We start from the raw sequence: 56487 nt of genomic DNA on the forward strand, positions 1-56487 counted from the left end.
CGATAGTGGCATCGGTGTCGTCGTTGATCGCGACCGAATTCCAGATCTGTGTGAACAGACGGAACAGGCCGACGCGCGGACCGTTGGATTCATCGAGCAGGGCAGGATCCTGCAGCAATGCCTCAAGCATCGCGGCGACATAGGCATCGCCCGAAGCCTGGTTTCCGGTCAGAGCGCGGGCGTAGCGGCGCAGCAACGGCAAATGTTCGGCAACAATCTGGGAACGAGACATCCCCCCTCCATCGATTTCATGCACTCAAGCGCAGAACCCCCGGACCTAACCCCGGGTTCCCACCTGCAGGGATTACGCATCAACCCGACAAAAGTTCCAACATTCTCGGAACCAGTCCGGAACTTTCTCGCTGCTGTCGCATTACGCTTTGACGACGACGCCGGGAAGCGTCGCCACCCGCGGCCAGCCGCCATGAAAATCCCTTTCTTTCGAGGAACTTAAGCCCTTGGGGATGTTACGGAACAGGTCATGAAAGAATTAAAACCGCAATCGGCCAAGGCCCCAGCAAGAGGCGGCCTGAACACAGAGATCCAGTCACGGATCGGGCATCAGCTCAGAGCAATGTACGATGAGGTCGTCCGGCAGGGCGTCCCGGATCGATTTGCGGAGCTGATCCGGAAACTCGATACCGCCGAGGCCCAGCCTCAACCCCAGGCGGTTGCCGGAGACTTGGTGGCCAAAACCGACAGGAGGGACTAATGCCCCTCACCAATCAGCTTCGTGACGACATGCTCGCCTGCGTGCCGAGCCTGCGCGCCTTCGCCATGTCCCTTTCCGGCAACAGCGACCGCGCCGATGACCTCGTGCAGGAGACGTTGCTGCGCGCGCTCGCGAACATCGACTCGTTCCAGCCGGGCTCAAACATGCCCGCATGGCTGTTCACAATCCTGCGCAACCTGTTCCGCTCGGACTACCGCAAACGGCGGCGCGAGGTCGAGGACGCCGACGGCAACTACGCCAAGACGCTGAAGTCGCAGCCGGGCCAGAGCCAGCATCTGGAGTTCGAGGAATTCCGCGCCGCGCTCGAAAAGCTTCCGCAGGACCAGAAGGAAGCTCTCATCCTGGTCGGCGCCTCCGGCTTTTCCTACGAGGATGCAGCGGCCATCTGCGGCTGCGCGGTCGGCACCATCAAGAGCCGGGTCAATCGTGCCCGCTCCAAGCTGAGCAACCTGCTCTACGTGGAAGGAACCGACGATTTCGGTCCCGACAACACGGTCCGGGCAGTGATCGGCAGCCGGTAAGATCCGGATCTCCACGAAAATCTCGCAACGAGGAAGACGGCCACCGCGCGGTGGCCGTCTTGCTGGCTGAGGACGCCTCGTCTCTCCGGCGGACGGCGCACCGAATATACTTGGGACACAGCTCGCCGACGGCAGCGCGTTGCGGCTTTTGGCAGCGCCCTGCACGCCCGACGATCAAGGCCATGGGGTCGCGAGGACTTTACTTTCGCTTGCCGGCGGTAATCGGCGCCGCGAGGCGATCGGTGCGATCAAGTTCAGCCTGGTCGACCACCGTCTCCATCGGTGCGGTCAGCTCATAGACATAGCTGACATCGGTAAAATAGCGCTTTGACGCTCCGCCAAGAGCCTCGGGCGCGACGCGGTCGAGCAGGATGACGCCGAAATCGCTGTCCGGTCGGCGCGTGGCGGCGCTGGTATTGAACTCCTCCCAGCGGAAGTCGAAGATCGCGTCCCTTCCCTCGCCCATCACGTGCCATTGGGCCGAGATGTTCGGATGCTTGCCGACCAGCGACAGCCCCTCGTCGGCGTGCGACGCCAGCTCGAAAAACAGCAACGACAGACTCTGCGCCGCGCGCGGACTCACCACGATGTCCGGCCCGCTGATTGCGATGCGCTCCGCATGGGGTATCGCCCGCGATTCCAGCAAGCCGCGCAGCTTGACGCCCTGCCACTGGCTGTCGCTGAGCAGCGACACCACGTTGGACATGGCGTGGATACGCCCGATCAGCAGGTCACGCGCGCTGTCGACATCCGTGCCGTGGCGCAGCGTGCGGGTGATGATCGACTGGATCACCGCCAGGATGTTCTTCACCCGATGGTTGAGTTCGCCGATAACGGCGGTCAGACGGTTCTCGAAACCGATGCGGACCTCGATCTCCCGGCTCAGACGGACGTTGTTGTAGACGACATAGCCGAACAACCCGCAGATGATGCTGGTCAGCGCGACGCCGATAATGGCCACGATCGCCGCAAGCTCCTGCGCCCGCGCCTCGACATTGTTGCGGGCATAGTAGCCCAGCGTCCAGTCCTTGCCGCCGAACGAGACGTTGCGCAGCATCAGCTGGCTGGATGGATCGTGGCGAACCGGCACGGCCACCACCGTTCCCTGCCCTTGCCCATCGGCCTTCAGCTCCTGGCCAGGATCACGCGGATCGCGCAGCACCAGATCGAACGGGCTGCTCTCCTCGTTGGCGAGCATCAGCGGCGCGAGACGATAGGAGAAGGTGATGAAGCCGCTCACCGCATTGGTGCCTTCCTGGGTAACGGCGGCGACCAGGACGACCCCGACGGGACCGTTGGTGCGCATCAGCACCAGCGGATCGGAGCATAGCGGCTTGCCCTCCGCCGCGGCGCGCGCGAGCAGCGGACCGAGCACCGGATGCACATCGAAGGAGCGCCCGGGAAAGCCGAGGGTTTCCTCGTTGCGAGGCTCGACATCCATCAGCACGTCGATCGGCTGGGTCACGGAGGCGATATTGAGAACCTGATCTTCCGCGTCGCGAATGCGGGGCCGGGCGAAGCCAGCCGCGGCAAGCTGCTTTTCAGCACCCGCGAGCCCCGCCGGCGGAATGCGCGCGACCCAGCTCGCCACCAGAAAGTCCGTCTTGAAGGCGTAGATCGACGAGCGCAGGGGCTCCAGCACGTTGCCCTGCAGCAGGGCGGGGCGGCGCAGCAGGCCGACAATGATTCGGGTCAGCAATTCGCGCTCGCTGAGACGGTCCTGCACGAGGCGCGCATGGATGTCGACGGCTCGCTCCAGCGCGGCGCTGTCGAGCGAAATCTCCTGGTGATAGACGCGATAAGACACGAGCCCGGAGATCGTGACCCCGATCAGCGCAATCAAACCGATGAGAAATCCAAGACGAAACACTGCTCTACCCGGGCCAATCGAGCCGGATCAAAGCAAAACCCTCGGAGTGAGGCAACCTGCCGCGGAAACCATGATCCTTCATCGACAAACAGCAACAACACGCCTGAAGCGATTGCGCGCCATCGGCAATCCTGGTCGGCAGGCAAGCGACATCAAAGCGCATGATGCATCTTTGTTCCATACCCGATGCGATTTTTTTCCGGGTGAGCCCGGTGAAAGGCTGGTGGTTCTGCCGGTCGCAGCCATGCCACCGCCCCTTTTCCGATCGAAATTGCCATGACAATGCCGCGATGCCCTGCGGCGGACATTCGACATTGCAGAGGTTCTTCATGGCTCGAAAGTACTCGCTCGTGAAACATCTGCTGCCGACCGGCCTGCGCGTCCTCGCCGTGGAGGACGAAACGCTGATCGCCCTCGATCTCCAGGAGATGCTGCAGGGATCGGGTGCCGGCGACGTCATCCTGGCGCGCAGCCTCGACGATGTGGAGCGCGCACTGGCGTCGGAGGGGGATATCGACGTTGCCATCATCAATCTCAATCCGGGCGCCGAGGCGGCGGCCGATCTGCAAGCCGCCCAGGCCGTGCGGGCGCGCGGCATCCCGTTCCTGTTCGCCTCCGGGAGCCAAGACCGGGAGGTCGCGAGCGACTTTTCCGATGCAGTGTTTGTCGGCAAGCCTTACACCCGTGAAATCATCGTTACGGCCGTCATGGATACGCTGGGTCGTGCCCGCGCGCCGGCCTGACCGGCACCCGTAGACCCCGACGGCGATCCATATGAAGCCTGGTGGTCAAGGAAAACGCCTGGAGGACAGCGCGTCGGAAATAGCGGGGCCGGCGGACCGGCCAAGCTGGCAATCAGGCCGCAGCCAGCGCCAGCCCGAAGACCATCATCGCGATTCCGGTGAGCGTCAGGCCCAGAAAGGCGCTGCTATAATAGTCCCGGTCGATCTTGTGTATCTTGCTCATGACGACACAACGACAGGCCTGCGGTAACGTTCCGCGGAAACCCCGCGGGAACGCGTGACCGCCGCGTCTCAGCGTCGCAGGCCTCCCTTGGTCTCGATGAAACCGACAATGCGGTCCAGCCCCTGGCTCTGCTTCAGGTTGGTCATCACGAACGGCCGTTCGCCCCGCATGCGGCGTGCGTCGACGTCCATCTTCTCCAGCGATGCCCCGACATGGGGCGCGAGATCGATCTTGTTGATCACCAGGAGATCCGACCGGGTGATGCCCGGGCCGCCTTTCGACGGGATCTTGTCACCCGCCGCGACGTCGATGACATAGATGGTGAGGTCGGCGAGCTCCGGCGAGAACGTCGCCGCCAGATTGTCCCCGCCCGACTCGATAAGCACCAGATCGAGGCCAGGAAACTTCGCCCTCATGTCCGCGACCGCGGCGAGATTCATCGAGGCATCCTCGCGGATCGCGGTATGCGGGCAGCCGCCCGTCTCCACGCCCGCGATGCGGTCGGGCGTCAACGAGCCGGCGCGCACCAGGTATTCGGCATCCCATTTGGTGTAGATATCGTTGGTGATGGCCGCGATATCGTAGCGCTCGCGCATTGACTTGCAGAGCAGGTCCATCAGCGCGGTCTTTCCCGATCCGACCGGGCCGCCGATGCCGACACGAAGGGGACCGTTGAACGAAGGCATGTCAGTGTCCTGTTGACAGAGGAAAGACGAGAAGGCCGTGACCCAGCCGGCTCATGAGCGAAACAACCGGGTGTACTGGGTCTCATGCCGCAGGCTGGCGATGTCCGCCCGAAAGGTGGCGCTGCCGATATCATCCAGCGCTGCGTCGAACGCCCGCGCCCCCGTGGCGGCAACCACCGGTTCGAGCGCGGCAAGCGCACGCTGGCTGTCGGTTTGGCCGAGCGGAACGAGGCGCGCCGCGGCGGAGATCCAGTTCGCGGTCAGCGCGTGCAGGAAGGCGTGAAGGGTCGGCCGCAGCGGCACACGATGCGCCGCACTGACCATGCCGACGGCGACGGGATAGACCAGCGGCGCCGTCCAGCCCGCAAGCAGTTCGACCAGTGGATCACACGACCATGCCGTCCGCGCGATCTCGATGAAAGCCCGCCCCTGCGTCGTGGTCTCCAGTTGCCGTTCCCGCGACGGCACGAAGGCCGCGGCAAGCTCGGCCACCTCGGCAAGGCCCGCCTGGTCCGCCACGAGACTGTGTCGATGGGCATGGGCGACGAACACGGCGTCGCAGAAGCCGGCGCCGTCGGTCAGCATCGCCGCCAGCCAGTCCTGCAGGGCGGCGACATTGCCGATGTCGCCGGCCTCGACAGCCCACTCCAGCCCGCTGGAATAGGAGAAGGCGCCGACCGGAAACGACGGCGACAGCCAGGTCATCAGCCGGTACAGCGCGCCATGCGCGTCCGCGCCCATACCGTCGGCGCGGCGCGCATCGCCCTCAGTCGGAGTGGCCATGAGCATGGCGATGGTCATGGCTATGATCGTGGCCATCGTGGTCGTGGTGATGGCCGCCATCGTGGTGGTCATGGCCGTGTTGACCGTGGTCATGATGATCGTGGTCGTGGTGGCCGTGATCGTGGTGGCCATGGTTCTGATGGCCGTGCGCGCGATGGTCATGGCCGTGGTGATGGCCATGATCGCTGTGGTCATGATCATGGCTGGCCACGCCGTGCCCGCCCGAATAAGCACCGCCCTCGGGATCGAAGGGGGCCTCGATCTCGAGGGTGCGCGCGCCGAGACCGCGCACCATCTCCTCGATGACATGATCCTTGCGAATGCGCAGGCCGCGGGCGACGATCTGCGTCGGCAGATGACGATTGCCGAGATGCCAGGCGATCCGCACGAGGTGCTGCGGATCGCTGCCGCGGATCTCGATCAGCGGCTCCGCCGCAGCGACCACTTCGACCAGCCGGCCGTCCTCGAGGACAAGGCCGTCACCACTGCGCAGCGCCACGGCCTCCTCGAGATCGAGCAGGAAATCGAGCCCGCGCGTGCCGCTCATCGCCATGCGACGGCGATGGCGGTCGTCGAAATCCAGCACCACGGTATCGGCGGGCTGCGCCGTCCAGTGACCGGGGGGCAGAACATTGACTGCACGGATCATGCTCATCTCACAAAGTCTCGACCTTGCCGTCGCTGATGATTTCGATGATCGTCGGCGCGGCCTTGAAGTCGGCGGACAGCTTGCGCCAGATCTTCATGTGGTCGGATCGCGCATGGGCGTTGAGCGCATCGCGATTCTCCCAGCGCTCCACGAACACGAAGCGGTTCGGATCATGGATGCTGGTGTGGCTCTCATAGGCGATGCAGCCGGTCTCCTGGCGCGTCGCGGCGATACAGTCCCTGGCGCCGGCGATATAGGCGTCGCGATGCTCGGGCTTCACGTCGGTGGTGGCGATGACAAAAATCATGACAGGGCTCCGGCGTCAGCGAACGTCGACCTTGGCGGGGGTAATGACCTCGATGCGCGGCGGCGCAGTCACGCCTCCGGCGACAACCCGGCCGAAGACGCGCATGTGCTCGCTCTTGCCATGCGGTCCGAGCGCATCGGCACTCTCCCATTGCTCGACGAACACGAGCCTGGACGGGTCCGTCACGCTCTCATGCATGTCGTAGGCGATGCAGCCGGCCTCTTTCCGCGTGGCGGCAATACACGCCTTGGCAGCGGCGATGACCTCGGCACGCGCTTCCGGCTTCACGGTCAATGTGGCGACGACATAGATCACAGGGCATCCTCCCGGCTGTTGTTGTATCGGCCGGGCACACTAAAACATGAAGTAGCGCTGCGCCATGGGCAGCACTTCCGCCGGGGCGCATGTCAGCAATTCGCCGTCGGCGCGGACCTCGTAGGTTTCCGGATCGACTTCGATATTCGGCGTCGCGTCGTTGTGGATCATGCTTTTCTTGGAAATACGGCCACGGGTGTTCTGCACCGCATAGAGTTCCTTGGCGATGCCGAGTTTCTTGCCAAGGCCCGCGGCGACCGCGGCCTTCGACGTGAACACCACGGACGACGCCGTGCGCGCCCGCCCGAAGGCGCCGAACATCGGCTGGTAGTGCACCGGCTGCGGCGTCGGAATCGAGGCATTGGGATCGCCCATCGGCGCGGCGACGATCATGCCGCCCTTGATGACACAGTCCGGCTTGACGCCGAAGAACGCCGGCGACCAAAGGACGAGATCGGCGAGCTTGCCCTTTTCCACCGAACCGATCAGCTTCGATACGCCGTGGGCGATCGCCGGATTGATGGTGTACTTGGCGATGTAACGGCGCACGCGGAAGTTGTCGCTGTCCTTGCCCTTGTCCTGCGGCAGCGCGCCGCGCTGTTTCTTCATCTTGTCGGCGGTCTGCCAGGTGCGGATGATCACCTCGCCGAGGCGGCCCATCGCCTGACTGTCCGACGACATCATCGACAGCGCGCCGAGATCGTGAAGGATGTCTTCCGCTGCGATCGTTTCCTTGCGGATGCGGCTCTCGGCGAAGGCGAGATCCTCGGCGATCGACGGGTCGAGATGGTGGCACACCATCAGCATGTCCAGATGCTCGTCGATGGTGTTGCGGGTGAACGGCCGCGTCGGATTGGTCGACGACGGCAGCACGTTCTTGAGGCCCGCCACCTTGATGATGTCCGGCGCGTGGCCGCCGCCGGCACCTTCGGTATGGAAGGCGTGAATGGTGCGGCCCTTGAACGCCTTGATGGTGTCCTCGACGAAGCCCGACTCGTTGAGCGTGTCGGTGTGGATCATCACCTGGATGTCGTGATCGTCAGCCACCGACAGGCAGGTGTCGATCGCCGCCGGCGTCGTACCCCAGTCCTCGTGCAGTTTGAGCGCGCAGGCGCCGGCCTTGATCATCTCGACAAGGGCCGCGGGACGCGAGGCGTTGCCCTTGCCGGAGATGCCGAGATTGACCGGGAACGCATCGAACGACTGGATCATCCGCCCGATGTGCCAGGGGCCGGGCGTGCAGGTCGTCGCAAAGGTGCCGTGCGACGGGCCGGTGCCGCCGCCGAGCATCGAGGTGACGCCGGACATCAGCGCATGCTCGATCTGCTGCGGGCAAATGAAATGGATGTGGCTGTCGAAGCCGCCGGCGGTGAGGATCTTGCCTTCGCCGGCGATGACGTCGGTGCCGGGCCCGACGACGATGGTGACACCCGGCTGGATATCCGGATTGCCGGCCTTGCCGATGGCGCTGATGTGGCCGTCCTTGATGGCGACGTCGGCCTTGACGATGCCCCAGTGGTCGACGATCAGGGCATTGGTGATCACGGTGTCGGCCGCCCCCTGGCGGCTGGTCACCTGGCTCTGGCCCATGCCGTCGCGGATCACCTTGCCGCCGCCGAATTTCACCTCCTCGCCATAAACGGTGAAATCCTTCTCGACCTCGATGATCAGGTCGGTGTCCGCGAGCCGCACACGGTCGCCGGTGGTCGGCCCGAACATGTCGGCATAGACCGAACGGGAAATCCTGGTCGCCATCACTGCACTCCAGCCGGCTCTGCGGCCATTGTCATCGGTTCACGAAGTCTACAGCTTGCCCATCACGTCGCCGCGGAAGCCGTAGATCGTGCGCTTGCCGGCAAGCGCCACCAGCCTCACCTCGCGGCTCTGGCCCGGCTCGAACCGCACCGCGGTGCCGGCTGCGATATCAAGGCGCATGCCGCGCGCCTTCTTGCGATCGAACGCCAGCGCCGGATTGGTCTCGAAGAAATGGTAGTGCGAGCCGACCTGGATCGGCCGGTCGCCGGTGTTGGCAACGGTCAGCGTCACGGTCTTGCGACCGGCATTGAGCTCGATGTCGCCGTCCTTGATGAAGAATTCGCCGGGGATCATGACACGCCTCAGATCAGGCCGGAGACAAGGCCGAGGCCAACGGCGACGCAGGCCGCTCCGGCGACCCGCACCAGCGGCCGCGCGCGGGCGGACGTGAGCGTCAGGGCAAGGCCGATGCCGACCGCGTGGAGCGCGGCCGTGGTCGCGGCAAAGCCCAGCAGATAGGTCACGCCGCTTGCCGCCTCAGGCGCCTCGGCGCCATGGGCGTAGCCGTGAAACAGCGCGAACACGCCGACCAGCGCGGCCCCGGCCGCTACCGGCAGTTCGATGGCCAGCGCCACCATCAGACCCAGCACCACCACCGACGCGAGGATGCCCGGCTCCACGAGCGGCAGCGCCACATGCGCCATGCCGAGCGCCCCGCCAGCGAGCATGACGGCGACAAAGGTCGCCGGCCACAGCCACAGCGCCCGGCCACCGGCCAGCGCCGCCCACAAGCCTACCGCGATCATCACCGCGATATGGTCGAGGCCGGAGACCGGATGCTGCAGGCCGGCCACGAGTCCGGCCGCGTCGTGCCCCGGATGGGCCAGCGCCGCGGTTGGCAGCAGCACCGCAATGAGCGCGAGCAGTCTGATCATGGTCGCCTCCAAACGTTTCGTCTGCACGATGGATGATGTTCTAGCGGATCGGCGCATGCACGGTGACGAGCTTGGTGCCGTCCGGAAAGGTCGCCTCGACCTGGATGTCATGGATCATCTCGGGGATGCCGGTCATCACCTGATCGCGGGTCAGCACCTCGGCGCCGGCCTTCATCAGTTCGGCCACGGTACGACCGTCGCGCGCGCCTTCCAGAATGAAATCGGAAATGATCGCCACCGCTTCGGGATGGTTGAGCTTGACGCCGCGCTCGAGGCGCCGCCGCGCCACCATCGCCGCCATGGAAATCAGCAGCTTGTCCTTCTCGCGAGGGGAGAGATTCATGAATGGTCCGCTCTGTCCCAGATCATTTGCTTATGTCGTCGCTTGGTCACGTCATCACATCCGGCCATGTCGTCACGCTCCGCATGGTCGCTACTGCAGCCAGAGCCGCGGCAGCGCCGATGGACTGGCGCGCTCCAGCACCGTCATCATGTCGGCACGCAACCGGGCGGCATCTTGTGCACAGAAGCGCGCCATTGCAAAGCCGTTCCAGGCCGACACGCCGACCTCGCCGCCGAAGCGCCCGGCGGCCTCGCGGATACGTTCGACCAGCGCCTCGTCACCGGGAACGATCAGCGCCGTGCCGATCGCCGCCCCACCGTTCGCGACCGCCGGCCGGGCGAGCCTGGCGGCGATGTCGCCGTCGAGACGCACCGTCTCCGCGAACGCCAGCCGGCCATCCCGGCGCAAGCGCCAGCGGTCGGAGAATGCGCCCTGCTCCACCCGCTCCCCCATGGCGGTGCGGCCGAACACGACGATCTCGCACAGCAGCAGCGAGCCACCCTCCGCGATCTCGAGATCGATGCGACGCGTGACCCGCGCCCGGTCGAACAGAATGGTCTCCTGGGGCAGCCAGGCGAGGTGCGCGCCGGACGCGACCCGCAACGCGATATCAAGCCGCGCATCGGCGCCTGGGGAGCGGTAGATCTTCTCCGCCGCCGCCGTGGTCACCGTCAGGCGGGCCGACGCGCCGACATCGATGCGGATATCGAAGCGGTCGCCGCCGGCGACCCCGCCCGCCGTATTGACGAACACGGCCGACAGGCCAGCGTCTTCCGGGGCCGGAAACCGCACCCGCAGCGAGCCCTCCTCGTGCAGCGCGCCGCGCCGCGTCACGCCGTCGCTCGCCCTGACGTCGAACGCCACCGCGCCGACCGCGCGGTTGGCGGCAAAGGTCTCGGCCGTGGTCGCCGAGGGGTCGCCGTGCATGCTTCACTCCGCCGTGGGATGCCGTCCGTGCAGGCTGCGCCGATTGCTCAGATCGCCATCGCCCGGCTGAGGGCGTCGGGATCGAGGCTGGCCCGGTCGCAGCGGAACGTCACCGTTCCACGGTCCATCACGGCGAAATGGTCGCCGAGTTCGCAGGCAAAGTCGAGATATTGTTCCACCAGCACGATGGCGATGTTGCCGAGGCTGCGCAGATAGGAAATCGCACGCCCGATATCCTTGATGATCGACGGCTGGATACCCTCGGTCGGCTCGTCGAGCAGCAGCAGGCGCGGCCGCATCACCAGCGCCCGGCCGATGGCGAGCTGCTGCTGCTGGCCGCCGGAAAGGTCGCCGCCGCGGCGCCCCAGCATCGAGCGCAGCACCGGAAACAGCGAGAACACATCGTCCGGGATGTTGCGCTGGTCGCGCGACAGCGGCGCATAGCCGGTCCGCAGGTTCTCCTCGACCGTCAGCAACGGGAAGATCTCCCGCCCCTGAGGCACGAAGCCGATGCCCTTGCGGGCCCGCTCATAGGGCTTCAGGCCCGTGATGTCCGCGCCGTCGAACGCGATGCTGCCGCCGGCGATCGGCTGCTGGCCGACCAGCGCCCGCAGCAGGCTGGTCTTGCCGACGCCGTTGCGGCCGAGCACGCAGGTGACCTGGCCCGGCACCGCCGTGACCGACACACCGCGCAGCGCCTGCGCCGCGCCGTAGAACAGGCTGATGTCCTTGACGTCGAGCGCTCCCGAGCTGACTTCGCCACTCACTTCACACCACCTTCCTGCATGCCGACGGCCACAAGGGCCCACCGCCTGCCACACCGCCTCGCGCCATCCGCCATCGTCAGCGCCCCAGATACACTTCGATGACCCGCTCGTTGGACGACACCTGGTCGATCGAACCTTCCGCCAGAACCGAGCCTTCGTGCAGACAGGTGACGCGGACGCCGAGCGCGCGCACGAACGTCATGTCGTGCTCGACCACCACCACGGTCTTGTCGCGGTTGATCTCCTTGAGCAGTTCCGCGGTCTGATGGGTTTCGACGTCAGTCATGCCGGCCACCGGCTCGTCCACCAGCAGCAGCTTGGGGTCCTGCGCCAGCAGCATGCCGATTTCCAGCCACTGCTTCTGGCCGTGGGACAGGCTGCCGGCAAGGCGCGTGCGCGCGTCCGTCAGCTTGATGGTCTCGAGCACGCGGTCGATGCGCTCGGCCTCGCCGGGCGCCTGACGCCAGAACAGCGTGCTGCGCACCCGGTGATCGGTGTTGAGCGCCAGCAGCAGGTTGTCCTCGACGGTGTGGCTTTCGAACACCGTCGGCTTCTGAAACTTGCGGCCGATGCCGAGCTCGGCGATCTCGGTCTCGTCGAGCCGCGTCAGGTCGACGGTGCCGTCGAACAGCACGTCGCCCTCGTCGGGCCTCGTCTTGCCGGTGATGATGTCCATCATCGTGGTCTTGCCGGCGCCGTTGGGGCCGATGATCGCCCGCATTTCGCCGGGCGCGATGGTCAGCGACAGGTTGTTGATCGCATGGAAGCCGTCGAACGAGACGTGGACGCCGTCGAGATAGAGAAGGGCCGACGTGGCGCGGCTATCGGGCACGATCATGACTTACTCCGCGAGGCGGGGGTTGCTGATGCCGTCCTCGCGCGCGGCGCTGGCGGCTGCGGCCTCGGAGGCACGGCGGGCGCGCCCCGTCTCCCACATGGCCTGCACGGTTCCGACGATGCCCTTGGGCAGCAGCAGCGTCACCAGGATGAACAGCGCGCCGAGCATGAACAGCCAGTACGGCGCGAGCAGACCGGAGGTGAACACCGTCTTGGCATAGTTGACCAGCACGGCGCCGATCGCCGCGCCGATCAGCGTGCCGCGGCCGCCGACCGCGACCCAGATCACCGCCTCGATCGAGTTGCCGGGCGCGAACTCGCTGGGGTTGATGATGCCGACCTGTGGCACGTAGAGCGCGCCGGCGACGCCCGCCATGCACGCCGACAGCGTGAAGACGAACAGCTTGTAGGACTCGACGCGATAGCCGAGGAAGCGCGCGCGCGATTCCGCATCGCGCACCGCGATCAGCACCTTGCCGAGCTTGGAGGTGACGATCGCCCGGCAGATCACGAAGCCGAGCATCAGCGCGGCGCAGGACAGCATGAACAGCACCGCGCGCGTGCCCTGCGCCTGGACGTTGAAGCCGAGGATATCCTTGAAGTCGGTCAGGCCGTTGTTGCCGCCGAAACCGAAGTCGTTGCGGAAGAACGCCAGCAGCAGCGCATAGGTCATCGCCTGGGTGATGATCGACAGATACACGCCGGTGACACGGGAGCGAAAGGCGAGCCAGCCGAAGGCAAACGCCAGCAGTCCCGGCACCACCAGCACCATCAGCGCCGCGAACCAGAACATGTCGAAGCCGTACCAGTACCACGGCAGCTTCTGCCAGTTCAGGAACACCATGAAGTCCGGCAGCAGCGGATTGCCGTAGACGCCGCGGTTGCCGATCTGGCGCATCAGGTACATGCCCATGGCATAACCGCCGAGCGCGAAGAACGCGCCGTGGCCGAGCGAGAGAATGCCGCAATAGCCCCAGATCAGGTCGATGGAGAGCGCCAGCAGCGCGTAGCAGATATACTTGCCGAACAACGAGATCAAATAGGTCGGCACCTGCAGCGGCGATGTCTCCGGCAGCAGCAGGTTCGACAGAGGCAGCACGATGCCGATCGCCGCGACGACCAGCAGGAACGCGGTCGCGCTGCGGTTGAGCGAGCGGGTGAGGAAATGCGGCGTCATGCTTCCACCGACCGTCCCTTGAGGGCGAACAGGCCGCGCGGCCGCTTCTGGATGAACAGGATGATCAGTACCAGGATGGTGATCTTGCCGAGCACGGCGCCGGCCATCGGCTCCAGGAACTTGTTGGCGATGCCGAGCGTCAGCGCGCCGACCAGCGTTCCCCACAGATTGCCGACGCCGCCGAACACCACCACCATGAAGGAATCGATGATGTAGCTCTGGCCGAGATTGGGGCTGACGTTGTCGATCTGCGACAACGCCACGCCGGCGATACCGGCGATCCCCGAGCCGAGCCCGAAGGTCAGTGCATCGACCCGCGATGTGGCGATGCCCATCGACGCCGCCATGCGGCGATTCTGCGTCACCGCCCGCATTTCGAGCCCGAGACTGGTGTAACGCAGCATGGCGAGCAGGATCGCGAACACCGCGAGCGTGAAGCAGATGATCCAGAGACGGTTGTAGGTGATGGTGAGCTGGCCGATCTCGAAGGCGCCGCTCATCCACGACGGGTTGCCGACCTCGCGGTTGGTCGGACCGAACATGGTGCGCACCGCCTGCTGCAGCACCAGCGAAATGCCCCAGGTGGCGAGCAGGGTTTCGAGCGGTCGGCCATAAAGGAAGCGGATGATGCTGCGCTCGATCAGCACGCCGATCAGACCGGCCACCAGGAAGGCCAGCGGCACCGCGATCAGCAGCGAGTAGTCGAACAGCGCCGGATAGCGGGTGCGGATCAGCTCCTGCACCACGAAGGTGACATAGGCACCGATCATCACCATCTCGCCATGGGCCATATTGATGACCCCCATCACGCCGAAGGTGATGGCAAGGCCGATGGCCGCAAGCAGCAGCACCGATCCCAGGGAAAGGCCGTACCAGGCGTTTTGCGCCATCGACCAGATGGCGAGGCTGTTCTGGATCGCGGTGACGGCGCTCGCGGCCGAGCGCAGTACGCCGGGCGAGGTGTCGGACGGCAGCCCGGACAGCAGGGCCAGCGCTTCCTGATCGCCGCGGCTGCGCACGGTGGCCACCGCCTCGATCTTGTCGGCTTCGCTGGCATCCGCCTTGAACAGCAGGATAGCGGCGCGCGCCGAGGCGAACGCCCGCTTCGCGGCGCTGTTGGTTTCCTTCTGCAGCGCGCTCTCGATCGCCGGCAGATCGGCGACGTCATGGGTCTTGAAGACCGACTGCGCCGCGAGGATGCGCTTGGCCGGATCGGGCGACTGCAGCGTCAGGCTCGAAATCGCCGCGTCCACCGACCGGCGCAGGCGGTTGTTGAGACGCACCGCATCGAGGCCCGCAGCGTCGACACCACTGGCCGCCGTGCCGGTGGCCGCATCGACCAGGGCGCCGTCGGGCTGCTTGATGTAAACCTTCCTGTCCTGCCCGCTGGCGAGCAGGCGGCCATCCTGCAGCGCGCTGATGATCGGATAGGCGCGCGGATGGCCACTGGCGACGAGCGCGCTGATGGCCTCGTCGGTATCGGAAAACGAATCGTTGGCGAACTGGCCGACGGCATCCTCCAACGCACCGGCCGACGCCGGCGACACGGCAAAGAGGCAGGAAACGGCGATCAGCGCCAGCGCGAACAGCGGCGCGCCGCAACGGAAAAGGAATCTGGCAAACACGTCACAACCCCGGCGGAGGAAGAAGGGGAAGGCGGCGACAATCGCCGCCTTCCGCAAGTTGACGGGAGGAAGATGAGGTCAGGAGCCCTGACCGCCGCACTTGTTGGTCTTGGTGTTCCAGTTGCCGCACTTCTTGCCGACCCAGTCGCCGACCAGATCCTTGGAGCCTTCCAGCTCCTTCGACCAGGCATCGCCGGGGACGAGGCCCGGGGTCTTCCACACGACGTCGAACTGGCCGTCGGCCTTGATCTCGCCGATGAACACCGGCTTGGTGATGTGGTGGTTCGGCAGCATCTCCGACACGCCACCCGTGAGGTTGGCCTGCTTGGTGCCCGGCAGCGCGTCGATGACCTTGTCCGGATCGATCGACTTCGCTTTCTCGACCGCCTTCACCCACATGTTGAAGCCGATGTAGTGCGCTTCCATCGGGTCGTTGGTGACGCGCTTCGGGTTCTTGGTGAACGCTCTCCACTCCTTGATGAAGGTTTCGTTCGCCGGGGTCTTGATCGATTCGAAGTAGTTCCAGGCGGCGAGATGGCCGATCAGCGGCTTGGTGTCGATGCCGGCGAGCTCTTCCTCGCCCACCGAGAACGCGACCACCGGAATGTCGGTCGCCTTGATGCCCTGGTTGCCGAGCTCCTTGTAGAACGGAACGTTGGCGTCGCCGTTGATGGTCGAGACCACTGCGGTCTTCTTGCCCGCCGAGCCGAACTTTTTGATGTCGGCGACGATGGTCTGCCAGTCGGAGTGACCGAACGGCGTGTAGTTGATCATGATGTCGTCCTGGGCCACGCCCTTGGACTTCAGGTAGGCCTCGAGGATCTTGTTGGTGGTGCGCGGATAGACGTAGTCGGTGCCAGCGAGCACCCAGCGCTTCACCTTCTCTTCCTTCATCAGGTAGTCGACCGCCGGGATCGCCTGCTGGTTCGGTGCCGCGCCGGTGTAGAACACGTTGCGCTCGCTCTCCTCACCCTCGTACTGCACGGGATAGAACAGGATCGAGTTCAGTTCCTTGAACACCGGCAGCACCGACTTGCGCGACACCGAGGTCCAGCAGCCGAACACCACCGCGACCTTGTCCTTGGTGATCAGCTCGCGGGCCTTCTCGGCGAACAGCGGCCAGTTCGAGGCCGGATCGACCACCACGGCCTCCAGCTTCTTGCCGAGCACGCCGCCCTTCTTGTTCTGCTCGTCGATCATGAACAGGATGGTGTCTTTCAGCGTGGTCTCGCTGATCGCCATCGTGCCCGACAGCGAGTGCAGGACGCCGACCTTGATGGTGTCATCCGCAGCCTGCGCCGCGCCGAAGGTCGAAAGGCCGAGGGCCACGCCCGCGGTGGCCGCCAGAACCCTGCGGCGGCTGAACGGCCGCCCGAGGGCCGAGGTCAATTGAGTAAACATGCGATGTCATCTCCCTGACGCAGACAAAAACCCTGCTGAACAGCCGCTGGCCGTCTGCGCTCAGGGAATCGCAAGAAGCATGCCACCTCGCACACAATGAATATCTATCTGATAAAACTGACATATTTTATATTTTCACGCTCGGGAACCCGGCACGCTGCCTAAATGACAGACACGGAACATGACTGCCTAATTTGCAGATAGATCATTTTGTGTGCAGAAATCGATTGCTGGCTAATTTCTTGGCACGGACTGCAGGCGACGGCCCAGCGCAACGGACGTGACACTACAATCCCGCCAATCCCCGCAATTCATCTTGAAAGCGCCGCCTTCGTGGCTCATATAACCGCCGCGACCTTGAATCGTATCGTCAGGTCTTGCGGGCTGCGTGTTCGGATCTGTTGTCGTATTGTCTGCAACGGTATCCGGCTTGCCTTTTTCACCTAACCCAACTGACGCCCCAGACACGCGGGTGTCCCACGATACCCGCCCGCACCAGGCGTTTGGCCTGCTGCGCGCACTGACTCGTAAGAAAGATCCACTTTGACCTCTTTTCAGGATTTCGGCCTTGCCGATCCCATCGCGCGTGCTCTGAACGAAGAAAACTACGTCACGCCCACGCCCATCCAGGCACAAACCATCCCTCTCGCACTGACCGGCCGTGACGTGGTCGGCATCGCCCAGACCGGCACCGGCAAGACCGCCTCCTTCGCGCTGCCGATCCTCCACCGCCTGCTCGAGAGCCGCATCCGTCCGCAGCCCAAGCACTGCCGCGTCCTGGTGCTGAGTCCGACGCGCGAGCTGTCCGGGCAGATCCTCGACAGCTTCAACGCCTACGGCCGCCACCTGCGCATTTCGGCCGCCCTCGCCATCGGCGGCGTGCCGATGGGCCGCCAGGTTCGCGCCCTGATGCAGGGCGTCGAGATCCTGGTCGCCACCCCGGGCCGCCTTCTCGACCTCGTCCAGGGCAATGCGCTCAAGCTCAGCCAGGTCGAATTCCTGGTGCTCGACGAAGCCGACCGCATGCTCGACATGGGCTTCATCAACGACATCCGTAAAATCGTCGCCAAGCTCCCGATCAAGCGGCAGACGCTGTTCTTCTCGGCCACCATGCCCAAGGACATCGCCGAGCTCGCCGACAGCATGCTGCGCGACCCGGCACGGGTGGCGGTTACACCGGTGTCCTCGACCGCCGAGCGGATCGCCCAGCGCATCATCCAGCTCGACCATTCTGCCAAACCGGCGGTGCTGGCCGAAATCCTCAAGCAGGAGCAGATCAACCGGGCGCTGGTGTTCACCCGCACCAAGCATGGCGCCGACAAGGTAGTGAAGGTGCTGGCCAAGGCCGGCATTGCCGCCAACGCCATCCATGGCAACAAGTCCCAGAACCACCGCGAGCGTGTTCTGGCGGCATTTCGCTCCGGCGAGATCCGCACCCTGGTGGCGACCGATATCGCCGCCCGCGGCATCGACGTCGATGGCGTCAGCCATGTGGTCAACTTCGACCTGCCGAACGTGCCGGAAACCTACGTCCACCGCATCGGCCGCACGGCCCGGGCCGGCGCCGAGGGTGTCGCCATCTCGCTGTGCGCCGGCGAAGAGGCCGCCTATCTCCGGGACATCGAGAAGCTGATCCGGGTCAAGCTGCCACGGGAAGACCGCCGCTCGGCCGGCCAGCAGGAGGCCGCGCCTGAGAGCCGCTCCGGCGGCAGGCCGCAGCAGCCGTCCCGTCCCCATCACGCCGCACAGCACCCCAAGCCGGCGCGCGGGGATGCCCCGGCGACTGCCGGCAAGGGCAAGCGCCGTCGGCGCCGTGGCAACGGCAACGGCCTGGCGGGTTCAGGCGGGCAGCCGGCGAACCGCCACGAACCGTCGCGGTCGCCTCACAGCAGCCCGGGTGAGGGCATCCAGGGCGTGGCTTTCATGCGCCGCGACAGCAATCGCCCCCAGCGCCAGCCGCAGCGACAGCACTAACCGTCACTCTCAGAACAATCCGATCCGGAGAATTCCATGGCGAAAGAAGAACTGATCCAGTTTGAGGGGCTCGTCACCGAAATCCTTCCCGACGCCCGCTATCGTGTCCAGCTCGACGCCGGACATGAAATCATTGCCTACACCGCGGGCAAGATGAAGAAAAACCGCATCAAGACCCTGGCCGGGGACCGCGTCACGATCGAGATGTCACCCTACGATCTGGAAAAGGGCCGGCTCATTTTCCGCCACAAGGACGAGCGTCCGGCCGGCGGCCCGCCCCGCAGCGGCCCGCCGCGCGGCCAGTTCCGCCGCCGTTGACGCTAGCGCGCAACTGAAGCACATTCCGGGTCCCTGCACGTTCCGCGTGCAGGGACCCACTATATTTAAGGCACTTTGGCAACTTGCAAAAAAATCCCGCACGTCAGGATTGTTTGAAAACCCGTTTTCCCTTATGACTGGGAGTATCGATTTTCGGCTGGACGACATTAGCTATCCACCGGTACAGCCGGGTAACGCTGACGACCCTTCCAAAATTCGATCATAAACGGCTCGTGTTGCCTCGTGTAACGATGAGCACTGACTACACTATCTGAGAAGGGACTACCCCCGTGAGCATGGGCACTGTTAAGTGGTTTAACGCGACCAAAGGCTATGGTTTCATTCAGCCGGACGACGGCGGCAACGATGTGTTCGTTCACATCAGCGCTGTCGAGCGCGCCGGTCTCGGCACTCTCCGTGAAGGCCAGAAGATCAGCTACGAGATCGTTGCTGATCGTCGTTCCGGCAAGTCGTCGGCCGACAACCTTCGCTCGGCAGGCTGATCATCTCGTCGCGCGCGTAAGCAGCAGACGCTGAATCGATCGGAAAAGGCCGCACCCTTCGGGTGCGGCCTTTCTCGTTTCGGAATATGCGTGTTTCGCTACGTGCAGCCCGTTGCGCCGTTGTAGAGCACGCAAGCCGATTGTCGCGGCCGCGCGTAGAATTGATCGCTCAGCGCAAACGCCGACTTGAAAACATAGCTGACGAACGGCGTGTAGGTGTAGCTGACCTCGCTCCAGATCAGATACGTCACCTGGCCGGAAACGACGAGGCCCGACGGCACCGTCACGGACTGATTGGTCGGCCGGCCATTCCCGGTCGACGACAGGCTCCACTGGATCGTCGACTTGGTCGGCGTGCTCGTCGCGTCGATCTTGATTTGCGACACCTGCTGAACCGGCGAGCCGCCGAACGGCATCATCACATAGCTCGCCGCCGTGAACGAATTGGTGACATCGGCCGGCTTCACCGACGTGGCCTGTGCGATCAGGTCGGACAGCGTCCGCGCCGTGATGGTCACCTTGCGATCGGCCGCGATGCCGTTGCAGAGATCGTACGTGCCGAGAAAGACCAGCAGCATGAACGGCAGGATGATGGCGAACTCGACCGCCGACGCGCCACGCGTTTCCGCACGCAGCCGCAGCAGCAGTGCGCCGAGAGTTTCCAACGATCTCACAATCCGGTCTGACATGGCGCTAATAGCTGCACGACGATGACGCGGTCTGCGCGTACGGCTCGTTGCGGAAGGCAGCCGAGGCCTGCAGCAGATACTGGCCGCCCGTCATGTTCGCGACGTTGAAGCCGAGCCCGGTGACGAACAACCGCCAGGGATAGAAGACACGAACAACGACGACGGACGCCGGCGTTCCCATGTTGAACTGGAAATCGGTCCGCAGGTTGCCGGTGTTGTCGATCGGGCTCTGCGGCGTGGCGACCTGTGAAAAGCAGGGATAGCTGCGGACGTCGAGCGCCAGCTTGTTCTGACAGTCGAACATGATGGCGAGGCGGTTGCACACCTGCGTCTTGAACTGGGCCTGCGTATAGCCGCCGCCGGTGGCGGTCTGGGCCTGCCCCGTCATGATCAGGCGCGCGGAGTCCTGCGTCGCCGTCTCCAGCATCTGGCCGGCAAAGAACACCAGTGCGATCTCGATGATCGCAAACAGCAGGGCAAGAAACCACGGCGCGATCAACGCGAATTCGACCGCCGCCGACGCACGACGGCTGTCGCGGAAGCGGAGGAGCGTGGCGCGGATGGAAGTGAAGCGAAGTGGCGACGCCATGGACGACGGTCTCGGAGGCAGCAATTATCTACCTCCCACCATAGCGAAAACTCATTGTAGAAAGCTTGCGTCCGATCCGGACAATCCTGCACGCAGCGTTAACCGCGCGTTAACCGGATCCGCCCGGCCGACGCGCCTGCCGTGAACGAGTTGCAGGGATCACAGGGAGCGCGGTGCTCAGTTCTTCGGAGCGGACGACGACGTATTGGCGGCTGCCGCCGTGGCATTGCCGGTCGCCTGACTGCTGAGCGTGCCGGCCTGTTCGAGCGTGGTGGAGAAATAGGACGATCCGTCGCCCAGAGTGATGCGCCGCTGGCAGACCGGCGTGCAACTATAAGACTCCCGCTCGACACCGCGATAGACCGTGACGAGATTCTCCGATGGACCCTCCACCTGGATGACGCGATCGACCAGCACTGTACCCTCGCGGTCGAGCGCGATGAAGTTGGTCGAGCCGTAACCCTTGCCCGTCACCACCATCATGCCACCGGCCTGCAGCGTGACATCCGCGATCAGCGGATTGCCGACGACAAGGGTCGCGACGCGTTCGGGCAGCTTGATCAGCTTGGCCTGGTCGACGATCACCGCGATCTGGTCGCCCGCGTTGCGCGCCAGCGACACCTGCGGCGGCAGCAAAAATCCGACAGCAATCGCAGCGAACTGAAGAAAGGCGCGCCCGCGGCGCGAGGGACTCGTCGACATACTCTACTCCGGGACACTGACGTGCCGGCAGAGATGATACGCATCGGAGCCGGCGCCCGACATGGCAAATGTGGCGTTAATTGATGAATGAACTGCAAACGCGCGCATCCCGACGCAAACACATCGCGGCCATGATGGATGCGACTGTCGGCGCATATTCAGCCGGATCAAGACGTTCCAGGCGAACCGGCACAACACGGAACCCCCGGTTAAGCCGACATTTACCGTCGCGACGAACGGCCCATTGTACCGCTGTTTCTTCAGTTGAATTAACTACGCTGCAATTACTGCCTTCTATGGTGACGCATGGTCGCGGCAAGCCTCGCGCTGCTCAAAACCAAGGTCAGTTTCGACAGCCACATGAATGCATGGAGCTATCTATGAAGAATCTCATTGCTCGTTTCGTCAAGGACGAGTCCGGCGCGACTGCGATCGAGTACGGCCTGATCGCTGCGGGCATCTCGCTCGCGATCATCGCTGCGGTGAACAGCCTCGGCACCACGCTGAGCGGCAAGTTCAACACCATTGCGACCAGCATTGGCGGCTCGGGCAGCTAAGACAGGCGGCCGCCTTACCAACGGCGCCGCAAAAGGGCTCCGGGCTTGCCCGGAGCCTTTTCCGTTTCTGATCGCCCCGACCGATGTCGCGATGCCGATATCACGATGCGGACATGACAATGCCCTCTCAGGAGCCATCGCACAGCGTGCGCGCCGCGCATCGCGACGCCGGCGGCGAAGCGATCCGGCTGGTCTGCGCGGCCCTGGCGCTGGCCATGGCCGTTCTGGCGTGGCGGATCACCAGCACCCTGCTGTGAAAGGGATCCGCGCCCCTCGCACGAGAGCGTTCGTTTTTTGATTGTTCACTTCTGCGATCTAGGATCCGCGCCGAACCGGCCTCCATCCTGATACGTGAACGGGCATGATCCTCGATCTCGCACGGCTGTGCTTCTTCCCCGCCCTGATGGCGTTCGCCGCGGCGAGTGACCTGCTGACGATGACCATCTCCAACCGGGTGTCGCTGCTGCTGGTGGCGGGCTTCGCGGTGCTTGCGCTGTGGGGCGGCATGTCAGGCCAGGACCTTCTCACCCACGGCGCCGCCGGCCTGATCGTGCTGACGGCGGGCTTCGCCTGCTTCGCCATGGGCTGGATCGGCGGCGGTGATGCGAAAGTGGCGTCGGCCGCTGCACTCTGGCTCGGGCTTTCACATCTTCTTAACTATCTGATCTACGCCTCGCTGTTTGGCGGCGCATTGACACTGCTGTTGCTCCAGTTCCGGCAGTGGCCGCTGCCTCACGCGCTCGGCTCCCAAAGCTGGTTGATGCGGCTGCACGGCAAGGATGCCGACATCCCCTACGGCATCGCGCTCGCCCTTGGTGCTCTCGTGGTCTATCCGGAAACGTCGTGGGTCGCAGCGGTCGACCTCGGCCGCTTCGCGCTGCACTGAGGCGGCACAGGCAAGACCTCGTTAACGTGATTTAGATACGCCTCATTAACCATGCTTTGACCTTTAGCTGGTCAAATCCCCGGACAGCGATCGGTGGGTCGCGTGTGTCTTGCGGGAAGTGAAGCGTATGAATACCGCGCGTATCGTCGTCCTGGCTCTTTCGGTCGCCGCTGGTGGCCTTGCGATCTATCTCGTCAGCGGCCAGGAGCCGAAGCAGATCGTGCAGGCACCGCCGGTGCAGCAGATCGAAACCGTCGACGTGCTGGTCGCCAAATCCGACATTCCGATGGGCCAGACCGTCACGCCCAACGACCTGCAGTGGCAGACCTGGCCCGCCGCGAACGCCAGCACCAATTTCATCCGCCGCAACGACAAGCCGGACGCGATCACCCAGCTCGTCGGCTCGATCGCGCGTTCACCGTTCATCTCCGGCGAGCCGATCCGTGAACTCAAACTGGTCAAGGGGCCGGGCTCGGGCATCATGGCCGCGATCCTGCCGTCCGGCATGCGCGCCATTTCGACCGAGATCTCGGCGGAAACCGGCGCCGGCGGCTTCATCCTGCCCAATGACCGCGTCGACGTCATCCTGTCGCGCCGCGAGAAGACCTCGGAGCATAACGGCTCCGACTCCGTGGTGTCGGAAATCATTCTCGGCAACGTGCGCGTGCTGGCGATCGATCAGACCATCGAAGAGAAAAACGGTCAGAAGGTGGTCGTCGGCAAGACCGCGACACTCGAATTGAAGCCGGAGCAGGCGGAAACGCTCGCCAAGGCGCGCCAGACCGGAACGCTGGCGCTGGCGCTGCGCAGCATCGTCGACGCCAATGCACCGCCGACGCAGGCCGACCGAATCCGGGGAAGCAGCATCAGCGTGGTTCGGTTCGGGGTGCCGACGTCCACGACGGTCCAGCGATGATGAAGGGGCGCAGGGAATGACGCGCGTTGGAAATTGGCGGCAGCTTCAGACCGGCTTCGTCCGGAGCCTGTCGTTTGCGGCGGTGACGGCCTTGACGCTGAACCCCGTGCTGTCGCCCGCGATCGCCCGCGATGCGCGCGCTCCGGCGATGCCGGCAGCGGCGAGTTCTGCCGCGAGCCAGATGAACGCCCGTTTCCTGCCGCTCGGCATCGGCAAGTCGGTGGTCGTCGACCTGCCGCGTGACGTCAAGGACGTGCTGGTGGCCGACCCGAAGATCGCCAACGCGGTGATCCGGTCGGCGCAGCGCGCCTACATCATCGGCGCCGCTGTCGGACAGACCAATATCATCTTCTTCGACAGCACTGGCGAGCAGATCGCCGCCTATGACATCGCGGTGACGCGCGACCTCAACGGCGTGCGCGCCGCGCTGCGCCAGGCCTTTCCCAACGGCGACATCCAGATCGACGGCGTCGGCGACGGCATCGTGCTGAGCGGTTCGGCCAACAGTCCGGCCGACGCGCAGCAGGCCGGCGACATCGCCGGACGGCTCGCGGGTGATCCGACCAAGGTCGTCAACAACATCGTGGTCCGCGGGCGTGACCAGGTGCTGCTGAAGGTGACCGTTGCCGAAATCCAGCGCAACATTCTCAAGCAGCTCGGCGTTGATCTCAACAACCTGAGCCTCGGCAGTTCCTCCGTTCTGAACTTCAACAACACCAACCCGTTCACCGCGAACGGTGGTCCGCTGGTCGCCAACAACGCCATCACCGGCAACTTCCCGTCGGTGAGCGCGACGCTGCGCGCGATGGAAAGCGCCGGCGTGATCCGCACCCTCGCCGAGCCGAACCTGACCGCCATCTCCGGCGAATCGGCGACGTTCGTCGCCGGCGGCGAATTCCCGATCCCGGCCGGCTACTCCTGCGATCCGACGACCCACGTCTGTACGACGCAGATCAACTTCAAGAAATTCGGCGTGTCGCTGAACTTCACCCCGTTGGTTCTGGCGGAGGGGCGGATCAGCCTGCGCGTGATGACGGAAGTCTCGGAGCTGTCGAACGACAATTCGATCACCGTTACCCAGCAGCTGTCCTCGACCACCAACAACTCGATCACGATTCCGTCGATCCGCACCCGCCGCGCCGAGACCACCCTCGAGCTTCCGTCCGGTGGCTCGATGGCGCTCGCCGGCCTGATCCAGGAACAGACCAAGCAATCGATCAACGGTCTGCCCGGGCTCACCCAGCTTCCCGTACTGGGTGCGCTGTTCCGCAGCCGCGACTATGTCAACCGGCAGACCGAACTGGTGGTGATCATCACTCCTTACGTCGTCCGTGCGGTAGCGCAGAAAGATCTCTCGCGGCCTGACGACGGCTTTGCCGACGCGTCGGATCCGCAGTCCGACCTGCTCGGCAACATCAACCGCGTCTATGGCGCCCCGGGCCGCCAGAGACCCCCGAGCCAGAACTATCGCGGCAAGTACGGCTTCATCACCGATTGAAACGGGATCGCGCAATGACCAACCATACCCATCCCGTGACATCGCCGCGCCGCTGGCGCGCAGCGCTGCTGCTGATCGGCGTCTCGATGTCGCTCGGCGGCTGCCTTACCCATACCCGCGATCCCGACAACGCGCTGGCGAGCATTCCCACCGACTACCGGCAGCGCCATCCGATCGTCATCGAGGAAGCCAACCGCACCGTCGAGGTGTTTGTCGGCAGCGGCCGTGGCGGCCTCACCGCGACCCAGCGCGCCGACGTCATCAGCCTCGGCCAGGCCTGGCTTCGCGAGGGCACCGGCACCCTGCTCATCGACCTGCCGAAGGATACGCCCAACGCCCGCGCCGCCAGTGAATCCTATCGCGAGATCCGCTCGTTGCTCTCGGCCATCGGCATTCCCGCACGCGCGGTCAGTGTCCGTGACTACACCCCGCGCGACCCACGGCAGTTCGCCACCGTGCGGCTGTCCTACCCGCGGATCGCGGCCGAGGCCGGCCCGTGCGGCCTGTGGCCGGACGATCTCGGCCCCTCGATCAAGAACAAGGTTTATGTCGAGAACAAGCCGTACCACAACTTCGGCTGCTCGACGCAACGCAACCTCGCCGCCATGGTCGAGAACCCGTCGGATCTCGTCCAGCCGCGGCCCGAGACACCGCCCTATACGGCGCGGCGCTCCATCGCGTTCGAGAAATACCGCAAGGGCAATCCGACCGCGACGAACTACAGCGACAGCGACAAGGCCAAACTGAGCGATCTCGGAAAATGATCAGCTACGCACGCCAGACACCGGATAGCGAAGCGGCTCCCCCGGCCGCCGAGGAACACATCGCACCGGCACCCCGCGTGTCGGTGCAGGCGTTCTGCGAAACGGTCGAAACCGCCGCGGCGGTACAGTCCGCGGGCGAGGACCGCCGCCTCGGCAAGGCTCACATCAAGATCCAGATGGGCGGCACCATCGCCGCGATCGAGGCCTATCGCAGCGCGCCGACGCCGAACGTCATCGTGCTGGAAACCGACGGCCGCGGCGACATTCTCGGCGGCCTCGACCAGCTCGCCACCGTGTGCGATCCCGGCACCCGCGTCGTCGTGGTCGGTCGCATCAACGACGTCACGCTGTACCGCGAGCTGGTGCGGCGCGGCGTCAGCGACTATCTGATCGCGCCGATCTCGGCGATCGACATCGTACGTTCGATCTGCGGCCTGTTCTCGACGCCGGAGGCCAAGGCCGTCGGGCGCATCATCGCCGTCGTCGGCGCCAAGGGCGGCGTCGGTGCGTCGACCATCTCTCACAACATCGCCTGGGCCATCGCCCGCGATCTCGCGCTCGATTCCGTCGTCGCCGACCTCGACCTCGCCTTTGGCACCGCTGGCCTCGATTACAACCAGGACCCGCCGCAGGGCATCGCTGAAGCAGTGTTCTCGCCGGATCGTGTCGACACGGCGTTCATCGACCGCCTGCTGTCGAAGTGCACCGACCATCTCAGCCTGCTGGCGGCGCCGGCGACCCTCGACCGCGTCTACGACTTCGGAGCTGAAGCGTTCGATTCGATCTTCGACACCCTGCGCAACGCGGTGCCCTGCATCGTGCTCGACGTTCCGCATCAGTGGTCCGGCTGGTCGAAGCGCGCGCTGATCAATGCCGACGATATCCTGATCGTCGCCGAGCCCGATCTCGCCAATCTGCGCAACACCAAAAACCTGTTCGACCTGCTGAAGGCGGCTCGCCCCAACGATCGCATGCCGTCCTACTGCCTGAACAAGACCGGCATGCCGAAGCGGCCGGAGATCGGCACCAAGGAGTTCGCGAAAGCGATCGAGAGCGATCCCATCGCGTCGATTCCGTTCGAGCCACAGATTTTCGGCGTCGCGGCCAACAACGGCCAGATGATTGCCGAGGTTGCCGCCAATCATCGCGCCGCGGAAATGTTTCTGCAGATCGCCCAACGGCTGACTGGCCGCGGCGAAACCAAAAAGCAGCGGACGTCGCTGCTTGCGCCGCTACTGGGCAAGCTGCGATCGAAGTAGTCTATCGCGTGGAGTGGTATCGTGTTCGGTAAGCGTAATGGAGCTGAAACCCAGACCCGGACGGTAAGGCCGGCAGCGATCGAGGCTGCGCCGGCGCCGGCCGCACGGGCGCCCGAACCCACGATCTCCTCGCCGCCGCTGGCACCGATGCGCGCCCCGGCACCGGCCCCGAGCGCCGAGGTCCGCCGCTCCGACAACTACTACCAGGTCAAGGCAACCATCTTCGGCGCGCTGATCGAGGCGATCGACCTCGCCCAGCTCGCCAAACTCGACGGCGAGTCCGCGCGCGAGGAAATCCGCGACATCGTCAACGAGATCATCGCGATCAAGAACATCGTGATGTCGATCGCCGAACAGGAAGAACTGCTCGACGACATCTGCAACGACGTTCTCGGCTATGGTCCGCTCGAACCGTTGCTGGCGCGCGACGACATCGCCGACATCATGGTGAACGGCGCCAATACCGTCTACATCGAAGTCGCGGGCAAGATCCAGAAGACCGGCATCCGCTTCCGCGACAACCAGCAGCTGCTCAACATCTGCCAGCGCATCGTCAGCCAGGTCGGCCGGCGCGTCGACGAATCGTCGCCGATCTGCGACGCCCGTCTTGCCGACGGCTCGCGCGTCAACGCCATCGTCGAACCGCTGGCCCTCGACGGCCCCGTCCTGACGATCCGCAAGTTCAAGCGCGACAAGCTCACGCTGGACCAGCTCGTGCGGTTTGGCGCCATCTCGATTGAAGGCGCCGAAATCCTCAAGATCATCGGCCGTGTCCGCTGCAACGTGCTGATCTCCGGCGGCACCGGCTCGGGCAAGACCACGCTGCTGAACTGCCTGACCAACTACATCGACCACGACGAGCGCGTCATCACCTGCGAGGACGCCGCCGAACTGCAGCTACAGCAGCCGCACACGGTGCGCCTCGAAACCCGTCCGCCGAACCTCGAGGGCGAGGGCCAGATCACGATGCGCGACCTGGTGCGCAACTGTCTGCGTATGCGCCCCGAACGCATCATCGTCGGCGAAGTCCGCGGCCCCGAGGCGTTCGACCTGCTGCAGGCGATGAACACCGGCCACGACGGCTCGATGGGCACGCTGCATGCCAACAATCCGCGCGAGGCGCTGTCGCGTTGCGAATCGATGATCACGATGGGCGGCTTCTCGCTGCCGTCGCGCACCATCCGGGAAATGATCTGCTCGTCGATCGACGTCATCATCCAGGCTGCGCGCCTGCGCGACGGCTCGCGCCGCATCACCCACATCAGCGAAGTGATCGGCATGGAAGGCGAGACCATCATCACCCAGGACATCTTCCTCTACGATATCGTCGGCGAGGATGCCGACGGCCGGATCATCGGCCGGCATCGTTCCACCGGCATCGGACGGCCCAAATTCTGGGAACGCGCCCGCTACTATGGCGAGGAAAAGCGCCTCGCCGCGGCGCTCGACGCCGCGGAGGTCGCGGTCGGCAGCGCCTGACACCCGCCGCCGCGCGGACTGGACAACACGACCGGGCGAACAGCCGAAAGGTGGCTTTGCCGGTCGCGATTTCGGAGCAAGAGATATGAATATGCAGTCGCTTGCCCTCGCCTTTCTCGCCGCCATCACCGTCGGCGGCATCGCCTGGGTTTTCCTCTATCCGCTGCTCTCCGGTGAGCGCCAGAGCGAGAAGCGTCGTGCCGCGCTGGCGCGAACGGAGCCGGTCGTGCGCGCCAGCGACCGCAACCAGCGCAGCCGCCGCGAGCAGGTCGAGGATTCCCTGAAGGAAATCGAACAGCGCAACAAGAAGGCGCAGAACGTCGCCCTGACGACCCGCATCTCGCAGGCGGGCCTGAACTGGTCGAAGCAGAAGTTCATGACGATTTCCGGCGTCCTCGGCGCGGTGTTCTTTCTCGGGCCGTTCGCGCTCGGCGCCGGCTTGCTGCCGGCACTCGGCCTCGGCTTTGCGGCCGGCTTCGGCCTGCCGCGCTGGGTCCTCGGATTCCTGAAGCGCCGCCGCGAGAAGAAGTTCCTCGATGCGCTTCCGGACGCGGTCGACGTCATCACGCGCGGCATCAAGTCCGGTCTGCCGCTGTTCGATTCCATCCGCATGGTGGCCGCCGAATCGCCCGAGCCCCTGCGCAGCGAATTCTCTGCCATTGTCGAGACCCAAACGATCGGCATGCCGCTGGCGGAAGCCTGTGCGCGCCTGTACGATCGCATGCCACTACCCGAAGCCAACTTCTTCGGCATCGTCATCGCCATCCAGCAGAAGTCCGGCGGCAACCTCTCCGAAGCGCTCGGCAACCTCTCCAAGGTGCTGCGAGACCGCAAGAAGATGGCCGGCAAGATCCAGGCGATGTCGACCGAAGCCAAGGCTTCGGCGGCGATCATCGGCTCGCTGCCGCCGATCGTGATGCTGCTGGTGTACATCTCGACGCCCGACTACATCGCACTGCTGTGGACCGAGCCCACCGGCCGGCTCATGCTTGCCGGCTGCGTGATCTGGATGAGCATCGGCATCTTCGTCATGAAGCGCATGATCAACTTCGATTTCTGAGGGCGGGCGATGATCGATTTCCTGATCGAGAAGTTTCACGACGCCCGTTTCATGGCGATGCTGCTTGCGGCCATCGCCGCGACGGCGACCGCCTACACGCTGATCTCGCCGCTGTTGGCCGGCGAAACGCTGTCCAAGCGGATGAAGGCGGTCGCAAGCGAACGCGAGCGCATCCGCCTGCGTGAGCGCGAGCGCCTCAACCGCAACGAAAAGGTGTCGCTGCGGCAGGCGCCACGGCAACTCGTCCAGAAGGCCGTCGACGACTTCAACCTGACCAAGTGGGTGGCCCAGGAATCTGCCCGCGACAAGTTGATCATGGCCGGCTACCGCGGCCAGGCGCCCTACACCACCTTCCTGTTCGCGCGCATGGTGGCGCCGATCGGGTTTTTCCTCGCCTCGGTAATCTACGTGTTCCTGCTGTCGAAGATGCAGCAGGGCGCGGCCATGAAGCTCGCGATGTGCGCGGGCGTCACCTATCTCGGCATGCACGCGCCGATGATCTTCCTGAAGAATGCGATCGCCAAGCGCCAGCTGTCGATCAAGCGCGCCTTTCCGAACGCGCTCGATCTGCTGCTGATCTGCATCGAATCCGGCATGTCGATCGAGGCCGCATTCCGCCGGGTCAGCCAGGAAATCGGCACGCAGTCGGTCGCGCTGGCGGAAGAGTTCACGCTGACCACGGCCGAACTGTCCTACCTGCAGGACCGCAAGGTCGCCTATGAGAACCTCGCCAAGCGTATCGGCCTGGAGAGCGTCAAATCGGTGGCGCTGGCGCTTCAGCAGTCGGAGCGCTATGGCACGCCGCTCGGCCAGACGCTGCGTGTGCTCGCGCAGGAAAACCGCGACATGCGCATGACGGAAGCCGAAAAGAAGGCGGCCGCGCTGCCGCCGAAGCTGACCGTGCCGATGATCCTGTTCTTCCTGCCGGTGCTGTTCGTCGTGATCCTCGGACCGACGGGCATCAAGGTCACCGCCTATATGCACTGACGCGGAGCGCCGCGGGGCGGCGCGCGTGCGGTGATCCGGATTTTGGCGGCCGTGATCGTTCGGACGTCAGGACCGGCGGGAGATGTCGACCGTATCATTCTGGGCGCCGCGGCGCGGCGCTTCCTCGCGGCTGAGCATCTGCTTGAGATAGGCGACGTTCGCCGCCGCTTCCTCGGGCGGCAAGTCGGCGCGCACGATGGTCTCGGCCTCCGCGAACCGCCCCTGCAACCCGACCACCAGCGCCAGGTTCTGGCGGACCCGCACATCCGCGCCGACGCCGGCGTACGCCCGGCGCAGCACCTGCTCGGCCTTGGCGAGATCCTTGGTCAGCATGTACGACAGCCCGAGGTTCGACAGCACGGATGGCTCGTCCGGCACGATCTTCAGCGCGCTGGCGTAGTAGCGGCGCGCCTCGTCGTGCTGGCCCATCTGATCGAGGGTCGTGCCCTGCACCGAAAGGATGCGCCAGTCCGGATTGGCCGGCGTGTGGGCATGGCTCAGGGTATCGAAGGCCTGCTTGAAGTTGCCGTTGTCGGCCAGCGCCCGGCCGTAGGCGCCGAGCACGGCCTTGTTGTTGGGATTGGCGAGGCTTGCCGCCTCGAGCACAGCAACCGCCTGCGACCGCTGCCCGTTGGCGCGCAGCGCTTGGCCGTAGCGGATGGCCGCATCGGGGTCGCGCGGATTGGCGCGGTAGCGCTCGCCAAGCCCCTCGGTCGGAACCCGGGCGTCACCATCGCGCGGGATCTCCGCCCGCGCCGCCATCGGCCCGCCCGCCGAACCGGTCACGTCCGGCCCGCGCGCCGTCGTCGTTTGACATCCACCGAGCGCCGCGGCCAGAATCACTGCAGACGCGGCGGACAGGAAAAACCGGGCGGCTTGAGGCTGGTCACGCATGCACATCGACTCGCAAAATGGACTCGCATCATCCGACCTGCGCAACGCTGCGCCGGATACGGCTTTGGATCAGCCATCAATAGACTGTTAACCCTAACGCCCGGTTAATCGGGCTATAGTCGCGCCGAACCCGGGCCAAACTCCCGCACCAGCCGAGACCACCATGACAGCCGTTTTCGCCGCCCCCGCCTCCGATGCCATTCCGATCACGTTCGCGACCAGATCGTCCTGGGAAGCGGACAAGGCCGCGTTGTCCGCGGCCGCGCAGCGCTTTGCCGACAGCAGCGGCTTCACCGCCAAGCCCGGACAGTTTCTTGGCCTGCCGGGCCCGGATGGATCGCTGGCCCAGGTGCTGTTCGGCCTCGACGAGGCAAGCGCACCTGCGCGCGATCCATTTCGTGCGGGGCAACTCCCGACGCTGCTGCCCGAGGGCATCTACCGCTTCGCCAATGCCCCCGACGCGCGCCTTGCGGCTCTCGCCTTCGCGCTTGGCAGCTATCGCTTCGGCCGCTATCGCAAGACCGACACACCGAACGCGCGTCTTGTACCACCGGACGGCATCGACGCCGCCGAGATCGGCCGCATCAGCGACGCCGCAGCACTCGCCCGCGACCTCATCAACACGCCGGCCAACGATATGGGCCCCGACGAACTCGCCGCCGCAGCCGCCGCGCTCGCCGAACGCTTCGGCGCGACCTACGCCTGCATCGTCGGCGAGGATCTGCGCGCCAAGAATTTTCCGCTGATCCATGCGGTCGGCCGGGCCTCGAGCCGAGCGCCGCGGCTGATCGACCTGACATGGGGAGATGCGGCCCATCCCAGGGTCACGCTGGTCGGCAAGGGCGTGTGCTTCGACACCGGCGGCCTCGACCTCAAGCCTTCCGGCTCGATGCTGCTGATGAAGAAGGACATGGGCGGCGCCGCCAACGTGCTGGCGCTTGCGCAGATGGTGATGGATGCCGGCCTGAAGGTGCGGCTGCGGGTATTGATCCCGGCGGTCGAGAATGCGGTTGCCGGCAACGCGTTCCGACCACTCGACGTCTTCCCTTCCCGCAAGGGACCCACGGTGGAGATCGGAAACACCGACGCGGAAGGCCGCCTCGTGCTCGCGGACGCGCTGGCGCTCGCCGACGAGGACAAGCCCGACCTGCTAATCGATCTCGGCACGCTCACCGGCGCCGCGCGCGTGGCCCTCGGCCCCGACCTGCCGCCGTTCTACACCAATGACGATGCCCTCGCCGACGATCTGTCGCGCAGCGCCCGCGAGGAGAACGACCCGCTGTGGCGGCTGCCGCTGTGGCCGGCCTACGACAAATGGCTGGATTCGAAGGTCGCCGACATCAACAATGCGCCGTCCAATGGTTTTGCCGGATCGATCACCTGCGCGCTGTTTCTGCAGCGCTTCGTCGAACCGACGACGCGCTGGCTTCATGTCGACATCTACGGCTGGACGCCGACCGCGAAACCCGGCCGCCCCGAAGGCGGCGAATGCCAGGCCGCACGCGCCATCTTCCATCTGCTGAGCCAGCGCTATGGCTGATCCCCGCCTGACGCCCGCGCGCCCCGACCTTGCCGCCGAGCACTTGCGCGGCCAGGTGACCGCGGAGCGCTTTGTCACCGGCGAAGAGTTCGAAGTGTTCGATCCGATCGTGCCACTACGGCGGGAGCCGTCGCATGATGCGCCGCTGGACACCCAGGCGCTGAAGGGCGAGCGGGTGACGGTCTACGACCGCACCAGCGAGGGCTGGGCATGGGGCCAACTGGCCGGCGATGGCTATGTCGGCTGGCTGCCGGATCTTGCGCTGGTCAAGCCGCGCACAGCGCCGACCCATGTCATCACCGCGCTGCGCACGCTCGCTTTCCCGGGCCCGTCAATCAAGCTGCCGCCGGTCGAGACGCTGCCGCTCGGCGCCCGCCTCGAGGTCGTGCGTACGGACGCCAGCTTCGCCATCACGGCCCAGCGGCACTATGTGCCGCTGATCCATGTTGCCCCGCTCAGCCATGTCGAACACGACTTCGTCGCGGTTGCCGAGCGTTTCGTCGGCACCCCCTATCTGTGGGGCGGCAAGAGCAGTCTCGGCGCCGATTGTTCCGGCCTCGTCCAGGTCGCGCTCGCGGCCTGCGGGGTCGCCGCTCCCCGCGACAGCGACATGCAGGAGCACGCGCTTGGCACGCCGCTCGATGAGGCGCAGTGGGCGAGCCTGGAGCGCGGCGACCTGGTGTTCTGGAAAGGTCATGTCGCCATCGCGCGCGGCCCCGACAGCCTCGTCCACGCCAACGCCCACCACATGGCGACCGCGATCGAACCGCTGGAGACGGCGCTCACGCGCATCAAGGCCGCCGGCAGCGACATCACCAGCGTCCGCCGGCTTGCGCGCTGACCACCGGCGTGCCGCGCCGACATGGTCCCGCGGACGTTGCGCTCAGCCGCCGACGTCCGTCGCGGCCTCGTTGCGGAAGGCGGCGGCAAACAGCGCACGGGTGTAGTCGGTCTGTGGGGCCTTGAACAGCCGCGCCGCCGGCCCCTCCTCGACAATCCTGCCATGGCGCATCACGATGAGATGGCTCGCCAGCGAGGCCACCACGCGCAGGTCGTGCGAGATGAACATGTAGGTCAGGTCGTGCTTGCGCTGCAGTTCCCGCAGCAGATCGACCATCTGCGCCTGGAACAGCATGTCGAGCGCGCTGGTCGGCTCGTCGAGAACCACGAAGCGCGGCTCCAGCACGGCGGCACGCGCGATGCTGATGCGCTGGCGTTGACCGCCGGAAAACTCGTGCGGATAGCGGAAACGCGTCTGCGGATCGAGGCCGACATCGCTCAGCGCCTTGATCACGCGGGCCTCGCGCCCGGTCTGGGTCAGGGACGGCTGATGCACGGTCAAGCCCTCGGCGATGATGTCGCCGACCGACATGCGCGGACTGAGCGCACCGAACGGATCCTGAAACACGATCTGCATGTCGCGGCGGAACGGCCGCATGTCCTTGAAACGCAGACCCTGGATGTCCTTGCCGAGGAACACGATCGGCCCCTGCGAGGAGATCAGGCGCAGCAGCGCCAACCCCAGCGTCGTCTTGCCTGACCCGGATTCGCCGACCACGCCGAGCGTCTCGCCCTGGCGGACCGAGAGCGTGACACCGTCGACCGCCTTGATCTGCCCGACGGTGCGACGCATCAGGCCGCGCTTGATCGGAAACCAGACCTTCAGGTCGTCGGTCGCCATCACCACCGGCGCGTCGGGGCGCGGCGGCGCCGGATCCGGCTTCGGCTCAGCCGCCAGCAGCGCACGCGTGTAGGGATGCTGCGGGCTGCTGAACACCTGCTCGACCGGTCCCTTCTCGACGATCTTGCCGTCGTTCATGACGCAGACCACGTCGGCGATGCGCCGCACGATGCCGAGATCATGGGTGATGAACAGCAGGCTCATGCCAAGACGGGCGCGGATATCGGCAAGGAGCTTGAGGATTTGCGCCTGCACGGTGACGTCGAGCGCCGTGGTCGGCTCGTCCGCGATCAGCAGGTCCGGTTCGTTGGCGAGCGCCATGGCAATCATGACACGCTGGCGCTGGCCGCCGGACAGCTGATGCGGGTAGCTGCCGAGCCGCGTCTCGGGCTCGGGGATGCCGACCTGGGTCAGGAGCTCGATGATGCGGGCGTGCGCCGCCGCGCCGCGCAGCCCGTTGTGCAACGACAGGATCTCTCCGATCTGCGCCTCGATGGTGTGCAGCGGATTGAGCGAGGTCATCGGCTCCTGGAACACGATCGAGATGTCGTTGCCACGAATGGCGCGAATCTCGTTTTCCTTCAGGGCGAGAAGGTTCTGGCCCTTGAAGTGGATGCTGCCCGAGGGATGAAACGCCGCCGGATAGGGCAGCAGCTTGAGCACCGACAGCGCGCTGACGGACTTGCCCGAGCCGGATTCGCCGACCAGCGCGACACACTGGCCGCGGCGGATCTCGAACGAAATGCCGTCGACCGCCACCATCGATTCGTTCTCGCCACGGCGAAACGCGACCGACAGGTCGCGGACGTCGAGTAGCGGCTGGTTGATCGCGTCCATCAGCTCGACCTGAATGTCTTGCGGGGATCAAAGGCGTCGCGCACCGCCTCGCCGACGAAGATCAGCAGCGACAGCATGATCGCGACCGAGAAAAACCCGGTCAGGCCGAGCCACGGCGCCTGGATGTTGGACTTGCCCTGCGACAGGAGCTCGCCGAGCGATGGTGAGCCGGGCGGCAGGCCAAAGCCGAGAAAGTCAAGCGCCGTCAGCGTCATCACCGAGGACGACACGATGAACGGCAGGAACGTCATGGTGGCGACCATGGCATTCGGCAACAGATGGCGAAACATGATGACGCCATTGGAGACGCCGAGCGCACGCGCTGCCTGAATGTATTCGAAGTTGCGGCCGCGCAGGAATTCGGCGCGCACCAGGCCGACCAGCGACACCCAGGAGAACAGCAGCAGGATGCCGAGCAGTACGAAGAAGCCGGGCACCAGCACCGACGACAGGATCAGGAGAAGATAAAGCGAGGGGATCGCCGTCCAGATCTCGATCACCCTCTGGAAGATCAGGTCGGTCCAGCCGCCGAAATAGCCCTGGATGCCACCGGCGGCGACGCCGATGACCGAGGAAGCCAGCGTCAGCGCGAGACCGAACAGCACGGAAATGCGGAAACCGTAGATCAGGCGCGCGACCACGTCGCGGCCCTGGTCGTCGGTGCCGAGCCAGTTGTACTCGAGATCGCGACAGCCCTTGAGGCCCTTGCGCTCGACCACCGTCTTGCACTGCGCTTCCGTCAGCAGCCATGTCGGCTTGGATGGCGCCGGCGTCGGCAGGTCGAGATTGTGGGTGTCGTAGGAATAGCGGATCGGCGCCCAGACGATCGAACCGCCCTTGTCGGCGATCAGCTTCTGCAAATAGGGATCGCGATAGTCCGCCGCGGTCTCGAAGTCGCCGCCGAAGGTGGTCTCGGCATAGTTGACGAATGCCGGCCAGTAGAAATGTCCGTCATAGCGGATCATCAGCGGCCGGTCGTTGGCGATCAGTTCGGCGAACAGCGAAATCACGAACAGCAGCGAGAAAAGCCAGAACGACCAGTAGCCGCGGCGATTCGCCTTGAAATTCTGCCAGCGCCGCCGATTCAATGGCGACGGCGCAAAGCGACGGCGCGACATCGGCACCGCCTCCCCGAGCGGGGTGATCGTGGTGGTCTCGACCGGTTCTGGCGCAGTCACGCTCATTACACCTCGCGCGCCTCGAAATCGATCCGCGGATCGATCCACATATAGGTCAGGTCGGACAGCAGGTTCACGACAAGCCCGACCAGCGAGAAGATGTAGAGCGTTCCGAACACCACCGGATAGTCGCGGTTGAGAACGCTTTCGAAGCCGAGCAGGCCGAGCCCGTCCAGCGAGAAGATGGTTTCGATCAGCAGCGATCCCGAGAAGAAGGCGTGGATGAAGGCGCCGGGGAAGCCGGCGACCACGATCAGCATGGCGTTGCGGAAGATGTGATTGTAGAGCACCTGCCGCTCGCTGCAGCCCTTGGCGCGCGCGGTCATGACATATTGCTTGCGGATCTCGTCGAGGAACGAGTTCTTGGTCAGCAGCGTCATCGTGGCGAAGGCGCCGAGCGCCATCGACACCAGCGGCAGCGCCAGATGCCAGAAGTAGTCGATGATCTTCCAGTACCAGGGAAATTGCGACCAGCCGTCAGACGTCAGGCCACGCAACGGGAACAGGTCGAGGAACGATCCGCCGGCAAAAAGGATGATCAGCAGGATGGCGAACAGAAAGCCCGGAATCGCAAATCCGACGATGATGACGCCTGACGTCCAGACATCGAATCGCGAGCCGTCACGCACCGCCTTGCGGATGCCGAGCGGGATCGAGATGAGGTAGGTCAGCAGCGTCATCCAGATGCCGAGCGACATCGACACCGGCAGCTTCTCCTTGATCAGTTGCAGCACGCTGACGTCGCGAAAATAGCTCTTGCCGAAATCGAACCGGGCGAAATTCCACAGCATCAGCGCGAAGCGCTCGGGCGCCGGCTTGTCGAAGCCGAACTGCTTCTCGAGGCTCTTGATGAAATCCGGATCGAGGCCCTGTGCGCCGCGATACTTGGAGTTCATCGCATCCGCCGCAGCGCCCGCCTGCGGCCGGCCGACGAGATCGCCGCCACCGCCCGAGATCCGCGAGCTGGCGCCGGTATCGGCGCCGTTGAGCTGGGCGATCACCCGCTCGACAGGGCCGCCGGGGGCGAACTGCACCACGACGAACGACACAAACAGGATCCCGAGCAGGGTCGGGATCATCAGCAGCAGGCGGCGGGCGATATAGGCGCTCATGAACTACTTCGCCTGATCGAGCTTGGCGGCCTTGGCCGCGTTGGACCACCACAGGGTCCGCTCGCCGAGCCCGGAGGAATAGCCGTCGGGATTGTAACGCGGCGGCGTCACCGGATGCTCGAACACGTCCCAGTACGCCACCGGATGATTGTTGCGGTACCACTGCGGCACCCAGTAGCGTCCGGCCCGGAACACGCGGTCGAGCGCATGGCAGGCCGTGATCAACTCGGGCCGGCTTTCGGCGCCGATGATGCGCTCGATCAGCGCATCGATCGCCGGATTGGCGACGCCCGCGAGGTTGTATGATCCCTTGGTTCTGGCCGCCTGGGACGAAAAGAATGGCCGCAGGCTGTCGCCAGGCGTCGCCGACAGGCTGAAACGCTGCATCGTGATGTCGAAGTCGAAATCCTCGACGCGTGCACGATACTGGACCGCGTCGACGACACGGAGCGTGGCCTCGATGCCGAGCACGCCGAGATTCTTGATGTACGGCATGTGATGCGGCTGCAGCGACGGCTCGTCGATCAGGAACTCGATCCGGAAGACATCGCCATTGGCCAGCAGTCGCTTGCCGTCCTTGATCGGGAAGCCGGCTTCCTGCAGCAACTGCGACGCCTTGCGCAGCAGGGCGCGGTCCTGACCTGTGCCATCGCTGACCGGCGGCACGAACGGCTTGTCGAACACTTCGTTCGGGATCTCGCCGCGAAACGGCTCCAGCAGCTTGAGCTCGTCCGGCGAGGGCATGCCTTCCGCCATCAGGTTCGAGTTCTGAAACGGCGACACCGTGCGGGTGTAAGTGTCGTACATCAGGCTTTTGTTGGTCCACTCGAAATCGAAGGCGTTGATCAGCGCCTCGCGCGCCCGCGGATCCTTGAAGCGGTCGCGACGGGTGTTGATGAACCAGCCCTGGGCCCCCGAGGGCGTGTCGTCAGGGAGCGTCTCGCGCTTGACGCGGCCATCCTTGACGGCCGGGAAATCATACCGTGTCGCCCACACCTTTGCCGTGAACTCCTCACGGTAGAGATAGTTCTTCGCGGTGAAGCCCTCGAAGGCGACGTCACGGTCGCGATAGAACTCATAGCGCACGACATCGAAATTGTAGGTGCCCCGCGCCACCGGCAGGCCCGCGCCCCACCAGTCCTTGACCCGCTCGAATTCGATGAAGCGATTGACCTCGAATTTACCGATACGGTAGGGGCCGGAGCCAAGCGGAATGTCGAGCGTCGATTCGTCGAACGCACGGCTGGCATAGTAGGCCTTCGAGAAGATCGGCAGCGCGGCGATGAAGAGCGGCACGTCGCGGGCGCGTTTTTCGGCGAAGGTCACCACCAGCGTCGCGTCGTCGACCGCCTCGACGGCGGCGACGTCACGCATCTGCTGGCTGATCAGCGGATGTCCCTTGGCCTTGAGCGTCGTCAGGGAGAATGCGGCATCGGCGGCGGTCAGCCGCGAGCCGTCGTGGAAGCGCGCTTCCGGCCGCAGCGTGAAACGATAGACCAGCTTGTCCGGCGAGATCTCGACCGACCTGGCGAGCAGGCCGTACATCGCATCCGGCTCATCGCCGGCACGCGCCATCAGTGTGGCGAAGGTCAGGTCCATGCCCTGCGCGCCCTCGCCCTTGAGGATGTAGGCGTTGAGCGAATTGAAGGTGAAGTAGGACTGGTTGTTGGCGCGGACCGACGGGATGGTCGAGAATACACCGCCTTTCGGCGCATCCGGATTGACGTAGTCGAAATGGTGGAAGTCGGCCGGGTATTTGAGGTCGCCGAACACCGACATGCCGTGGGCGGCGGAAGTTGCCGCGACGGCCGGACGCACCAGCATGGCGGCGGCGACACCGCCGCCAAGGCGGAGCGCATCGCGGCGATTGAGCCGGAAAGTGCTCATCGGAGCCCTCAAGAACGTTTGCCGATCTTTGCTGCCTTGGCCTCGTCGTACCACCAGAGTGTCGGGAATCCGGAGATGGCGTATTTCGGCATCGGCTCCGGATGGCTGAAGCGGTCCCAGCGGGCGTAGCGCTGGAAACCGTAGGTGAACTGCGGAACGACATAGAAATTCCACAGCAGCACGCGGTCGAGCGCCTTGCAGGCGGCCACGAGTTCAACGCGGTTCGGCGCGTAGATGATGCGCTCGATCAGCGCATCCACCGCCGGGTTCTTGATGCCGGCGAGGTTGCGCGATCCCGGCTTGTCCGCCGATTGCGATCCGAAATAGTCGCGCTGCTCGTTGCCCGGCGAGAGCGACTGCGCCCAGAGGCCGGTCACGAGATCGAAGTCGAAGGCCCGCAGACGGTTCTGATACTGCACGTCGTCGACCGTGCGCACGGTCACCGTGATGCCGAGCCGCTCGAGGTTCGGCTTGTAGAACAGGATGATGCGCTCGTCGCCCTGGTCGCGGCTGAGGAATTCGATGCTGACGGGCTTGCCTTGCGGATCGACCAGCTTGCGGTCGCGGACATCGAAGCCTGCCTCCTTGAGCAGGCGCGCGGCTTCGCGCAGGTTGCTGCGAAGCGCCTCGGCGCTACCGCCGACCGGATTGGTATAGGGCGTGGTGAAGATCTCCGGCGGGATCTTGTCGCGGAGCGGCTCCAGCAGTTGCAGCTCGAGGCCCTGCGGCAGGCCGGACGACGCCAGCTCCGTGCCTTCGAAATAGCTGTTGTCGCGGCTGTACTCGCCGGTGGAGAGCTGGCGGTTCATCTCCTCGAAGTCGAACGCGAAGTTGAAGGCGCGACGCAGCCGGACGTCGGAGAACAGCGGGCGACGAAGATTGAAGACGAAACCCTGCATCCGGCCGACGCTGTTGACCGGGAATTTCTCCTTGATCACGCGGCCGTCTCGCACGGCCGGAAAGTCATAGGCCGTCGACCATTCCTTGGCGCTGCGCTCGAGAATCCAGTCGACCTGGTCCGCCTTGAACGCCTCCCGCGCCACGGTGTCGTCGCGGAAAAACTCATAGCGGATCTGGTCGAAGTTGTTCAGGCCGACGTTGACCGGCAGCTTGCTGCCCCAATAGTCGGGGACACGCTCCATCACCAGCGAGCGGGCGGCGACGAAATCCTTGATACGATAGGGCCCCGAGCCCAGCGGTGGCTCCAGCATGGTCGAGCCGACGTCGCGCTTGCGCCCCTGCGCGTCCGTCCCCTCCCACCAGTGCTTGGGCAGGATCACCAGTTGGCCCGCGATGGTCGGCAGTTCGCGGTTGCCGGGCGCATCGAACACGAACTTGACGTCGCGGTCGCCGACCTTCTCGACCTTGGTGATGTGCCGATAGTAGGCGCTGTACATCGGGCTGTTGGTTTTGAAGGCGTCGAACGAGAAGATGACATCTTCCGGCGTCACCGGCTTGCCATCGTGCCAGCGTGCCTCCTTGCGCAGGCGGTAGATCACGTAGGAGCGGTCGTCCGGATAGGTCGCGGCCTCCGCGAGCAGGCCATAGTTGGTCGACACTTCATCGCGCGAATCGACCATCAGCGTTTCGTAGATCAGGCCGAGGCCGCCCGGCGGATTGCCCTTCAACCCGGCGACGACGATGTTGAAGCTGTCGAAGGTGCCGATTTCGAGCTGCCGCACGCTGCCGCCCTTCGGCGCGTCGGGATTGACATAGTCGAAGCGCTTGAAGTCCGCCGGGTACTTGATGTCGTCGAACAGCGACAGCGCGTGCCGCCAGGGCGTTCCGCCCGGCGCATCGTCGGCGCGCGCCGCGGTGACGAGAAAGGCGGCGGGGGTTGTCTGAAACAGCGGGACCGCTGCGGCGATGGCTCCGCTCTGGAGAACGCGGCGTCGGGAAATTTTCAAACAGACATTCCTGTGATTGTGCCGGTGCATACTGCCGGGCGTCCCCCCGGATCAGCGTCCCCAGCGATTATGTCGGTTTTTGGAAAGGTTACCACCCCCGGGACCATCTTTGCGGCCAAAGGTCACGAGTTGGGAGCGATCAAGGGGCGGATACGCGGAAAAGGCCGACAAACGAAAACGGCCAGGACGAGCCCGGCCGTTTGCAGATGACAGATTGTTGATCCCGGCGGTTACTTCGCCGCGGTCGGCACCGGCACGGGGTTGTCGGCCAGCGTCCGCAGATAATCGATGACGTCGGCGCGCTCGCTGTCCTTCGGCAGGCCGGCGAAGCCCATCGCGGTGCCGGCGATGTAGCCCTTCGGGTTGGCGAGGAACTTGTTGAGTTCGTCGAAGGTCCACTTGCCACCCTTGGCCTTCATCGGCGCCGAGTAATTGAAGCCGGCTTCCGACGCGCGGTCGCGATCGACGATGCCGTAGAGGTTCGGACCCACACGGTTGGGACCGCCCTTCTCGAAGGTGTGGCAAGCGGCGCATTTCTTGGCGGCCGTCGCGCCCTTCTCGACCGAAGCGGTCTGCAGCAGCTTCTCGATCGGCTCCGACGGCGCAGCCGCCGCGGCCTTCTCGCCGCCGCCGCTCTCTTCCTTCACGGCGATCTCGAAGCCCGGCTTGGCCGCCGTCTTCGGGGTGAAGACCGCGTTGGCGGTCAGATTCATCACCATCAAGACCAGGCAGGTGCCCAGAATTGCGCCCATGATCTTGTTGAGTTCAAAGGAGTCCATATCGGATCAGGCCCCACCGCCGGAAGGTCACGTTGCACGCATGCTCGGGCGCGCGAATAACGTGACTGAAAACCAAAAAACGGCCCCGAAATCAAGCATTCGCAATCGCTGCAACGAGATAACGGTTTGCCTGCGCGCTGGCAACCCGTATAACCGCCCCCGTCGCGTTGAAAACGCGCGCGAATTTCCGATTTTTCCACCTCACGCGACTTCGACCTCATGGCCCGATCCGACACCCTGCTGCTGATTCCCTCCCGCATGGCGGCCACCCGACTCGCGGGCAAGCCGCTCAAGGACATCGGCGGCGTGCCCATGATCGTTCAGGTCTGGCGCCGTGCCCAGGAGGCGGGCATTGGCCGGGTGGTGGTGGCGACCGACACCGACGAGATCGCCGCCGCCGTCGCGGCCCATGGCGGCGAGGCCGTCATGACCAGCGCCGACCATCCCTCAGGCTCCGACCGCATCCACGAGGCGCTGACGCGGCTGGATCCGGCGGGCGAGGTCCGGATCATTGTCAACGTCCAGGGCGACCTGCCCACCATCGCCCCCTCCGACATTCGCGCGGCGCTGGGCCCGCTGGAGGATCCCGCCGTTGACATCGCCACCCTCGCCGCGGTGATCAGCAAGGACGACGAGCACACCTCCCCCAACGTGGTGAAGGTCATCGGCTCGCCGCTCGCCGCGGACCGCCTGCGGGCGCTGTATTTCACCCGGGCGACGGCACCCTACGGCGACGGGCCGCGCTACCATCACATCGGCCTCTATGCCTATCGCAGGGCGGCGCTGGCACGCTTCGTGTCGCTGCCGCCGTCCCCGCTGGAAACCCGCGAGAAGCTCGAGCAGTTGCGGGCGATCGAGGCCGGCATGCGCATCGACGTCGCGGTGGTTGACACCGTGCCGCTCGGCGTCGATACGCCCCATGACCTCGAGATCGCCCGGCAGATGCTGGGCGCCTCCTGAACGATCATCCCGAACCCGACGAGCCGATCATGAAAATCGCATTCCAGGGCGAAAAAGGCGCGAACTCCCACATCGCGATCGCCGAGGCCTACCCTGACGCCGAGGCCATGCCCTGCGCGACCTTCGAAGATGCCCTCGCCGCGATTTCCTCGGGCGAGGCCGATCTCGGCATGATTCCGATCGAGAACTCGGTCGCCGGCCGCGTTGCCGACATCCACCACCTGCTGCCGCATTCCGGGCTCTTCATCATCGGCGAGTGGTTCCTGCCGATCCGCCACCAGCTCGTCGCCCCCCGCGGCGCAACGCTGGAAGGCATCAAGACCGTGGAAAGTCACGTTCACGCCCTCGGCCAGTGCCGCAAGATCATCCGCAAACTCGGCATCAAGCCCATCGTCGCCGTCGACACCGCAGGCTCGGCCCGCGCCGTCGCCGAGCGCGGCGACAAGACCTGCGCCGCGATCTCGTCGAAGCTGGCTGCCGAAATCTACGGCCTCGACATCCTGAGCGCAGACATCGAGGACGAAGCCCATAACACCACCCGCTTCGTGGTGCTGTCGCGCAACGAAAAGTGGGCCCAGCCAAGCACCACCCCGCTGGTCACGACCTTCGTCTTCCGGGTGCGCAACCTGCCGGCGGCGCTCTACAAGGCCCTCGGCGGCTTCGCCACCAACGGCGTCAACATGACCAAGCTGGAAAGCTACATGGTGGACGGCAACTTCTTCGCCACCCAGTTCTACGCTGACGTCGACGGCCACCCCGACGACCGCTCGCTCGCCAACGCCCTGGAAGAACTGCGCTTCTTCTCCCGCGAGCTGCGGATCATCGGCGTCTACCCGGCCCATCCGTTCCGGGCGACCTTCAGCGAATCGGCGAGCTAAAGCCCGGGAGGTGTGGGCAGAAATTTTACGAATTGATGAAATTCAACGTCTGCCCACACCCAAAGGCCGCAACAAGCGCTTTTAGTTTCGAAATTTTTACTTTTGAAACAATCTTTTAATCACGCCTCGATCAATAGAAAGCCCGTCCGAAGTCCATCCCATCGCCATCGAAATTCTCTCAGATTTTCTACGAATAATGGGCTATAGTGGGCAAATTCCCACGGAAATGAGCCTCTCAATGGGCTGGGCGCGGCCGGCCCCTTGGCTTATGTTTGCGTCCCACATGGCAACACCCCGGCGTGCATGACGCGGCCGCGACCAGACGTTGCGTGGAGTTCGAAACACAATGAGTGAGACCGCGCCGACCGCCAGCGGCGGCCCCGCCGCCAAACTCCCCCGCATCTCGTTCGAGTTCTTCCCGCCCAAGACGGCGGAGATGGAAACGAACCTGTGGGACACCATCAAGCGGCTCGCCCCGCTGCAGCCGACATTCGTGTCCGTCACCTATGGCGCCGGCGGCTCGACCCGCGAGCGCACCCACGCGACCATCGCCCGCATTCTCAACGAGACCGACCTGCTGCCGGCCGCGCACCTGACCTGCGTCGGCGCACCGCGCGGCGAGATCGACGAGATCGTCGACCGTTATCACGAGATCGGCGTCCGCCACATCGTCGCGCTGCGCGGTGATCCGGTGGCCGGCATCGGCACGCCCTTCATCGCCCATCCGGACGGCTACCAGACCTCGTCCGAGTTGATCGCCGGCATCAAGCGCCGGCATCCGGACATCGAGGTCTCGGTCTCGGCCTATCCGGAAAAGCATCCGGAGAGCCCGACCTTCGATGCCGACATCGACGGCCTCAAGGCCAAGGTCGACGCCGGCGCGACACGCGCCATCACCCAGGTGTTCTTCGACAACGACCTCTACTATCGCTTCGTCGACCGTGTGCGCGCCCGCGGCATCGACATTCCGATCGTGCCGGGGATCATGCCGATGCACAATTTCAAGCAGGCGCGCAATTTCGTCACCCGTGCCGGCACCACCGTGCCGGACTGGCTGGCGGCGAAGTTCGACGGGCTCGACGACGATCCTGAGACCCGCAAGCTGGTGGCGGCAACGGTCGCTGCGGGCCAGGTGCAGAAGCTCGCCAAGCAGGGCATCGACACCTTCCACTTCTACACCATGAATCGCGCAGACCTGGTGTTTGCCATCAGCCATCTGCTCGGCCTGCGCCCGTCGCAACAGCAGGCGGCCTGACCCCCGAAACCTTTTGTACGAGTCCGACATGACCGCGCCCGTTCGCTCCGAGACCGAAACTCGCCTGCGCCAGCTCGCCGCAGAGCGCATCCTGGTGCTCGACGGCGCCATGGGCACCATGATCCAGGCGCTGCAATTCGACGAGGCTGCGTTCCGCGGGGCGCGCTTCAAGGATTTTCACCGTGACCTGCGCGGCAACAACGACCTCCTGATCCTGACCCAGCCGGACGCGATCGAGGACATCCACGCCCAGTATCTGCGCGCCGGCGCCGACATCGTCGCCACCAACACTTTCTCGTCGACCTCGATCGCCCAGGCCGACTACGACCTTGCTGATATCGCCTACGAGCTCAACCGCGAAGGCGCCCGCCTCGCGCGCGCAGCGGCGAAAACGGTCAGCGCCGAGGACGGCAAGCCGCGCTTCGTCGCCGGCGCCCTCGGCCCGACCAACCGTACGGCATCGATCTCGCCCGACGTCAGCAATCCCGGCTACCGCGCCGTGACGTTCGACGACCTGCGCATCGCCTACAGCGAGCAGGTCAACGGCCTGCTCGACGGCGGCGCCGACATCCTGCTGGTCGAGACCATCTTCGACACGCTGAACGCCAAGGCGGCCCTCTACGCCATCGCCGAGATCTGCGAGGCCCGGGGCATCCAGGTGCCGATCATGATTTCGGGCACCATCACCGACAAGTCCGGCCGCCTGCTGTCCGGCCAGATGCCGGAAGCCTTCTGGCACTCGGTGCGCCACGCCCAGCCCGCGACGATCGGCTTCAACTGCGCGCTCGGCGCCGAGGACCTGCGCGCCCATATCGCCGACATCGGCCGCGTCGCCGACACGCTGGTGTGCGCCTATCCCAACGCCGGCCTGCCCAACGAGTTCGGCCAGTACGACGAAAGCCCCGAATACATGGCGGGCCTTGTCGGCGAATTCGCCGCCGCCGGCCTTGTCAACATCGTCGGCGGCTGCTGCGGCACCACGCCGGCCCACATCGCCGCGATTGCCGCGGCGGTGGCGCCGCATGCCCCGCGCCAGATCCCGACCATCGCGCCGCTGCTGCGCCTGTCCGGCCTCGAGCCGTTCTCGCTGACGCCATCGATCCCGTTCGTCAATGTCGGCGAGCGTACCAACGTCACGGGATCGGCGCGCTTCCGCAAACTGATCACCAACGGCGACTACACCGCCGCGCTGCAGGTGGCGCGCGAGCAGGTCGAGAACGGCGCCCAGGTCATCGACGTCAACATGGACGAGGGCCTGCTCGATTCCGAGCAGGCGATGATCACCTTCCTCAACCTCGTTGCCTCCGAGCCTGACATCGCCCGCGTGCCGGTGATGGTCGACTCCTCCAAATTCCACGTCATCGAGGCCGGCCTGAAGTGCGTCCAGGGCAAGCCGATCGTCAACTCGATCTCGATGAAGGAAGGCGAGGACAAGTTCATCCATGAGGCCACCATCGCCCGACGCCACGGCGCCGCCGTGGTGGTGATGGCGTTCGACGAAAAGGGCCAGGCCGACACCTACGAACGCAAGATCGAGATCTGCAAGCGCGCCTATGACCTCCTGGTCGAGCGGCTGAACTTCCCGCCGGAAGACATCATCTTCGACCCCAACGTGTTCGCGATCGCCACCGGCATCGAGGAGCACAACAACTACGGCGTCGACTTCATCGAGGCGACGCGCTGGATCCGCCAGAACCTGCCCCACGCCCATATTTCCGGCGGCGTCTCCAACCTGTCGTTCTCGTTCCGCGGCAATGAGCCGGTGCGCGAGGCGATGCACTCGGTGTTCCTGTATCACGCCATCAAGGCGGGCATGGACATGGGCATCGTCAATGCCGGCCAGATGGCTGTTTATGACGACCTCGATCCGGAGCTGCGCCAGGTCTGCGAGGATGTCGTCCTCAACCGCGATCCCGGCGCGTCCGAGCGGCTGCTGGCGCTGGCCGAGAAATTCCGGGGACAGGAGAAGCAGGTCAAGGAGGCCGACCTCGCCTGGCGCGAGTGGCCGGTGGACAAGCGCCTGTCGCATGCGCTGGTACATGGCATCACCGAATTCATCGAGCAGGACACCGAGCAGGCACGGCTCGCCGCCGACCGCCCGCTCAGCGTCATCGAAGGCCCGCTGATGTCGGGCATGAACGTCGTCGGCGACCTGTTCGGCGACGGCAAGATGTTCCTGCCGCAGGTCGTGAAATCCGCGCGCGTCATGAAACAGGCCGTCGCCTATCTGCTGCCGTTCATGGAAGAAGAGAAGGCGCGCGAACAGGCGGCAGGCGGCAGCGTCGGCCGCAACTCGGCCGGCAAGATCGTGCTCGCCACCGTAAAGGGCGACGTCCACGACATCGGCAAGAACATTGTCGGCGTCGTCCTCCAGTGCAACAACTTCGAGGTCATCGACCTCGGCGTCATGGTGCCGGCGGCGAAGATCATCGAAACGGCGAAGGCCGAGCAGGCAGACATCATCGGATTGTCGGGCCTGATCACGCCGTCGCTCGACGAGATGTGCCACCTCGCCGCGGAAATGCAGCGCAACGGACTGGACATGCCGCTGCTGATCGGCGGTGCCACCACCAGCCGCGTCCATACCGCGGTGAAGATCGACCCGAACTACACCCGCGGGCCGGTGGTCCATGTCAACGATGCCAGCCGCGCGGTCGGCGTCGCCTCGTCGCTGCTGTCGCCGGACAGGCGTGAGGCCTATGCCGCTGATATCCGCCAGGAGTATCTGAAGATCTCGACGGCCCACGCCCGGGCGCAGGCCGACAAGAGGCGCCTGTCGCTGAAGCAGGCGCGCGACAACGGCATGAAGATCGACTGGTCGAAGGTCTCGCCGAAGAAGCCGTCGTTCATCGGCACCCGGAGCTTCACCGACTATCCGCTCAGCGAACTCGTTGAGTTCATCGACTGGACGCCGTTCTTCCAGACCTGGGAGCTGACGGGCCGCTTCCCGGCAATCCTGGACGACCCCAAGGCAGGACCGGTGGCGCGTTCGCTCTATGAAGACGCCCAGCGCATGCTGCAGCAGATCGTCGACGAAAAGTGGTTCAAGGCGTCCGCCACCATCGGCTTCTGGCCGGCCAACGCAGTCGGCGACGATATCCAGGTCTACGCCGACGAGGCCCGCACCACGCCGATCGCGACCTATCACACGCTGCGCCAGCAGCTCGAAAAGCGCGAAGGCCGCTTCAACGTCGCGCTGTCGGACTTCATCGCGCCACGCGACAGCGGCGTGCCCGACTACATCGGCTCGTTCGTCGTCACCGCCGGCCTCGGCGAGGATGCCATCGCCGACCGCTTCAAGCGCGCCAACGACGACTATTCCTCGATCCTGGTCAAGGCGCTCGCCGACCGCCTCGCGGAGGCCTTCGCCGAGCGCATGCATCAGCGCGTACGCAAGGAGTTCTGGGGCTATGCACCGGATGAAGGCTTCAGCAACAGCGAACTGATCCTCGAACAGTACGCCGGCATCCGTCCCGCGCCCGGCTATCCGGCGCAGCCCGACCACACCGAGAAGGGCACGCTGTTCGATCTGCTCGACGCCGAGCGCACCGCCGGCGTCAAGCTGACGGAAAGCTTTGCGATGTGGCCGGGATCGTCGGTGTCCGGGCTCTATTTCAGCCACCCCGAAAGCTTCTATTTCGGTGTCGGCAAGATCGAGCGCGACCAGGTCGAGGACTACGCCGCCCGCAAGGGCTGGGAGGTGGCTGAAGCCGAGCGCTGGCTGGCGCCGGTGCTGAACTACATTCCGACGGCAAACTCCAACCCCGCGCCGGCTGGCGGCGAGGCCGCCACGACGGACGGCGACGTGCAGAGCCACCCGCCGGGCTGCGCCTGCGCGTTCCATCTGCAATACCGCAAGAAGGCGGCGCGGGCGTAACGCGCCCCGACCGATCCGATCGACGCCAAGTTGGCCGGGCCTCTGCCCGGCCATCTTGTATTCGAGCAAGACGAAACGCGGCGTCCCAGGCAGAAACGAGAAACTAATCGCCCGGCGGCTGGAATGGCTGCACGATCTCCTTGAACTCAGGCAGCGCCTCGCAGGCCGTGGCATGGGCGGCGAGCGCGGGCCAGTGCGCGACATCGACGACGCCGGGGTGCGCCTCGCGCGTGAAACGGAGCGCGCAGCCGACCGCAATGTCAGCATGGCCGATGCGCGGCCCGAACCACCATGGCGACGTGCGGCTGGCGCGATCCTGCTCCAGCACATCGAGCACGGCTGCGATCTGGGTGCGGCAGCGCACGAGCCACAGTTCGGAGCGCTCCTTGTGCAGCACCCGCTCGTAGACCAGCGCAACCGCCTTGTCGCCAAGGCCGGTGGCAAGCGCACAGACCTTGAGCGCGTGCCGCCGCGGCGCACCGCTTTCCGGCAGCATGGCCCGTGCCGCACCGGCCTGCTCGTCGAGATAATCCAGAATCGCAGCGCTCTCGATCAGCACCTCGCCGTCATCGAGCACCAGCGTCGGCACGCGGCGCAGCGGATTGAACGGCGCGATCTTGTCGGCGTCGCCGAAGGTCGACCACGGCCGATGTTCGAACGCGACACCATACAGGCGCAGCGCGATCGCCACGCGGCGGACGAACGGAGAATCGTATTGTCCGATCAGGATCACAGGCCCACCTCCAACACGTCGACCTGTCGAGGATGCCAAAGCCGCGGGCGGCTTCCTAGCCGCTCGGCCCGCATGTCTGCTCCGCAAGCGTTTCGAACGCTACCGGACTGGCGCTTGACTCTCCACCTGCTGGAGCCCGTAGAACCGCACCATGAGTGAGACAACCTACACCATCGGTGAACTGTCACGCCTCACCGGCGTCTCCGTCCGCCGGCTGCGCTTCTATTCCGACGAGGGCCTGCTGCCCCCGACCGGGCGGACGGGCAGCGGCTATCGCATGTATGCGGCCGCCGACCTCGCCCGTCTCGACCTCATCCTGGCGCTGCGCGAGGCCGGCGTATCGCTCGACGACATCGGCAAGCTGCTGTCCCGCCGCCTCGCCCTCGGCGACGTGCTGCGGCTGCGCCTCGACGCGCTCGATGCCGAGATCCGGGCCAAGCGCCGCATTGCCTGTGTCCTGCGCGCCGCCCTGGCCGCCGATAGCCCGACCCACCACGACCTCAGGAGACTATGGACCGTGACCAGCCTGTCCCACGCCGAGTTCCGCACAGCCGTCGAACGGTTCTATGACCAGGCCGCTGGCGACCTGCCGATCGATCCGGCATGGCGCCGGCAGATGATCGACGCTGCGACGCCCGATCTCCCCGACGATCCGACGCCTGCGCAAATCGACGCCTGGACCGAACTGCAGGCCATGCTCGCCGACACCCGCTATGTCGAGGCCGTCAAGGCTGGCATGGCGCAGATGTGGGACGGCGCGTTCGACGCCGCAGCCTACGCCGCCGCGTCTGAGGCCACGTTTGCCCGCGTCCGCGAGGCCATGACAGCGGGAGAGGCCCCGCAATCGAACACCGGACGCACGATTGCGCAGGACTGGCTGCAGCGGTCGGCGGCAGCGATGAAGCGAACGCCCGATGCCGCCTTCCTCGACTGGCAGCTGTCGCAATACCGGACCCATCACGCCCGTTCGGCGCGCTATCAGGAGCTGCTGGCGATCCTGCGCGGCGACGATGCGGCCGATCCGCCCGGCGCGGAATGGCGCTGGATCGTTGCAGCAATGGGGCATCTCCTCGCGCGGAACAGCTAGAACGCGCTTGTGCCGGCGCGCCGGCGCGCGCTCCGGCGATCAGGATCGTGCGCCGATCACCGGCACATGCGGCGCCGCCGAGAGCGGCAGAATGCCGGCGAGGCGCGGATCGTCGACGATCTCGATCTGGCGGCGGAACGGCCGGAAGCCGGAGCGCTGGTAGAACGCGAGCGCCGCCGGATGATCGAAGGTGCAGGTGTGCACCCAGACCCGCGACACCGGCTCCGACCAGGCGCGCGCCAGCGCCTGGGTCATCAGCCAGCGCCCGGCGCCGCGGCCGATCAGCGGCGCGGTAATGCCGAAGAACGCCAGTTCGCAATCGCCGGGCGTCCGGAAGTCGAGCTCGAGCAGCCCCGCATCCACGCCGCCGCTCTCCAGCGCATAGACCTCGACTTGCGGCGATTGCAGGATCGCCGCAAGCTCGGCGTCCCGCGCGGCGGCGGCGGCGGCGGCACGAACATCTCCAGATGCGTGACCACGGCCGCGATCTTGCCGGCCGGCAGGTCGTGATGGTCATCGGCCAGCGCGGCGGTCACCCCGGCTCGTCCTCGCCGGGATCGCTGGCGAGCAGGCCCGTCACCGCGCGGCTCCAGCCCTTGAGCTTGCGCTGCCGTGTCGCGTCACTCATGTTCGGCTTGAAGCGATGCTCGAGCCGCCAGTTGTCGGCAAAGCGCGCCGGCTCCGGATAGACCCCGGCGCCGAGGCCCGCGAGATACGCCGCGCCGAGCGCGGTCGTCTCCTGGATCATCGGCCGGTCGACCGGCGCGTTGAGCAAATCGGCGAGGCGCTGCATGGTCCAGTCCGACGCGGTCATGCCGCCGTCGACGCGCAGCACCGTGCTGGCCTCGGTGGCCTCCGGCCAATCGGCGCGCATCGCCGCCCACAGATCGTAGGTCTGGTAGCAGACGCTTTCCAGCGCCGCATGGGCGATCTCGGCCGGCCCGGTGTTGCGGGTCAGGCCGAACAGGCCGCCGCGCACTCGCGGATTCCAGTACGGCGCGCCGAGGCCGACGAAAGCCGGCACGAGATAGACCGACTGCATCGGATCGGACTGGTCCGCCAGCGGCCCGGTCTCCGCCGCATTCTTGATGATGCGCAGGCCATCGCGCAGCCATTGCACCGACGATCCCGCCACGAAGATCGAGCCTTCGAGCGCATAGGTGCGCTTGCCGTTGAGCTGATAGGCCACCGTGGTGAGAAGCTTGTTTTTGGAGGCGACCGGTGTCGTGCCGGTGTTGAGCAATGCGAAGCAGCCCGTGCCATAGGTCGACTTCATCATGCCCGGGGTGAAGCAGGCCTGGCCAATGGTCGCGGCCTGCTGGTCGCCGGCGATGCCGCGGATGGCGATCACGCCGTCGAACAGCTCCGGCGTGGTCTCGCCGAACAGCGCCGACGAATCCTTGACCTCCGGCAGCATCGAGCGCGGCACGCGCAGGATCTTCAAGAGGTCGTCGTCCCACATGCCGGTATGGATGTTGAACATCAGGGTGCGCGAGGCATTGGTCGCGTCGGTCGCATGCACCCGGCCGCCGGTGAGGCGCCACAGCAGGTAGCAATCGATGGTGCCGAACAGCAGTTCGCCACGCTCGGCCCGCACCCGCGCGCCGGGGGTATGATCGAGGATCCAGGCCACCTTGGTGCCGGAGAAGTACGGGTCGATGATCAGCCCGGTCTTCTCCATCACCAGCGGCTCATGCCCCTCGCCCTTGAGGCGGGTGCAGATCTCGGCGGTGCGGCGGTCCTGCCAGACGATGGCGCGGTGAACGGCCTGCCCGGTGGCGCGGTCCCACACCACCGTGGTCTCGCGCTGGTTGGTGATGCCGATGGCGGCGATGTCCGAGGCCAGCAGGTCCGCCTTGAGCAACGCCTCGCGGCAGGTCGCGAGCGTCGAGGTCCAGATGTCCTCGGGCTCGTGCTCGACCCAGCCCGAGGCCGGGAAGTGCTGGGGGAATTCCTGCTGCGCCTGGGCGGCGATGGAAATGTCGGCGCGGAACACGATGGCGCGCGACGACGTCGTGCCCTGATCGATCGCCAGAATATGGGAGGCCATGACGTTTCCTCGCTTGCGTTCGGTTGATCTGCGCTTGGCTTTCACTTGGCGCTTTGACCGCAAACAAAGCGATTGTCGCCGCCGTCGTCAAGGCGGCGCGCACACAAAGGGCCCGGGAACGGGCCCCTCCGAACCATCCAGCAGGGAATGCGCTCAGACCGACGCGGTCGTGACGCCGCCATCGATCACGATGGTCTGCCCGGTCATGAAGGTGGACGCATCGGACGCGAGATAGGCGACAGCGCCGGCGATCTCGTGGGGCTCGCCGATCCGGCGCAGCGGCGTCGTCGCCGTGCGGCGCGTGAGGACGTCCTCGTTCTCCCACAGCGCGCGGGCAAAATCGGTCTTCACGAGGCCCGGCGCGATGCAGTTCACCCGCACGTTCTTCGGCCCCCACTCGCCGGCAAGACTGCGGCACAGCGCAAAGTCCGCCGCCTTGGAGATGCCGTAGGCGCCGATCACCGTCGAGCCGCGCAGGCCGCCGATGCTGGAGATGATCACCACCGAGCCGCCGCCGGCGGCGGCCATGTGCGGAATGGCGAGGCCGCACAGCCAGATGTTACTCTTGACGTTGGCGCCCATGATCTTGTCGAAGGCCTCGTCGCTGATGTCGAGCAGTGGCCCGTAATACGGGTTCACCGCGGCATTGCAGACGAGTACGTCGAGCCGGCCATAGTGCGACAGCGTGCCGGCGACCAGAGCCTCGACCTCGTCGCGGCGGCTGATGTTGCAGGGAATGACATGGGCGTCGCCGCCGGCGGCCACGATGCCCGCGGCGACCGTCTCGCAGGCCTCCGCCTTGCGGCTGGAGATCACGACCTTCGCGCCCATCCGCGCCAGCAGTTCGGCGGAGGCGCGGCCGATGCCACGGCTCGATCCCGTGATGATGGCGACCTTGCCGGCGAGATCGAACGGCGTTCCCTGCATGGCATCCCCCAAAATGGCTGACGGGGCGTCGCCGCCCCGTCGTGTCAAACGCTTCTGCCGTCTCAGTCCTTGAGCAGGCCGCCCTGGTCGCTGACCCGGCGCAGGTGATAGTCGGCGTCGCCGAACAGGCTCTCGATCATGGTCAGCCGCTTGAAGTAATGGCCGATCTTGAACTCCATGGTCATGCCGACGCCGCCGTGGAGCTGGATCGCCTGCTGGCCGACAAAGCGCGCCGACCGGCCGATCTGCACCTTGGCCGACGCCACCGCCGTCGCGCGCTCCCTGGGATCGGTATAGGTGCCAGCCATGGTCGCGAAGTACGACATGCTGCGGGCCTGCTCCAGCGCCACGAACATGTCCGAGGCACGGTGCTGCAGCGACTGGAAGGTACCGATCGCCACCCCGAACTGATTGCGGGTCTTGAGGTACTCGACCGTGGTCTTGAGCGACTCTTCCATCGCCCCGACCGCCTCGGCGCACAGCGCGATGCGGGCATCGTCGACCACCTGCTCGATCAGCGGCAGGCCGTTCTCGGCATCGCCGATCACCGCGTCCGCGCCGACCTCGACGCCGGAGAAGGTGATGTCGGCGGCGCGCAGGCCGTCCTGGGTGGGATAGCCCTTGATGCTGACGCCCTTGGCATTCGCCGGCACCAGGAACACGCCGATGCCGGCGCGGTCGTGGCGGCCGCCCTTGGTGCGGGCCGAGACGATCAGGGTATCGGCGGTGTCGCCGTGGATCACGACAAACTTCTCGCCATCGATGACATAGCCTGCGCCGCTCTTCTTCGCCGTCGTCGTGACGTCGCCGAGGTCATAGCGCGAGTTCTTCTCGAGCTGGGCGAACGCCAGCGTCTTCGAGCCGTCGATGATCGACGGCAGGTAGGCCGCCTTCTGCGCCGCCGAGCCGCCATGGCGCAGGAAGCCGCCGCCCAGCACCACGGTCGCCAGATACGGCTCGAGCACCAGCGCCTTGCCGAGCGCTTCCATGACAATCATGGTTTCGACCGGGCCGGCGCCGAAGCCACCGTCCTCCTCGCTGAACGGCAGGCCGAGCAGGCCCTGCTCGGCGAGCTTGCCCCACATCGCGCGGCTCCAGCCGCCCTTGTCGGCGCCGTATTTCTTGCGCTGCTCGAAGTCGTAGGAGCTGCTCAGCAGCCCGTCGACGCTGTCCTTGAGCAGGCGCTGCTCTTCGGAGAGATCAAAATCCATGAACCAATCCTCAAATCACAAAGTCGCGGATGCACGCGCAGCGGTCACAGACCGAGCACGGCCTTGGCGATGATGTTGCGCTGAATTTCGTTCGAGCCGCCGTAGATCGACACCTTGCGGTAGTTGAAGTAACCGGGGGCGATCTGGGTGGTCCAGTCGGCAAACTCGTTGCGGCCGTCCTCGTCGTCCGGCGCGTAAGGCGCGGCGAACGGGCCGATCACGTCGAGCAGAAGCTCGGTGATGGTCTGCTGGATTTCCGAGCCCTTGATCTTGAGGATCGAGGATGCCGGATCCGGCTTGCCGCGGCCGTTCTTGCTCTCGTTGGCGACAACGCGCATCTGCGTCAGTTCCAGCGCCTTGAGCTCGATCTCGGTCGCCGCCAGCTTCTCGCGGAAGCGGGCATCTTCGCTCAGCGGCTTGTCGCCGGCCATCACCTTGGACGCGAGGTCCTTGATGCGGCGGATGCGCTCCTTCGACATGCCGACGCGGGCGATGTTGGTGCGCTCGTTGCCGAGCAGGAACTTGGCGTAGTCCCAGCCCTTGTTCTCCTCGCCGACGAGGTTGGTCACCGGCACCTCGACGTCGTCGAAGAACACCTCGTTGACCTCGTGACCGCCATCGATGGTCTGGATCGGACGCACGGTGATGCCGCGCGACTTCATGTCGATGAGGATGAAGGAGATGCCGGACTGCTTCTTCGCGGCCGGGTCGGTGCGGCAGAGGCAGAAGATCCAGTCGGCGTACTGCGCCAGCGTGGTCCAGGTCTTCTGGCCATTGATGACGTAGACGTCACCCTTGCGCTTGGCAGTGGTCTTCAGCGACGCGAGGTCCGAACCCGAGCCCGGCTCGGAGAAGCCCTGGCACCACCAGTCGTCGAGATTGGCGATACGCGGCAGATAGTACTTCTTCTGCTCCT

Annotated in this window: 56 protein-coding genes and 1 pseudogene (2 of these 57 cut by a window edge); 23 read left to right on the forward strand and 34 right to left on the reverse strand. The window is 65.4% G+C overall.

Translation table 11 applies throughout. From position 1 onward, the window contains the following. On the reverse strand, window positions 1-232 hold the 5' end (the start) of the coding sequence (locus JQ639_RS16555) for a response regulator (protein ID WP_211966685.1). Its footprint begins 578 nt before the window's first position; 232 of the gene's 810 nt are visible here — the first part of the coding sequence; it begins with the start codon at window positions 230-232; its stop codon lies off the left edge, out of view. 249 nt (window positions 233-481) lie between these two features. Between JQ639_RS16555 and JQ639_RS16560 the strand changes: the two genes are divergently transcribed. Together JQ639_RS16560 and JQ639_RS16565 are read left to right on the forward strand one after the other, a co-directional pair. Further along, window positions 482-712, forward strand: coding sequence for a NepR family anti-sigma factor (locus JQ639_RS16560; protein ID WP_211966684.1), 231 nt, complete (start codon window positions 482-484; stop codon window positions 710-712). After that, the gene (locus JQ639_RS16565; RefSeq protein WP_211966683.1) at window positions 712-1254 is read left to right on the forward strand and encodes a sigma-70 family RNA polymerase sigma factor; all 543 of its coding nucleotides are present in this window, start codon (window positions 712-714) and stop codon (window positions 1252-1254) included. The genes JQ639_RS16560 and JQ639_RS16565 overlap by 1 nt, the downstream gene beginning before the upstream one ends. A 199-nt stretch (window positions 1255-1453) precedes the next feature. Here the strand turns inward: JQ639_RS16565 and JQ639_RS16570 are convergent, their stop codons facing one another. Together JQ639_RS16570 and JQ639_RS16575 are read right to left on the reverse strand one after the other, a co-directional pair. Next, window positions 1454-3124, reverse strand: a complete 1671-nt coding sequence (locus JQ639_RS16570; RefSeq protein ID WP_211966682.1) for a CHASE domain-containing protein — start codon at window positions 3122-3124, stop codon at window positions 1454-1456. A gap of 4 nt (window positions 3125-3128) precedes the next feature. Next, window positions 3129-3455: a hypothetical protein gene (locus JQ639_RS16575; RefSeq protein ID WP_211966681.1), complete on the reverse strand. Its 327-nt coding sequence runs from the start codon at window positions 3453-3455 to the stop codon at window positions 3129-3131. A 19-nt stretch (window positions 3456-3474) separates the two neighbouring features. Here JQ639_RS16575 and JQ639_RS16580 point away from each other — a divergent pair, with 19 nt between their 5' ends. Further along, window positions 3475-3867: a response regulator gene (locus tag JQ639_RS16580; protein WP_211966680.1), complete on the forward strand. Its 393-nt coding sequence runs from the start codon at window positions 3475-3477 to the stop codon at window positions 3865-3867. A gap of 291 nt (window positions 3868-4158) precedes the next feature. On the opposite strand, the gene ureG is transcribed toward JQ639_RS16580, so the two are convergent. From ureG to urtA, 15 genes are all read right to left on the reverse strand, one after another. Beyond that, window positions 4159-4776 carry an urease accessory protein UreG gene (ureG, locus tag JQ639_RS16585; protein WP_211966679.1) on the reverse strand — a complete coding sequence of 206 codons (618 nt, stop codon included), beginning with the start codon at window positions 4774-4776 and terminating at the stop codon, window positions 4159-4161. Window positions 4777-4827: 51 nt separating this feature from the next. Beyond that, window positions 4828-5577, reverse strand: coding sequence for an urease accessory protein UreF (locus JQ639_RS16590; protein WP_349644715.1), 750 nt, complete (start codon window positions 5575-5577; stop codon window positions 4828-4830). Further along, window positions 5543-6208, reverse strand: a complete 666-nt coding sequence (locus tag JQ639_RS16595) for an urease accessory protein UreE (protein WP_211966678.1) — start codon at window positions 6206-6208, stop codon at window positions 5543-5545. Before JQ639_RS16595 ends, JQ639_RS16590 begins: the two co-directional genes overlap by 35 nt. 7 nt (window positions 6209-6215) lie before the next feature. Further along, on the reverse strand, window positions 6216-6515 hold the full coding sequence (locus tag JQ639_RS16600) for a putative quinol monooxygenase (RefSeq protein ID WP_211966677.1): 300 nt from the start codon (window positions 6513-6515) through the stop codon (window positions 6216-6218). 15 nt (window positions 6516-6530) lie between these two features. Next, complete coding sequence (locus JQ639_RS16605) at window positions 6531-6830, reverse strand: putative quinol monooxygenase (RefSeq protein WP_211966676.1); 300 nt, start codon at window positions 6828-6830, stop codon at window positions 6531-6533. A gap of 39 nt (window positions 6831-6869) precedes the next feature. Continuing rightward, on the reverse strand, window positions 6870-8585 hold the full coding sequence (ureC, locus tag JQ639_RS16610) for an urease subunit alpha (protein WP_211966675.1): 1716 nt from the start codon (window positions 8583-8585) through the stop codon (window positions 6870-6872). 48 nt (window positions 8586-8633) lie between these two features. Continuing rightward, complete coding sequence (locus JQ639_RS16615; RefSeq protein WP_211966674.1) at window positions 8634-8939, reverse strand: urease subunit beta; 306 nt, start codon at window positions 8937-8939, stop codon at window positions 8634-8636. A gap of 8 nt (window positions 8940-8947) precedes the next feature. Next, window positions 8948-9520 carry a HupE/UreJ family protein gene (locus tag JQ639_RS16620; protein ID WP_211966673.1) on the reverse strand — a complete coding sequence of 191 codons (573 nt, stop codon included), beginning with the start codon at window positions 9518-9520 and terminating at the stop codon, window positions 8948-8950. 40 nt (window positions 9521-9560) lie between these two features. Next, window positions 9561-9863, reverse strand: a complete 303-nt coding sequence (locus JQ639_RS16625) for an urease subunit gamma (RefSeq protein WP_211966672.1) — start codon at window positions 9861-9863, stop codon at window positions 9561-9563. 90 nt (window positions 9864-9953) lie between these two features. Next, window positions 9954-10790, reverse strand: coding sequence for an urease accessory protein UreD (locus JQ639_RS16630; protein WP_211966671.1), 837 nt, complete (start codon window positions 10788-10790; stop codon window positions 9954-9956). Window positions 10791-10837: 47 nt separating this feature from the next. Beyond that, window positions 10838-11557: an urea ABC transporter ATP-binding subunit UrtE gene (gene urtE / locus JQ639_RS16635; protein ID WP_211966670.1), complete on the reverse strand. Its 720-nt coding sequence runs from the start codon at window positions 11555-11557 to the stop codon at window positions 10838-10840. Window positions 11558-11633: 76 nt separating this feature from the next. Then, complete coding sequence (gene urtD, locus JQ639_RS16640) at window positions 11634-12395, reverse strand: urea ABC transporter ATP-binding protein UrtD (protein ID WP_211966669.1); 762 nt, start codon at window positions 12393-12395, stop codon at window positions 11634-11636. A 3-nt stretch (window positions 12396-12398) separates the two neighbouring features. Beyond that, complete coding sequence (urtC, locus tag JQ639_RS16645; RefSeq protein WP_211966668.1) at window positions 12399-13571, reverse strand: urea ABC transporter permease subunit UrtC; 1173 nt, start codon at window positions 13569-13571, stop codon at window positions 12399-12401. Next, window positions 13568-15160: an urea ABC transporter permease subunit UrtB gene (gene urtB, locus JQ639_RS16650; RefSeq protein ID WP_249123214.1), complete on the reverse strand. Its 1593-nt coding sequence runs from the start codon at window positions 15158-15160 to the stop codon at window positions 13568-13570. The genes urtC and urtB overlap by 4 nt, the downstream gene beginning before the upstream one ends. A 114-nt stretch (window positions 15161-15274) precedes the next feature. Beyond that, entirely contained in the window at window positions 15275-16597 is a 1323-nt protein-coding gene (gene urtA, locus JQ639_RS16655; protein WP_211966666.1) for an urea ABC transporter substrate-binding protein, read from the reverse strand. Between the two features lie 543 nt (window positions 16598-17140). On the opposite strand from urtA, the gene JQ639_RS16660 reads away from it, so the two are divergent. The 3 genes from JQ639_RS16660 (at window position 17141) to JQ639_RS16670 (ending at window position 19392) form a co-directional block, all read left to right on the forward strand. After that, entirely contained in the window at window positions 17141-18571 is a 1431-nt protein-coding gene (locus JQ639_RS16660) for a DEAD/DEAH box helicase (protein WP_211966665.1), read from the forward strand. A gap of 36 nt (window positions 18572-18607) precedes the next feature. Next, on the forward strand, window positions 18608-18889 hold the full coding sequence (gene infA, locus JQ639_RS16665) for a translation initiation factor IF-1 (RefSeq protein ID WP_211966664.1): 282 nt from the start codon (window positions 18608-18610) through the stop codon (window positions 18887-18889). Window positions 18890-19179: 290 nt separating this feature from the next. Continuing rightward, a complete protein-coding gene (locus JQ639_RS16670) occupies window positions 19180-19392 on the forward strand; it encodes a cold-shock protein (RefSeq protein ID WP_025588297.1) in 213 nt (70 codons plus the stop codon). Between the two features lie 98 nt (window positions 19393-19490). Here the strand turns inward: JQ639_RS16670 and JQ639_RS16675 are convergent, their stop codons facing one another. The 3 genes from JQ639_RS16675 to JQ639_RS16685 form a co-directional block, all read right to left on the reverse strand. Then, window positions 19491-20057, reverse strand: coding sequence for a TadE/TadG family type IV pilus assembly protein (locus tag JQ639_RS16675; RefSeq protein ID WP_249123168.1), 567 nt, complete (start codon window positions 20055-20057; stop codon window positions 19491-19493). A 28-nt stretch (window positions 20058-20085) separates the two neighbouring features. Then, window positions 20086-20670, reverse strand: a complete 585-nt coding sequence (locus JQ639_RS16680; protein ID WP_211966662.1) for a TadE/TadG family type IV pilus assembly protein — start codon at window positions 20668-20670, stop codon at window positions 20086-20088. Window positions 20671-20847: 177 nt separating this feature from the next. Next, on the reverse strand, window positions 20848-21372 hold the full coding sequence (locus tag JQ639_RS16685) for a pilus assembly protein N-terminal domain-containing protein (RefSeq protein WP_211966661.1): 525 nt from the start codon (window positions 21370-21372) through the stop codon (window positions 20848-20850). Between the two features lie 380 nt (window positions 21373-21752). Between JQ639_RS16685 and JQ639_RS16690 the strand changes: the two genes are divergently transcribed. From JQ639_RS16690 to JQ639_RS16735, 10 genes are all read left to right on the forward strand, one after another. After that, window positions 21753-21929 (forward strand): Flp family type IVb pilin, encoded by a 177-nt coding sequence (locus JQ639_RS16690; RefSeq protein WP_211966660.1) that lies wholly within the window; start codon window positions 21753-21755, stop codon window positions 21927-21929. 113 nt (window positions 21930-22042) lie between these two features. Further along, a complete protein-coding gene (locus JQ639_RS16695) occupies window positions 22043-22186 on the forward strand; it encodes a hypothetical protein (RefSeq protein WP_211966659.1) in 144 nt (47 codons plus the stop codon). A 104-nt stretch (window positions 22187-22290) separates the two neighbouring features. After that, a complete protein-coding gene (locus JQ639_RS16700) occupies window positions 22291-22815 on the forward strand; it encodes an A24 family peptidase (protein WP_211966658.1) in 525 nt (174 codons plus the stop codon). Window positions 22816-22942: 127 nt separating this feature from the next. Continuing rightward, window positions 22943-23731 (forward strand): Flp pilus assembly protein CpaB, encoded by a 789-nt coding sequence (gene cpaB / locus JQ639_RS16705; RefSeq protein WP_211966657.1) that lies wholly within the window; start codon window positions 22943-22945, stop codon window positions 23729-23731. 16 nt (window positions 23732-23747) lie between these two features. After that, window positions 23748-25229: a type II and III secretion system protein family protein gene (locus JQ639_RS16710; protein ID WP_211966656.1), complete on the forward strand. Its 1482-nt coding sequence runs from the start codon at window positions 23748-23750 to the stop codon at window positions 25227-25229. 14 nt (window positions 25230-25243) lie between these two features. Beyond that, a complete protein-coding gene (locus tag JQ639_RS16715; protein WP_211966655.1) occupies window positions 25244-25993 on the forward strand; it encodes a CpaD family pilus assembly protein in 750 nt (249 codons plus the stop codon). Then, window positions 25990-27252 (forward strand): CpaE/TadZ family protein, encoded by a 1263-nt coding sequence (locus JQ639_RS16720; protein WP_211966654.1) that lies wholly within the window; start codon window positions 25990-25992, stop codon window positions 27250-27252. The genes JQ639_RS16715 and JQ639_RS16720 overlap by 4 nt, the downstream gene beginning before the upstream one ends. Before the next feature lie 21 nt (window positions 27253-27273). Then, the gene (locus JQ639_RS16725; RefSeq protein WP_211966653.1) at window positions 27274-28731 is read left to right on the forward strand and encodes a TadA family conjugal transfer-associated ATPase; all 1458 of its coding nucleotides are present in this window, start codon (window positions 27274-27276) and stop codon (window positions 28729-28731) included. An 85-nt stretch (window positions 28732-28816) separates the two neighbouring features. Continuing rightward, a complete protein-coding gene (locus tag JQ639_RS16730) occupies window positions 28817-29791 on the forward strand; it encodes a type II secretion system F family protein (protein WP_211966652.1) in 975 nt (324 codons plus the stop codon). A gap of 9 nt (window positions 29792-29800) precedes the next feature. Further along, on the forward strand, window positions 29801-30778 hold the full coding sequence (locus JQ639_RS16735) for a type II secretion system F family protein (RefSeq protein ID WP_211966651.1): 978 nt from the start codon (window positions 29801-29803) through the stop codon (window positions 30776-30778). 66 nt (window positions 30779-30844) lie between these two features. On the opposite strand, the gene JQ639_RS16740 is transcribed toward JQ639_RS16735, so the two are convergent. Further along, window positions 30845-31672 carry a tetratricopeptide repeat protein gene (locus JQ639_RS16740; RefSeq protein WP_211966650.1) on the reverse strand — a complete coding sequence of 276 codons (828 nt, stop codon included), beginning with the start codon at window positions 31670-31672 and terminating at the stop codon, window positions 30845-30847. A gap of 163 nt (window positions 31673-31835) precedes the next feature. Between JQ639_RS16740 and JQ639_RS16745 the strand changes: the two genes are divergently transcribed. Continuing rightward, window positions 31836-33212, forward strand: a complete 1377-nt coding sequence (locus tag JQ639_RS16745; RefSeq protein ID WP_211966649.1) for a leucyl aminopeptidase family protein — start codon at window positions 31836-31838, stop codon at window positions 33210-33212. Next, complete coding sequence (locus JQ639_RS16750; RefSeq protein WP_211966648.1) at window positions 33205-34053, forward strand: C40 family peptidase; 849 nt, start codon at window positions 33205-33207, stop codon at window positions 34051-34053. Before JQ639_RS16745 ends, JQ639_RS16750 begins: the two co-directional genes overlap by 8 nt. 42 nt (window positions 34054-34095) lie before the next feature. On the opposite strand, the gene JQ639_RS16755 is transcribed toward JQ639_RS16750, so the two are convergent. The 6 genes from JQ639_RS16755 to JQ639_RS16780 form a co-directional block, all read right to left on the reverse strand. Continuing rightward, window positions 34096-35730 carry an ABC transporter ATP-binding protein gene (locus tag JQ639_RS16755; RefSeq protein ID WP_211966647.1) on the reverse strand — a complete coding sequence of 545 codons (1635 nt, stop codon included), beginning with the start codon at window positions 35728-35730 and terminating at the stop codon, window positions 34096-34098. Then, window positions 35730-36914, reverse strand: a complete 1185-nt coding sequence (locus JQ639_RS16760; protein WP_211966646.1) for an ABC transporter permease — start codon at window positions 36912-36914, stop codon at window positions 35730-35732. The genes JQ639_RS16755 and JQ639_RS16760 overlap by 1 nt, the downstream gene beginning before the upstream one ends. Next, entirely contained in the window at window positions 36914-38020 is a 1107-nt protein-coding gene (locus tag JQ639_RS16765) for a microcin C ABC transporter permease YejB (RefSeq protein WP_211966645.1), read from the reverse strand. The genes JQ639_RS16760 and JQ639_RS16765 overlap by 1 nt, the downstream gene beginning before the upstream one ends. A 3-nt stretch (window positions 38021-38023) precedes the next feature. After that, the gene (locus JQ639_RS16770) at window positions 38024-39907 is read right to left on the reverse strand and encodes an extracellular solute-binding protein (RefSeq protein WP_211966644.1); all 1884 of its coding nucleotides are present in this window, start codon (window positions 39905-39907) and stop codon (window positions 38024-38026) included. Window positions 39908-39915: 8 nt separating this feature from the next. Continuing rightward, the gene (locus JQ639_RS16775; protein ID WP_211966643.1) at window positions 39916-41814 is read right to left on the reverse strand and encodes an extracellular solute-binding protein; all 1899 of its coding nucleotides are present in this window, start codon (window positions 41812-41814) and stop codon (window positions 39916-39918) included. 230 nt (window positions 41815-42044) lie between these two features. Next, window positions 42045-42593, reverse strand: a complete 549-nt coding sequence (locus tag JQ639_RS16780; protein ID WP_211966642.1) for a c-type cytochrome — start codon at window positions 42591-42593, stop codon at window positions 42045-42047. Between the two features lie 219 nt (window positions 42594-42812). Between JQ639_RS16780 and JQ639_RS16785 the strand changes: the two genes are divergently transcribed. The 4 genes from JQ639_RS16785 to metH all read left to right on the forward strand — a co-directional run bounded on the left by JQ639_RS16785 (window position 42813) and on the right by metH (window position 49563). Beyond that, window positions 42813-43553, forward strand: coding sequence for a 3-deoxy-manno-octulosonate cytidylyltransferase (locus JQ639_RS16785; protein WP_211966641.1), 741 nt, complete (start codon window positions 42813-42815; stop codon window positions 43551-43553). A 29-nt stretch (window positions 43554-43582) separates the two neighbouring features. Beyond that, window positions 43583-44431, forward strand: a complete 849-nt coding sequence (locus JQ639_RS16790) for a prephenate dehydratase (protein ID WP_211966640.1) — start codon at window positions 43583-43585, stop codon at window positions 44429-44431. A gap of 346 nt (window positions 44432-44777) precedes the next feature. After that, a complete protein-coding gene (gene metF / locus JQ639_RS16795) occupies window positions 44778-45686 on the forward strand; it encodes a methylenetetrahydrofolate reductase [NAD(P)H] (RefSeq protein WP_211966639.1) in 909 nt (302 codons plus the stop codon). 28 nt (window positions 45687-45714) lie between these two features. Next, window positions 45715-49563, forward strand: coding sequence for a methionine synthase (gene metH, locus JQ639_RS16800; RefSeq protein ID WP_211966638.1), 3849 nt, complete (start codon window positions 45715-45717; stop codon window positions 49561-49563). Window positions 49564-49666: 103 nt separating this feature from the next. Here the strand turns inward: metH and JQ639_RS16805 are convergent, their stop codons facing one another. Continuing rightward, on the reverse strand, window positions 49667-50296 hold the full coding sequence (locus JQ639_RS16805) for a glutathione S-transferase family protein (protein WP_211966637.1): 630 nt from the start codon (window positions 50294-50296) through the stop codon (window positions 49667-49669). 151 nt (window positions 50297-50447) lie between these two features. Here JQ639_RS16805 and JQ639_RS16810 point away from each other — a divergent pair, with 151 nt between their 5' ends. Beyond that, entirely contained in the window at window positions 50448-51383 is a 936-nt protein-coding gene (locus JQ639_RS16810) for a MerR family transcriptional regulator (RefSeq protein ID WP_211966636.1), read from the forward strand. Window positions 51384-51422: 39 nt separating this feature from the next. Here the strand turns inward: JQ639_RS16810 and JQ639_RS16815 are convergent. The 5 genes and pseudogenes from JQ639_RS16815 to pimC all read right to left on the reverse strand — a co-directional run. Next, window positions 51423-51919, reverse strand: a pseudogene (locus JQ639_RS16815) (GNAT family N-acetyltransferase). Continuing rightward, window positions 51916-53433 (reverse strand): glycerol kinase GlpK, encoded by a 1518-nt coding sequence (glpK, locus tag JQ639_RS16820; RefSeq protein WP_211966635.1) that lies wholly within the window; start codon window positions 53431-53433, stop codon window positions 51916-51918. The pseudogene JQ639_RS16815 and the gene glpK overlap by 4 nt, the downstream one beginning before the upstream one ends. 153 nt (window positions 53434-53586) lie before the next feature. Next, window positions 53587-54360 (reverse strand): SDR family NAD(P)-dependent oxidoreductase, encoded by a 774-nt coding sequence (locus JQ639_RS16825; RefSeq protein ID WP_211966634.1) that lies wholly within the window; start codon window positions 54358-54360, stop codon window positions 53587-53589. Window positions 54361-54422: 62 nt separating this feature from the next. Further along, window positions 54423-55571 (reverse strand): pimeloyl-CoA dehydrogenase small subunit, encoded by a 1149-nt coding sequence (pimD, locus tag JQ639_RS16830; protein ID WP_211966633.1) that lies wholly within the window; start codon window positions 55569-55571, stop codon window positions 54423-54425. 44 nt (window positions 55572-55615) lie between these two features. Beyond that, window positions 55616-56487, reverse strand: the 3' portion of a protein-coding gene (gene pimC / locus JQ639_RS16835) for a pimeloyl-CoA dehydrogenase large subunit (protein ID WP_211966632.1). Its footprint extends 319 nt past the window's final position; the window shows 872 of its 1191 coding nt (coding positions 320-1191); the start codon falls outside the window, past its right edge — the gene reads right to left on this strand; the stop codon is at window positions 55616-55618.

It is taken from the genome of Bradyrhizobium sp. U87765 SZCCT0048 (assembly GCF_018131225.1).
Taxonomy (GTDB): domain Bacteria; phylum Pseudomonadota; class Alphaproteobacteria; order Rhizobiales; family Xanthobacteraceae; genus Bradyrhizobium_A.

Bases quoted from the DNA above. Each gene is read 5' to 3' on its own strand.
- JQ639_RS16810 (WP_211966636.1), top strand. From the start codon at position 50,448: ATGAGTGAGACAACCTACACCATCGGTGAACTGTCACGCCTCACCGGC.
- JQ639_RS16720 (WP_211966654.1), top strand. From the start codon at position 25,990: ATGATCAGCTACGCACGCCAGACACCGGATAGCGAAGCGGCTCCCCCG.
- urtC (WP_211966668.1), bottom strand. From the start codon at position 13,571: ATGACGCCGCATTTCCTCACCCGCTCGCTCAACCGCAGCGCGACCGCG.
- JQ639_RS16785 (WP_211966641.1), top strand. From the start codon at position 42,813: ATGGCCCGATCCGACACCCTGCTGCTGATTCCCTCCCGCATGGCGGCC.
- infA (WP_211966664.1), top strand. From the start codon at position 18,608: ATGGCGAAAGAAGAACTGATCCAGTTTGAGGGGCTCGTCACCGAAATC.
- JQ639_RS16710 (WP_211966656.1), top strand. From the start codon at position 23,748: ATGACGCGCGTTGGAAATTGGCGGCAGCTTCAGACCGGCTTCGTCCGG.
- JQ639_RS16780 (WP_211966642.1), bottom strand. From the start codon at position 42,593: ATGGACTCCTTTGAACTCAACAAGATCATGGGCGCAATTCTGGGCACC.
- pimD (WP_211966633.1), bottom strand. From the start codon at position 55,571: ATGGATTTTGATCTCTCCGAAGAGCAGCGCCTGCTCAAGGACAGCGTC.
- JQ639_RS16700 (WP_211966658.1), top strand. From the start codon at position 22,291: ATGATCCTCGATCTCGCACGGCTGTGCTTCTTCCCCGCCCTGATGGCG.
- urtD (WP_211966669.1), bottom strand. From the start codon at position 12,395: ATGATCGTGCCCGATAGCCGCGCCACGTCGGCCCTTCTCTATCTCGAC.
- JQ639_RS16760 (WP_211966646.1), bottom strand. From the start codon at position 36,914: ATGAGCGTGACTGCGCCAGAACCGGTCGAGACCACCACGATCACCCCG.
- JQ639_RS16575 (WP_211966681.1), bottom strand. From the start codon at position 3,455: ATGAAGAACCTCTGCAATGTCGAATGTCCGCCGCAGGGCATCGCGGCA.
- JQ639_RS16565 (WP_211966683.1), top strand. From the start codon at position 712: ATGCCCCTCACCAATCAGCTTCGTGACGACATGCTCGCCTGCGTGCCG.
- JQ639_RS16625 (WP_211966672.1), bottom strand. From the start codon at position 9,863: ATGAATCTCTCCCCTCGCGAGAAGGACAAGCTGCTGATTTCCATGGCG.
- JQ639_RS16590 (WP_349644715.1), bottom strand. From the start codon at position 5,577: ATGACCATCGCCATGCTCATGGCCACTCCGACTGAGGGCGATGCGCGC.
- urtA (WP_211966666.1), bottom strand. From the start codon at position 16,597: ATGTTTACTCAATTGACCTCGGCCCTCGGGCGGCCGTTCAGCCGCCGC.
- JQ639_RS16730 (WP_211966652.1), top strand. From the start codon at position 28,817: ATGAATATGCAGTCGCTTGCCCTCGCCTTTCTCGCCGCCATCACCGTC.
- ureG (WP_211966679.1), bottom strand. From the start codon at position 4,776: ATGCCTTCGTTCAACGGTCCCCTTCGTGTCGGCATCGGCGGCCCGGTC.
- JQ639_RS16695 (WP_211966659.1), top strand. From the start codon at position 22,043: ATGACAATGCCCTCTCAGGAGCCATCGCACAGCGTGCGCGCCGCGCAT.
- JQ639_RS16740 (WP_211966650.1), bottom strand. From the start codon at position 31,672: ATGCGTGACCAGCCTCAAGCCGCCCGGTTTTTCCTGTCCGCCGCGTCT.
- JQ639_RS16765 (WP_211966645.1), bottom strand. From the start codon at position 38,020: ATGAGCGCCTATATCGCCCGCCGCCTGCTGCTGATGATCCCGACCCTG.
- JQ639_RS16600 (WP_211966677.1), bottom strand. From the start codon at position 6,515: ATGATTTTTGTCATCGCCACCACCGACGTGAAGCCCGAGCATCGCGAC.
- metH (WP_211966638.1), top strand. From the start codon at position 45,715: ATGACCGCGCCCGTTCGCTCCGAGACCGAAACTCGCCTGCGCCAGCTC.
- JQ639_RS16715 (WP_211966655.1), top strand. From the start codon at position 25,244: ATGACCAACCATACCCATCCCGTGACATCGCCGCGCCGCTGGCGCGCA.
- JQ639_RS16755 (WP_211966647.1), bottom strand. From the start codon at position 35,730: ATGGACGCGATCAACCAGCCGCTACTCGACGTCCGCGACCTGTCGGTC.
- glpK (WP_211966635.1), bottom strand. From the start codon at position 53,433: ATGGCCTCCCATATTCTGGCGATCGATCAGGGCACGACGTCGTCGCGC.
- JQ639_RS16735 (WP_211966651.1), top strand. From the start codon at position 29,801: ATGATCGATTTCCTGATCGAGAAGTTTCACGACGCCCGTTTCATGGCG.
- JQ639_RS16745 (WP_211966649.1), top strand. From the start codon at position 31,836: ATGACAGCCGTTTTCGCCGCCCCCGCCTCCGATGCCATTCCGATCACG.
- JQ639_RS16770 (WP_211966644.1), bottom strand. From the start codon at position 39,907: ATGAGCACTTTCCGGCTCAATCGCCGCGATGCGCTCCGCCTTGGCGGC.
- JQ639_RS16620 (WP_211966673.1), bottom strand. From the start codon at position 9,520: ATGATCAGACTGCTCGCGCTCATTGCGGTGCTGCTGCCAACCGCGGCG.
- JQ639_RS16595 (WP_211966678.1), bottom strand. From the start codon at position 6,208: ATGATCCGTGCAGTCAATGTTCTGCCCCCCGGTCACTGGACGGCGCAG.
- JQ639_RS16615 (WP_211966674.1), bottom strand. From the start codon at position 8,939: ATGATCCCCGGCGAATTCTTCATCAAGGACGGCGACATCGAGCTCAAT.
- JQ639_RS16750 (WP_211966648.1), top strand. From the start codon at position 33,205: ATGGCTGATCCCCGCCTGACGCCCGCGCGCCCCGACCTTGCCGCCGAG.
- JQ639_RS16685 (WP_211966661.1), bottom strand. From the start codon at position 21,372: ATGTCGACGAGTCCCTCGCGCCGCGGGCGCGCCTTTCTTCAGTTCGCT.
- JQ639_RS16790 (WP_211966640.1), top strand. From the start codon at position 43,583: ATGAAAATCGCATTCCAGGGCGAAAAAGGCGCGAACTCCCACATCGCG.
- cpaB (WP_211966657.1), top strand. From the start codon at position 22,943: ATGAATACCGCGCGTATCGTCGTCCTGGCTCTTTCGGTCGCCGCTGGT.
- JQ639_RS16560 (WP_211966684.1), top strand. From the start codon at position 482: ATGAAAGAATTAAAACCGCAATCGGCCAAGGCCCCAGCAAGAGGCGGC.
- JQ639_RS16630 (WP_211966671.1), bottom strand. From the start codon at position 10,790: ATGCACGGCGACCCCTCGGCGACCACGGCCGAGACCTTTGCCGCCAAC.
- metF (WP_211966639.1), top strand. From the start codon at position 44,778: ATGAGTGAGACCGCGCCGACCGCCAGCGGCGGCCCCGCCGCCAAACTC.
- JQ639_RS16680 (WP_211966662.1), bottom strand. From the start codon at position 20,670: ATGGCGTCGCCACTTCGCTTCACTTCCATCCGCGCCACGCTCCTCCGC.
- JQ639_RS16825 (WP_211966634.1), bottom strand. From the start codon at position 54,360: ATGCAGGGAACGCCGTTCGATCTCGCCGGCAAGGTCGCCATCATCACG.
- JQ639_RS16690 (WP_211966660.1), top strand. From the start codon at position 21,753: ATGAAGAATCTCATTGCTCGTTTCGTCAAGGACGAGTCCGGCGCGACT.
- ureC (WP_211966675.1), bottom strand. From the start codon at position 8,585: ATGGCGACCAGGATTTCCCGTTCGGTCTATGCCGACATGTTCGGGCCG.